Here is a 57,671-nt window from a genome sequence, read left to right on the forward strand (position 1 = left end):
CTGGAAGCGAGGGGCAGCCGTGTATCACTGGTGCACCGACGAGGTCGAGCCGCACGACCGCTTCGACTATTGGCGCGAAGTGCGCGCCAAGGGCCTGTTCGGCGTCACCGCCGAACTCGAGCGCGAACGCCGCGCGGACTTCTTCGGCGAATTCTCGCTGCGCCAGCTTGGCGGCGGCGGTCTCGTCGAACTGAAGGCCTCGCACTACACGGTCGAGCGCAGCACGTCCGACATCGCCCACGCGCCCGGTGACAGCATCTGCGTCTATCAGCAGCTCGGCAGCGGCGGCTGGTTCGGCGGCATGCGTGGCAGCGACTTCGCGATCGCCAATGGCAGCTTCGCCACCAGCTACACCGACCTGCCTTATCGCACTGCGCCGCTGGGCGCAGGAGGCTTCCACCTGCGGATCCTGAAGATCCCTCTGAGCGGCCTCGCCAGGCAGGACAAGCGCATGCGCGAGCTTGCGCCCCGGACGTTCGACGATCCCAGTCTTGCGCCCCTGCTCGGCGCTTGCTTCGCAGATCTCGGCGAGGCCGCCGCTGACGATGATAGCGCCGCCGATGCGGCTTCCCTCGTCCAGGCTTTGGCCCATCTGGCGCTGATCGAGCGCGGCATCGTGCGGCCCGGCAGCCGCCTCGGGCAGGCCGCGCTGCGGACAGCCCGGCTCTCGCAGGCACGGCGCCTGATCGCGCGCCACCTGCAGGACCCGGATCTGACGCCGATGATGGTTGCCGACCTGCTCGGCATCTCCGTACGTCACCTGCACATGCTGTTCGAAAGTGCGACGAAGAGTTTTTCGCAAACCGTGACGGATGAGCGCTTGAAACACAGCCGCCGTCTGATGCGCGAAGCCCCGGACCGGCGGATCGCCGACATCGCGGCCTCCTGCGGCTTCGACAGCCTGGCGACCTATTATCGCGTCTTCAACGCCGCTTACGGGATGGCCCCCGGCGACTTCCGCGCCCAAGGTCCGGAGGGGCGTTAGCCGACGTTTGGACGGCTCCGGCTGACCGCTGGATTGGGCGGAAAACCGCGGTCGCGCCCGCTATTTGGGCGAAAACCTCCGGTTTTTTAGGGCCTTCCCGCGGCTGCTCCATTGACTTTGGCTGATTCCCGCCTATGTTCCGGAGGACGCGGCTCGGTATCGAAGAGCGATTCCTGAGCCTGGCGCTTTGTTCGCGTGAGTCAGCACCCCCAGCTTCTTTGAGAGCGCGCCGTTTCGGGGTGGAACGCGACAGCCTTAATCACCCTCGATTCCGAACGGCGGTTTCGACCAGAGGCTCAATGTCCTTTTCAAATCTCGGACTATCCGAAAAAGTCCTCGCCGCAGTCGCGGCTACCGGTTACACCACCCCGACCCCCATTCAGGAACAGGCGATCCCTCACGTCCTTGCTCGCAAGGACGTGCTCGGCATCGCCCAGACCGGCACCGGCAAGACCGCGGCGTTCGTGCTGCCGATGCTCACCATCCTCGAAAAGGGTCGCGCCCGGGCGCGCATGCCGCGCACCCTGATCCTTGAGCCAACCCGCGAGCTCGCGGCGCAGGTGAAGGAAAACTTCGACCGCTACGGCGCAGGCCAGAAACTCAACGTCGCCCTGCTGATCGGCGGCGTTTCCTTCGGCGACCAGGATGCCAAGTTGACGCGCGGCGTCGACGTGCTGATCGCCACTCCCGGCCGCCTGCTCGACCATACCGAGCGCGGTGGCCTGCTGCTCACCGGCGTCGAGCTGCTCGTCATCGACGAAGCCGACCGCATGCTGGACATGGGCTTCATTCCCGACATCGAGCGCGTCTGCAAGCTCGTCCCGTTCACGCGGCAGACCCTGTTTTTCACCGCGACCATGCCGCCGGAGATTCGGCGAATCACCGAAGCCTTCCTGCACAATCCGCAGAAGGTGGAGGTGTCGAAGCCCGCCACCACCGCTGTCACCGTTACGCAGTGTCAGGTCCCGGCCGGGCGTGAGGTGCATGAGAAGCGCGAGCTGCTTCGCCGACTGCTGCGCGAGGCCAAGGATCTCCAGAACGCGATCATCTTCTGCAATCGCAAGCGCGAGGTCGCCGTCGTTCACAAATCGCTGCAAAAGCACGGCTTCAGCGTCGGCGCGCTGCACGGCGACATGGACCAGTCGGCCCGCACGGCGGCGCTCGAACAGTTCCGCAAGGGCGAGCTGCCCCTCCTGGTCGCATCCGACGTCGCCGCCCGCGGCCTCGACATTCCAGAGGTCAGCCACGTCTTCAATTTCGACGTCCCCCACCATCCCGACGACTATGTTCACCGCGTCGGCCGCACCGGCCGCGCAGGCCGGTCCGGCATGGCGATCTCGCTCGTCACGCCGCTTGACCAGAAGTCGATGGTGGCGATCGAGAAGCTGATCGGCCAGAGCATTCCACGCGCCGAAGGTGATTACGAAGTCCGCACCGATGCTTCCGACGCGGGCGAGCGTCCGCGCGAGCAGCGCGGCCGTGAACGTTCACGCGGCGGACGCGGCAAGCCGCAGCGCGGTCGTGATCGTGAGCGCAGCCACGAGCCGCGCGAACCGCGTGGCGAGGCACAGCCTTCAGCCGAAGCACGGGCCGCTCCCGAGGCAAGGCCCGCTTCCGAAGCAAGGCCCGCACGCGAGGCAAGGCCTCCGCGTGAAGCAAGACTTCCGCGTGAAGCCAAGCCATCGTCCGAGCCGCGTGACGGCGCGCGCCAGCAGGCCAATCCGTCGCATGTGCCGTCGATCGGCCGTCCCGAGCCGCGCCGCCAACGCGAGGCCGACAGCGAGCCGGGCGATCATTCGCATCTGCCGGCATTTCTGCTGCGGCCGGTTCGCTCCCCCGCCGGAGCCTGAAGCGCGATGCGCTCCAGATTTCGGTTGAGATAAAGCTGGCGCGCAATTTTTTGGATGCATTCGGGGACGTATATTTACGGGGCCTTCACGATCGTCCGTTAGCCTACGAACATAATTTAAGAATTTCTGCGGTCGACGGCGCGCCGATCGCTGTGGGGTATGTTTCGTGGTCAAGGTGCTCGACGAACACGAACGCACGATGGCGTTCGCCGAGGTAGCGCTCGGTCAAATCCGATCGCTGCGGCAGACGGCAATTCCCCGCAATTACGAGATCTGGTACGTCTACGCCACCGGCTACAACGCGCCGCTCAACAAGATCATCAACGAGACGCTGGCGCGGAGCGGCAAGCTGACCGAAGCCGATCTCGAGCAGATCTACGAGACCTACCTCTCCCACATCAAAACCACCGACCGCATCGACAAGGTCGGCGCGCGCGTCATCGGCGAGATCGACGACGTCATGAAGGTTCTCGGCGACGCACTCGGGATGTCCGGCTCCTATGACGCCAGCCTGTCGGGCGCGACCGAACAGCTGTCATCGGCCAAGAGCCGCGAGCAGATCAAGTCGATCGTCGAGACGCTGTTGCGTTCGACCAGTGAAATGCGCGAGACCAACAAGGCGCTGGAAGGCCGGCTGACCCTGTCGAAGAGCGAGATCAGCAACCTCCAGCAGAGCCTGGAGGCGATCCGTGCCGAGAGCCTGACCGACCCGCTGACGGGGCTCGGCAACCGCAAATATTTCGATCGCATGATCGACATGGCCGTGCAAGGCGCGCTCGTCTCCGGCGAGCCGCTGTCGCTGCTGCTGATCGACATCGATCATTTCAAGTCGTTCAACGATTCCTACGGACATCTCACCGGCGACCAGGTGCTGCGGCTCGTCGGCCTGTCCCTGAAACAGACCATCAAGGGCCAGGACATCACCGCGCGCTATGGCGGCGAGGAATTTGCGGTCGTGCTGCCCAACACTGCGCTGCGCCAGGCCCTCACCGTGGCCGATCACATCCGCCGAGCGGTGATGGCGAAGGAATTGAAGAAGAAGTCCACCGGCGAAATCCTCGGCCGCGTCACCATCTCCGTCGGCGTCTCCATGCTCAAGCAAGGCGACGACACCGAGGCGCTGATCGAACGGGCGGATGCCTGCCTCTATGCCGCCAAGCGCAACGGCCGCAACCGCGTGATCTGCGAAGCCGATCCGGAATTCGCGGTCGAGACGCACAACCGGGTGGCGTGACGCCGATGCTGCGCGCCGCCACCCGCGCTTGACATTCCGACCTGACCAACGACATTTTCCTCATCGCCTGACTGCGAGCACCGAGGACTTGTCGCCTTGCCCAACCCGCATGATTTTCACACACCGCAGCCGTCCTACAGGAAAGACGAACTGCTGAGATCGAGCGAAAGCGGCTATTTCGGCCCTGGCAACGCGCAATTGCCGGCACCGCCGATGCTGATGATGGATCGCATCACGGAGATCAGCGTGGACGGCGGCGGGTTTGGCAAAGGTCATATCGTCGGCGAACTCGACATCACGCCAGCCCATTGGTTCTTCGATTGCCACTTTCGCGGCGACGCCATGATGCCGGCTTCCCTGGGACTGGACGCAATGTGGCAGATGATCGGCTATTGGCTGGGATGGTCGGGCTCGGCGGGCAAGGGCCGCGCCATCGGCGTCGGCGAGGTGGAGTTCACGGGATCCATCACACCGGACACACGATGCGTGCGCTATGAGGTCACCATGCGCCAGGTGAGGCGCGGCAGGCTGGTTCTGGGATTTGCCGACGGTCGCGTGCTTGCCGACGGCGTCTGTGTCTTCACGGCCAAGGATATGAGGGTTGGCCTGACGAAGGCCGTGGATTGATCCCTCAAGCCGTTCGCTTGGCGCGCTTGCGAGCCGGGCTGTTCTTGCCCGCTTTCTTCGCCGCCTTCGCAGGCTTGGCGACCTTCTTCGCCAACTGGTTCACTGCCTTCTTGACCGGCTTCTTCGCCTTGGGCCGCTTCTTCTTCACCTTGGCGCGCTGGGCGGCGGCGAGCGCCGCCTTCGCCCATTGCGCAAGCTCCGCGGAATCATCGAACAGGCGGGCCGGCAGCTCCCAATAGGAGTTCACCAGCACGGTCTTGGCGCGGGTCGAATACTGGAACGGCTTTGAGCCTTCGGCCTCAAAGTCCGGGATGGTCATCTCGTCGGCGCGGAAAAAAAGGCCGGCGCGCAGGGCCAGTGCGAAGTTGATGCCGTCGGCGGAGATGCCGTAGCCGGAAAACATTTTTCGTATGGCGACGGGGCCGAAATCGGCGAACAGGTCGATCAGGAATTCGCGGTCCATGGCGGGCTCTCTCGTGCCCCGGACGCAGCGCAGCGTGAAACGGTGCGCTGCTGAGCCGGGGGCCCAGTCGTCTTGTACTGGTGACCATAGCGTGGGTCCCGGCTCTGCGCAGCAGCGCAAGCGCGCTGCAGCGCGTCCGGGACACGAGAGCAACGTGAGAAGACTACCCGTCGATCGTCGCCGGGCGCAGCTCGACCGACTCGCCGCAGCCGCAGGCGGAGATCTGGTTGGGGTTGTTGAAGACGAACTGGGCCTGCATCTTGTCGGCCTTGTAGTCCATCTCGGTGCCGAGCAGGAACAGCACGGCCTTGGGATCGACCAGGATCTTGACGCCCTTGTCCTCGACGACTTCGTCGGTTAGACGGACGTCATGGGCGTATTCGACCGTGTAGGACTGGCCGGCGCAGCCGCCGTTCTTGACGCCGACGCGCAGGCCCACGATCTCGGAATCGGCGCGCTGGGTCAGCTCGCTGATGCGCTGGGCGGCAGCGTCCGTCAGCCGCATCACCTGCGGGCGGGGCCGCCTCGGCTTTGGAGTGGATGCTGGTGTCGAGCCTGACGATATCTGTGTCATGTCAGTGATGTGGTCCGTTGCCAAGCGAATTCAATACCAAGGATCTAACAAGGATCTAAAGCCAAGGTTACGCGTCACCACATATTGAGCACGAGGCGGGCCTCGTCGCTCATGCGTTCCGGCGTCCAGGCCGGCTCCCAGATCACCTTGACGTCGACCACGCCGACGCCGGGGACGCTGGCGACCGCGTTCTCGACCATGGTCGGCAGCTCGCCCGCGGCCGGACAGTTCGGCGTCGTCAGCGTCATCTGGACGTCGACCGAGCGATCGTCCTTGATCTCGACCTTGTAGATCAGGCCGAGTTCGTAGATGTCGGCCGGGATTTCCGGATCGAACACGGTCTTGAGCCCGGCGATGATCTCGGTGGTCAAACGTTCGGTCTCCTCAGGCGGCAGTGCCGACCGGGTTTCCATCGGATTGGCTTTGATTTCGGCCGTGTCACTCATGCGAACAAATCCCGCGCCTTCAACAGCGCCTGTGCCAGATGATCGACTTCTTCCCGCGTATTATACATGCCGAACGACGCCCGGCATGTGGCCGTGACGTTGAACCGCTCTAAAAGCGGCATCACGCAATGGGTGCCGGCGCGCACCGCGATGCCCTGGCGGTCGATCACGGTGGCGACGTCATGGGCGTGCGCGCCCTTCATCTCGAAGGAGATCACCGGGCCCTTGTCGCGCGCGGTGCCGATCAGCCGCAGCGAGTTGATCTCGCGCAGCTTCTCCTGGGCGTAGGTGACGAGATCGTGCTCGTGCGCGGCGATGCGCTCCTTGCCGATTGAATTGACGTAGTCGATGGCGGTACCAAGTCCGACGGCCTCGACGATCGCGGGCGTGCCTGCCTCGAATTTGTGCGGGGGATCGCCATAGGTGACGACATCGCGCGAGACCTCGCGAATCATCTCGCCGCCGCCGTTAAACGGGCGCATCGCGACGAGGTGGTCGTACTTGGCCCAGAGCACGCCGATGCCGGTCGGACCATAGACCTTGTGGCCCGTGAAGACATAGAAGTCGCAGCCGATGTCCTGGACATCGACCGGCAGATGCACGGCGCCCTGGCTGCCGTCGACCAGCACGGGAATGCCGCGGGCGTGAGCGATCTTCACGACCTCCTTGACCGGGACGATGGTGCCGAGCGCGTTCGACATCTGCGTGATCGCGACCAGCTTGGTCTTCGCCGTCAAGAGCTTCTCGAACTCGTCGATGAGGAAATTGCCTTCGTCGTCGACCGGCGCCCATTTGATCACCGCGCCATGGCGTTCCCTGAGGAAATGCCAGGGCACGATGTTGGAGTGGTGCTCCATGATCGAGATGACGATCTCGTCGCCGGCTTTGATATTGGGCTCGCCCCAGGACGAGGCGACGAGGTTGATCGCCTCGGTCGCGTTGCGGGTGAAAATCACTTCCTCAGTCCGGGGCGCATTGATGAACTGCGCCACCTTGGTGCGGCCGCCCTCGTAGGCCTCGGTCGCGGCGTTGGCGAGGTAATGCAGGCCGCGATGCACGTTGGCGTATTCGGAGGTATAGGCCTGCGTCATGCGATCGAGGACGGCACTCGGCTTCTGCGCCGAGGCGGCGTTGTCGAGATAGACCAGCGGCTTGCCGTAGATCTGCATGGCCAGTGCCGGAAAATCCTGGCGCACGCGCGCAACGTCATAGGCACCGTTCTTGACTGCGGGATGCGTGCTCATTGGCGCCGCTCCAGCCAGCGCTCGGCAATGCCGATCACATGCTCGCGCAGATTATCATCGGCGATCTGCTCGATCGCCTCGCCGACGAAAGCCTGGATCAGCAGCGCCTGAGCCTGCTTCTCCGGCAGGCCGCGCGCCTTCAGATAGAACAAGAGATTGTCGTCAAGCGCGCCGGCGGTGGCGCCGTGACCGCAGGAGACGTCGTCAGCGAAGATTTCGAGCTCGGGCTTGTTGTCGGCTTCTGCCTCGTCCGAGAGCAGCAGCGCACGGATCATCATCTTGCCGTCGGTCTTCTGCGCATCGGGACGGACGATGATACGGCCCTGGAACACCGAGTGCGCACGGTCGTCGATCACGGCGCGAAAAACTTCGCGGCTGAAGCAGTTCGGCACGGCATGGTCGACGACCAGCGTGGTGTCGCCATGTTCGGTCTTCTGCAACAGGTTCACGCCGTTGACCGAGAGTTCGCTGCCCTCGCCCGCCAGCGTGATGAAGCCCTGGAGCCGGCTGACCGCAGCACCGGTGGTCATGTTGAAGAAATTGAGCTTTGTATTCGCGCCAACAGTGACGAATTGCGAGGTGATGTTCACCGCATCCGGTGAATCGTCCATCAGGCGGATATGCGCGAGGTCGGTGTTGTCGCCGACCGAGAGGATGACGGCATCGTTGACCTGGTAAGCCTTAGCGCCGGCCGCGACAAAGCTCTCGATGATGGTGGCACGAGCGCCCTTCCCGACCGCGACCTGCGAGCGGGTGAACGTCGATGCCGAAGCAGCAGTCGCGATGTGAATGATCTGGATCGGCGCGGACAGCTGCGCGCCGTCGGCGATATCAAGCACGACACCGTCGGTCGCCATCGCCGCGTTCAGCGCGATCACCGCATCGGTGGCCGCGGTGTTCAACAGACCGGAATCCTTCTCCAGCGTCTCCCGCAAGGTCTTGAAGTCCACCTCGGAGGCGAGCGCCTTGACGTCGGAGAGATCGGCAGCGAACACGCCGTCGACCAGCACCAGCTTGCGGGCGCCGGCGATCGCATGCGCTTTCACCGCGTCCGCGGCGCGCTTCAACGCAGCCGCATCGGGCGGAGCCGCAAGCGGAAGCACCTCGCCGACCAGCGCACGCAGATCGGTGTACTTCCATTCCTCGATCCGGCGGTGCGGCAGGCCGAGACGTTCATAGGTCTCGAACGCCTCGCGGCGCGCCGCGATCACAGAAGGCGAACCCGGCAGGCGGCCTTCGGCGCTGGCGAACAGATCGCTCACCGCACGGCCGTTTCCGGTCTTTGCCACAGCAACGTTCATCTCAAACAATCCTTACGCGGCGTCCTCGAACTGGGCGTAGCCGGACGCTTCCAGCTCCAGCGCCAGTTCCTTGCCGCCGCTCTTCACGACACGGCCATTCGACATCACGTGCACGACGTCGGGCACGATGTAGTTCAGCAGCCGCTGATAATGGGTGATGACGACCATCGCGCGCTTGGGGGAGTGCAGCGCGTTGACGCCGTCGGCTGCGATGCGCAGCGCGTCGATGTCGAGGCCTGAATCCATCTCGTCGAGGATGCACAGGCTCGGCTCGAACAGCGCCATCTGCAGCACCTCGTTGCGCTTCTTCTCGCCGCCGGAGAAGCCGACATTGACGCCGCGCTTGAGCATGTCCTGCGGGATGTTGAGCGACTTCGAGACTTCGCGAACCTTCTTCAAGAAGTCAGGCGTCGAATATTCGCTCTCGCCGCGCGCCTTGCGCTGCGCATTCAGCGCGGTGCGCAGGAAATTCATGGTGGAGACGCCGGGAATCTCGACCGGATACTGGAACGCCAGGAACACGCCCTTGGCGGCGCGCTCGTTGGGGGCCATCGCGAGCAGGTCTTCGCCCTTGAACAGGATCTCGCCGTCGGTGACCTCGTAACCGGGCTTGCCGGCGATGACGTGGGACAGCGTCGACTTGCCGGAGCCGTTCGGCCCCATGATCGCGTGGATCTCGCCCTCGTTCACGGTCAGCGTCAGCCCGTGGAGGATCTCACGCTCCTCGACACGAACCTTGAGGTCTTTCACTTCAAGCAAAGCCATCTTGGTGTCCAGTTTATTCAAATGATGCATAGGGCGCGCGATGCGCACCGCGAGGGTCGGAGTTAGCCGACCGATCCTTCGAGCGAGATCGAGATCAGCTTCTGCGCTTCCACCGCGAATTCCATCGGCAGCTGCTGAAGCACGTCCTTGACGAAACCGTTGACGACGAGGCCAACCGCCTCCTCCTGCGTGAGGCCGCGCTGGATGCAATAGAACAGCACGTCCTCGGAGATCTTCGATGTGGTGGCCTCGTGCTCGAACGTCGCCGACGAGTTCTTGGCTTCGATATACGGCACGGTGTGCGCGCCGCATTTGTCGCCGATCAGCAGGGAATCGCAGGCCGTGAAGTTGCGCGCGCCGGTCGCCTTGCGATGCGCCGTGACGAGCCCACGATAGGTGTTCTGCGACTTGCCGGCGGCGATGCCCTTGGAGATGATCCGGCTCGACGTGTTCTTGCCGAGGTGGATCATCTTGGTGCCGGAGTCGACCTGCTGATAACCGTTGGAGATCGCGATCGAATAGAATTCGCCGCTGGAATTGTCGCCGCGCAGAATGCAGCTTGGATACTTCCAGGTGATCGCGGATCCGGTCTCGACCTGAGTCCAGGAAATCTTGGAGCGGTCGCCGCGGCAGTCGCCACGCTTGGTGACGAAATTGTAGATGCCGCCCTTGCCTTCCGAATTGCCGGGATACCAGTTCTGCACCGTCGAATATTTGATCTCGGCGTCGTCGTGCGTGACGAGCTCGACCACGGCGGCGTGCAACTGGTTCTCGTCGCGCTGCGGCGCGGTGCAGCCCTCGAGGTAGGAGACGTAGGAGCCCTTGTCGGCGATGATCAGCGTGCGCTCGAACTGGCCGGTGTTGCGCTCGTTGATGCGGAAGTAAGTGGACAGCTCCATCGGGCAACGGACGCCCGGCGGCACATAGACGAACGAGCCGTCCGAAAACACCGCCGAGTTCAGCGTCGCGTAGAAATTGTCCGACGTCGGCACCACGGAGCCGAGATATTTCTGCACCAGCTCGGGATGCTCGCGGATCGCCTCCGAGATCGGCATGAAGATCACGCCGGCCTTCTTCAGCTCAGCCTGGAACGTAGTCGCAACCGACACCGAATCGAAGACCGCGTCGACCGCGATCTTGCGCCTGTTAGGATCCTGATCGCCGGGCTTGGGCTCGACGCCTTCGAGCATCGCGACTTCACGCAGGGGAATGCCGAGCTTCTCGTAGGTCTTCAGAATCTCCGGATCGATCTCGTCGAGCGAACTGATCGTCTTCTTCGGCTTCGGCGCCGAATAGTAATAGAGGTCCTGGAAGTCGATCTTGGGATAGTCGACGCGCGCCCAGGTCGGCTCGGTCATGGTCAGCCAGCGCCGATAGGCCTCAAGCCGCCACTGGAGCATCCAGGCGGGTTCGTTCTTCTTCTCGGAGATGAACTTGACGGTCTCTTCCGACAGCCCCTTTGGGGCCTTGTCGGACTCGATCAGGGTCTCAAACCCATAACGATACTGATCGACGTCGATGCGCTTCACGCGCTCGACCGTCTCTTGCACGGCTGGCATTCTATCCTCCGCTCGCGGTTTCAAGGACCGCGGTGGATCATCAAACTCGGACGACTATTACGATGTTTCTTGGCGAGACGCACGCGCTTAGAACCATTCAAGCCGTGTTTCGTCGCTTATCCCTTAAGTAGGGTATTGCCGAGCTTTCGCCAAGCCTCTAACGCCCTGTTGATGTCATCCGGTCCCGTAGACCAGCCCAGACTGAGACGCACCGCTCCCTGGGCGACGGCAGCATCATACCCCATTGCCGACAGCACGTGAGACGGCTGCACCTTGCCCGAGGAACAGGCTGAGCCCGAGGATACCGCCACGCCTTCCAGGTCGAAGCCGATCACCGCGGTCTCGGCCTTCAGGCCGGGGGCCGTGAAGAGAACGGTATTTGGCAGCCGCTCAACGTCGTTCGAGAAGACGATCGCGCCCGCGACCCTGCGGATGCCAGCTTCCAAGCGATCCCTGAGGGTTGCCATCCGCTCCGCATCCTCCGGCAAAGCCTGAAGGGCGATCCTCACCGCTGCCCCGAAGCCGGCAATGCCAGCAACATTTTCGGTTCCCGCGCGCCGGTTCAGCTCCTGCCCGCCGCCCCGCAGCACCGGCTCAAGTCCGGCCACACCCTCGGCCACGACCAGCGCACCGACGCCCTGGGGGCCGCTGATCTTGTGCGCAGAAAAGGTCGCAAGGTCTGCGCCCATAGCCTTGATATCAAAAGGGATTTTTCCAAGCGCCTGGATTGCATCGACATGCAGGAGGCCCCTCGCCTCGTGAGCGATCGCCGCGGCCTCGGCGGCCGGCTGGAGCGCGCCCGTCTCGTTGTTGGCCGCCATGATGGAAACCAGCGCCGGCGGGCCGTCGCTGAGCAGCGCCTTCAAATGGTCGAGGTCGATCACGCCGGACCGCGTGACCCGGACCTGACCGATCTCATCGGCCGGGAACCGTCCGCCTGCCAGCACCGAAGCATGTTCTATGGCCGAGACCAGCAGGCGCTCGACAGGCCGGCCAGACGGCCCCCGCAGGCCCGGCGATAGCGCCAGCGCGTTGGCTTCGGTTCCCGCGGAGGTGAAGACGACGTTCCGCGGCAGCGCACCTACGGCAGCCGCAAGCGTGGCACGCGCATCCTCAACCAACCGCCGCGCCTCCCGCCCCTCGGCATGGACCGAAGATGGATTGCCGATCAGTTCGTAGGCTGCGAGCATTGCGCTTCGCGCCTCTGCGCGGAGCGGCGTGGTCGCATTCCAGTCGAGGTAAATACGGCTCGGCATGAAGTATTATGTTACCATGCGGGTGGTTGCTTCGCCCGCGCTGGTACCCGACATGGGGCCCCATGGCGCACTTGGCAATCTCGATTTCGAATCCCCATCGCGCGATGGCGCCGCCATGACGCGCTAACACCTTGAGCTCATTGGGCGATGTTCAAGATGCTTGCTTTTTGACCCTCGCCTCATGCTAGAACGCGCGCGTCAGTTCACCGCGCGCCGCTCGCGCATCATCCGAGGGCGCCCCGCTCCATACTTCCATTCGCGCTTCCGTCGGCGTCGCTGCCGATGAGGCTACAATCGGTTGATTGCTGAAGAGCGTCTTCAAGAGATCAATCAAGAGATCATCCATGCCCGAAGTTATTTTCACCGGCCCGGCTGGCCGTCTCGAAGGCCGCTATCATCCGGCCAAGCAGAAGAACGCGCCGATCGCGATGGTCCTGCATCCGCACCCGCAGTTTCACGGCACGATGAATCATCAGATCATCTACCAGTGCTACTACGCGTTCGCGCATCGCGGCTTCTCGGTGCTGCGCTTCAACTTCCGTGGCGTCGGCCGCAGCCAGGGCTCGTTCGACCACGGCACCGGCGAGTTGTCGGATGCGGCCGCCGCGCTCGACTGGGCGCAGACCATCAATCCCGAAGCGCGCGCCTGCTGGGTTGCCGGCTTCTCCTTCGGCGCCTGGATCGGTATGCAGCTGCTGATGCGCCGCCCCGAGGTCGAGGGCTTCATCTCGATCGCGCCGCCTGCCAACCTCTACGACTTCTCGTTCCTCGCGCCCTGCCCGTCCTCGGGCCTGATCGTGCATGGCGAGAAGGACGCGGTGGTTCCGCCCAAGGACGTCAACACGCTGGTTGAGAAGCTGAAGACGCAGAAGGGCATCGTGATCGACCAGCAGGTCATTCCCGGCGCCAACCATTTCTTCGACGCCAAGCTCGAGCCGCTGATGGAAACCATCACGGCCTATCTCGACATGCGCCTCGCCAACGTGCGCTGAGGCCTCAAATGGGCTCGTTCCTCGCCCTGCTGCGTGCCGTGAATGTCGGCGGCACCGGCAAGCTGCCGATGAGCGAGCTCAAGACGATGTGTGAGGAGCTCGGCTTCGACGCCGTACGCACCTACATCGCCAGCGGCAACGTAGTTTTTAACAGCCGCAAATCGGAATCCGCGATCAAGGCCGCGCTGGAAAGGCGACTGCACGCCTACGCCGGCGCGCCGATCGGCGTCCTCGTGCGCAGCGGCGCCGAGATGGCAGAGGTCGCTGCTCAAAATCCGTTTCCGAAAATGGCGCCTAACCGCACGGTCGCGATCTTTCTCGACAAGGCGCCGCCCGCAGATACGCTCGCCGGCGTTCGCGGTCAGAAGGATGAAGAGGTCAAGCTCGGCCGCCGCGAGATCTATGTGCACTATGGCGATGGCATGGCGTCGTCAAAACTCGTCATCCCCGCCGCGAAGACCGGCACAGCGCGCAACATGAACACGATCGCAACGCTGGCGAAGATGGCCGCGGAGCTGTGACGGCTCAAGCCAGCTTGAGCGCGACGATTCCCATCAAGACGAGCGCGATGCCCGCAAGCTTCATCGCGCTCAAGGTCTCGCCGAACAGCACTACGCCCATGATAAAGGTGCCGGCTGCGCCGATGCCGGTCCAGACCGAATAGGCGACGCCGACCTCGAGCACCTTCAGGGCGCGCCCGAGCAGGACAACGAAGGCTGCGAGCAGCACGAGCGAGACGATGCTCCAGCCAACGCGCGTGTAGCCCTCCGCATATTTCATCGAGATCGCCCAGCCGACGTCCAGCACGCCGGCGATTACCAGTATGAGCCATGCCAATGACGATGACATCGGCGTGCGCTCAGGCCGCAAGCTTGAGCAGATGCGCATCATGACGCACGAGGAAGGCGCGCAGCAATTGCGGATAGTCCGCGCCGACCGCGGTGCGAACACTCGGACGGCTCGCCAGCGCGGCGCGCCACGCCCTCACCTTCGGCAGATCCTTGAAGATGCCGAGTTCGGTCAGCTCATCGAACACGTCGAAATAACGGAAGACAGGTGCGAACACCGCATCGACGAGGCTGAACGCATTGCCGGCGAAGAACGGGCCTGCGCCTAGCGCAGCCTCGACACGCGCGAACTTTGTCACGAGCGCCTGGCGCTTGGCTTCGAATGTTGCCGGATCGGTCGTCGTCTCCAAACCCCAGAGGTCACCGAGGGTCGCTGAACCGAACTCCATCCACGCACGATGCTCAGCGCGCGTCAGTGCCTCCGCCGGATGCAACGCGACGCCGCCTTGCGTCTCCTCGATGTACTCGCAGATCACATTGCTTTCGAACAGCGCGACCTCGCCCTTGTCGGTCGTCACCACCAGCACCGGCACCTTGCCGAGCGGCGACAGCTTCGAGAACCAGTCGGGCTTGTTGGCGAGATCGATATCGACCCGCTCGAACGGCACGCCCTTCTCTTTCAGCGCAATCACCGCGCGCTGCACGTAGGGACAAAGCGTGTGGCTGATCAGTTTGAGCGAAGCGGTCACGGCAAGAACCCCGGCACTTGGATGCAATTGCATGCAAAGATAGATGCATTTGCATGCACCGTCAAGTTCAATGCATTTGCATCAACCGGCATGATCCCGGGCTTGGACCTCAGGGCCGCGCGATCACCCCGCCGGTCATCGGCATCGGCACACCCGTGGTAGCCGGATAGGACAGCGGCAAGCCCTTCAAACCGCGCGCGGCGAGGAAGCCGAAGGCCTGCGCCTCGATGGCGTCGGAAGCCCAGCCGAGCGCCTCGGCGGCCTCGACAGTCGCGGACCCGACACGCTCCCGCAGCATCTGGAGCATGGTCCGGTTGCGGGCGCCGCCGCCGCAGACGATCCAGCTCCGCGGCCTTCGTGGCAGCAGGGGGATGACGCGGGCGATCGCCGCGGCGGTGAAGGCGGTCAGCGTCGCGGCGCCGTCGGCCGGCACCACCTCGCCAAGCTTCAGCGCGGCAAAGTCGTTGCGGTCGAGCGATTTCGGCGGCGGGCTTGCGAAGAACGGCAGCTCCAGCGCCCGCGCGATCCAGGCTTCATCCACCTTGCCGAGTGCGGCGAACTTTCCTTCGGCGTCGAACGCCTGGTTCATGGTGCGGTACATGAAATCGTCGAGCAGCGCGTTGCCGGGCCCGGTATCGCAGGCCATCAGCGTATCGTTGCCGTCGATATAGGTGATGTTGGAGACGCCGCCGATATTGACCACCACGATCGGCCCCTCACGGTCCAGCGAGTTGGCGAGCGCCCGGTGATAGACCGGCACGAATGGCGCGCCCTGGCCGCCGGCCTCGACATCGGCGGCGCGGAAATCATGCATCACGGGAATATGGATTGCCCTGGCCAGCGCCGGCGCATCGCCGATCTGCACCGTCAGCCGCTTCTCGGGGCGGTGCAGCACGGTCTGGCCGTGGAATCCGACGATGTCGATGTCTTCCGGTTTCATCCGGTTCTGGGCGATAAACGCGGCCACGGCCTCGGCGTGCACGAGCGTCACCGCGCGCTCGGCCTCGGCCAGAATTCCCGGCCGGGCATCGCGTTGCGCCAGGTGCACGGCCTCGCTCAGCGCCTGGCGCAGCAAATTGCGCTCCGCCGGGCTATAGGGCCGGTAGCCGGACGGCCCGAACGCCTTCACTTGCTTTCCGTCGGTTTCGATCAGCGCGACATCCACCCCGTCCAGCGAGGTGCCGCTCATCAAACCAAGTGCCGTCAACATCATGGATCAGCGTCCTCAAGAGAACCCCTCCGGCATGCCGATCTTGTGCCTGAGGGACACATCTTATAATGCCACAGCCCAAAGTGGCGGGCGGCAATCGAGTTCCCAAGTAGATCCTTAAATTGCCCCCAAAACAGTAAACCAAGAATTGTCAGGCACGCCGACAAATGACTGCATTCAAATCGGATTTCCTCAATACCCTGCAGGAACGTGGATTCATCCACCAGTGCTCCGATTTTGAGGGGCTGGACGCGCTCGCGGCCAAGGGCGAGGCGACGGCTTATGTCGGCTACGATTGCACCGCCCCCTCCCTGCACATCGGCAACTACCTGACCATGATGATGCTGCACTGGCTGCAGCAGTCCGGCAACAAGCCGATCACGCTGATGGGCGGCGGCACCACCATGGTCGGCGACCCCTCCGGCAAGGACGAGACGCGTGCGATCCGCACCGTCGCCGAGATCGAGGCCAACAAAGCCTCGATCCGCGGCGTGTTCGCAAAGGTGCTGCGCTATGGCGACGGCAAGAGCGACGCCATCATGCTCGACAATGCCGAGTGGCTGACCAAGCTCAACTGGATCGAGATGCTGCGCGACGTCGGCCGGCACTTCTCGGTCAACCGTATGCTGACGATGGACTCCGTGCGGCTCCGCCTCGAGCGCGAGCAGGAGATGAGCTTCATCGAATTCAACTACATGATCTGCCAGGCTTACGATTATGTCGAGCTCGCCAGACGCACCGGCTGCAGCTTGCAGATGGGCGGCTCGGACCAGTGGGGCAACATCATCATGGGCGTCGATCTCGGCCGCCGGATGGGCACCCACCAATTGTTCGCGCTGACGACGCCGCTGCTGACGACGGCGTCGGGCGCCAAGATGGGCAAGACCGCGCAAGGCGCGGTCTGGCTCAACGCCGACCAGTTCTCGCCGTATGATTTCTGGCAGTACTGGCGCAACACCGAGGATGCCGACGTCGGCAAATTCCTGAAACTGTTCACAACGCTGCCGATCAGCGAGATCAGGAAGCTCGAAGCGCTCGGCGGCTCCGAGATCAACGAGGCCAAGAAGGTGCTCGCCACCGAGGCGACCGCGCTCTTGCATGGCCGCGACGCAGCGAACGAGGCGGCCGAGACCGCGCGCCGCACCTTCGAGGAAGGCGCGTTGTCCGAGAAGCTGCCGACCGTGGAAATTCCGCGCGGCGAGTTCGACGCCGGCCTCGGCGTGCTCAACGCCTTCGTCAAGGCGGGCCTCGTTGCCTCCAACGGCGAAGCACGGCGCCAGATCAAGGGTGGCGGTCTGCGCGTCAATGACGAGCCCGTCACCGACGAGAAGATGACGCTCTCAGTGGCCAACCTGACCCCGGAGGGCGTGGTCAAGCTGTCGTTCGGCAAGAAGAAGCACATCCTCATCAGGCCTGCATAGGCGTATGAGCTTTTCGCTGCTTGTCAGGGCGCGCCGAAGCGCGCTCCCTGACTGGCAATGAACCAGAACACGCCCAGGGAACGGTCCAAGGAACAGTCCAAGCAAGCGACCAGGGAACGCGTCACAGCGACGCCGCAGGGCGTCGCGCGCACCGCGCTGGTGGTGCTCGCGCTCTGCTTCACGCTCGCCGTGCTCGGCCGCGGCCTCAGCGAAAGCTTTACCGTCTTCCTGAAGCCGATCTCGGAAAACTTCGGCTGGGATCGCGCCCAAGTCGTCTCGATCTATTCGCTGACCTGGCTCGTCAGCGGACTGACTGCACCGCTGGTCGGGCGCCTGTTCGATCATTCCGGACCGCGCATCGTCTATGCACTCGGTCTCTTGCTGCTCGGCTCGGCCTTCCTGATCGCAAGCCATGCGCAGTCGCTCTGGCAATTCCAGCTCTCGATTGGATTGTGCGTCGGCATCGGCGTCGCCTTCATCGGCAACGTGCCGAACTCGATTCTGCTGGGCCGCTGGTTCGGCCCAAAACTGCCGACCGCGATGGCGGTCGTCTATTCGGCCATGGGTGGCGGCGTGCTGGCGCTGCTGCCGGCTTCGCAGCTTTTGATCGATCATCTCGGCTGGCGCGAAACCTACCAGCTGTTCGGCTTCGTCACGCTCGGCCTGCTGGTGCCGCTCATGCTGCTGCCATGGCGGCTGTTCGCCTCAGGCTCGCCGCACATCGCGAAGAAGACCGATCCGGATTTCGTCGATCACGGCTGGACGCTTCCGAGCGCAATGCGCCATCACGCCTTCTGGGCGCTGTTCTCGACATTCTTCTTCACTGCCGTCGGCATGTATGCGATCGCCGCGCAGATCGTGGCCTATCTGATCGATGCCGGCTTTCCGCCGCTCCAGGCCGCGACCGCCTGGGGCTTTTCCGGCGTCGTGCTGGTGTTCGGCATGCTCGGCGTCTCCGCGCTCGACGGGCTGATCGGGCGTAGGCCGTCGGTGCTGCTGAGCTACGCGATCTCGATCCTCGGCATCTTCCTGCTGTGGCTGTTGCAGTACACCCCCAACATCATTGTGCTCTCCGGTTTCGTCGTCTGCTTCGGCAGCATGATGGGCTCGCGTGGACCGCTGATCACGGCAACCGCGATGAAGATTTTTCGGGGTAAGCGTGTCGGCACCATCTTCGGCACGATCTCGATCGGCAGCGGCCTCGGTTCGGCGTTCGGCTCCTGGAGCGGCGGCCTGATCCATGACGCGACCCATGGCTACAACGCGCTGCTCGCTTTCGCACTTGCGAGCGTGGTGCTCGGGATGATCCCGTTCCTGGTCGTGCCCGCCTTGCGGCGGTAGGTCTCCTCGACGTAACCTGCATCCCTCGATGTCACCGGGAAATTACGTACGACTCACGAGGCCACGCGTGAAAAAAATTCGGCGCAGCCGGAGTGAAGCGGCAAACTGCGGTGTTTTGTCCTACATGACGAAAATGTCAGCGCGGAATCGATCCCGGGTGGCTTGCGAGGCGGAACTGAATACGTTCCAAGTCGCGCATTGGATGGAGGGACAAACCAATGAACTTTGCCTATCTCAATCGCTTTCAACCGGTTCTCTTGAGCCTGTTTCGCTTCGTCACCGGCCTCTTGCTGTTCCAGTACGGGATCGCCAAACTGTTCAAGTTTCCGGTGCTGCCCTACTTCGCGAACATCCCGCCGATCATCTACGCGGCCGGTACGATCGAGCTCGTGCTTGGCGCGCTCTTGATGCTCGGCCTGTTCACCCGCCTCGCGGCATTCATTCTCTCGGGTGAAATGGCCTTCGCCTACTTCATGGGCCATATGTTCAAGGGCGAAACGCCGGTGTTCCTGCCGCTGCTCAATGGCGGCACCGCGGCGATCCTGTTCTGCTTCGCCTGCCTCTACCTCTCGGCAGCCGGCGGCGGATCGGTCAGCGTCGATGCGGCAATAGGCAAGGAAAGCGATTCGACCGGCGGCGCATTCGCACGGCGCTAAGGCTCCTAGTTATCTCGCAAGCAAGTCGGTACCGGCGGATTTGCCGGTGCCGGCTCAGCGCGTCCCCAGCACGTTCCAGATCAGAACGAGGGCCGCCACGAGCAGCAAGGACATGATGATGCGGTGAACGAATCGGTTCATCGGCCGTCCTGCCAATCTCGATCACCACCAAAGTCTGAGAACGATATCCTTCCGCAAAAATACGGGTGCACGGCGATGCATGGCGTTTTGCCTGCACGCTTGCGCATAAGGTTGCGCAGCGGCTGTCCCGCAGCGGGTCGAGGCATAGCTATGTTCATGAATGGTAAGAACTTCATGCTACTGATGCGAGCAATAACAACCATTTCGTAGAGGCTGCGATGAAGCTGCTGAGCCATCTGAAGATCCGCACCAAGCTTACCAGCATGGTCTGCCTCGCGGCTCTCACAATCACGGCCATCATCGCGGTATCGGCCTTCCTCAGCAAGAGCCGCATGATGGAAGACCGGGTCCAGCAGATGAAGACAGCGGTCGACATCCTCTACACCCTTGCCCAGTCGGTCCAGGACGACGTCACCGCCGGCAAGCTGACGCAGGCCGAAGCGAAGGCCCAGTTCCACATGCGCGGACGGCGCATGACATTCAACGGTAACCAGGGCTACCCGGTGGTCTATAACGCCGATACCTCGATCCTGGTGAACGGCGCGAACCAGCAGCTCGAAGGCAAGATCACGGGTGCAAAGGACTCCAACGGTGTCCTCATCGCAGATGCGATCATAAGTGCCGGCAACCAGACTGCTCAGGGCGGCGTAACCTCATATCTCTACCCCCGCCCCGGCCAGACGGAGCCCGTCCGCAAGACCGTTTTCACGCGCAAGTTTGCGCCCTGGAACGCGACGATCAGCTACGGCCTCTATGTCGACGACATCGGCGCCGACGTCCGCGCGCTGACGCTCGAGCTTGCCGGGATCGGCGTTGGCCTGATGCTGCTGATGGCGACCCTGTCCTGGCTGATCGCCCGCGACGTGCTGAGCGCGCTCGACCGCCAGAAGACCCGCATGCAGGAGATTTCCGAAGGCGCCATCGACAAGCCAGTCGAGGAAACCGGTCGCGGCGACGAGATCGGCCGCATGGCCGAGACCCTCGAAGTGCTCAGGCAGACCGCGCTGACAGCGCGTAACCTGGAGGCCGAGCAGGTCGCCACCAAGACCCGCAGCGAGCAGGAGAAGCGCGATGCGCTGATCTCGCTTGCCGACCGGTTCGATGCCTCCGTCGGCCAGCTCGTCGGCCTGATGGCCTCGGGCTCCGGCGAACTGGAGGTCACCGCCAAGTCGATGTCATCGACCGCGGAAGGCACCAACCGCCGCGCCGCCGTGGTCGGCTCGGCCGCCACCGAAGCCAGCCAGCGCGTTCAGACGGTCGCGGCCGCCGCCGAAGAACTCTCCTCCTCCATCACCGAGATCAGCCGTCAGGTCGCGCAATCCGCCGAGGTCACCGGCCGCGCCGTGGACAGCGCACGCCGCACCGACACCATCGTGCGCGCCCTCTCCGACGGTGCCCAGCAAATCGAGCATGTCGCCGAGCTGATCTCCAGCATCGCGGCGCAGACCAATCTGCTCGCGCTCAACGCCACCATCGAGGCCGCGCGCGCCGGTGAAGCCGGCCGCGGCTTTGCCGTCGTCGCCTCCGAGGTGAAATCGCTGGCGAGCCAGACCGCGGAAGCGACCCGCGAGATCGGTGACAAGATCGCGCAGATCCAGGGCGCGACCAAGGAGGCCGTGGACGCCATCGGCGGCATCACCGCCACCATCGAGGAAGTCAGCCGGATCGCGACCTCGATCGGGGCCGCGATCGAGGAGCAAGGCGCCGCCACCGCCGAGATCGCCCGCAGCGTTTCGCAGACCGCGGAGGCGACCCAGGAAGTCACCACCAATATCGGCGGCGTCAGCACGGCAGCGAACGAGACCGGCAATGCCGCAGGCATGGTGCTCGCAGCCGCCTCGAACCTCTCCAAGCAGGCCGAGCAGCTCTCCGGCGAAGTCGGGACGTTCCTGGCCGGCGTGCGCGCGGCGTAGGCTGACTCGGCGGTGGCCCGACCTGATCGCACTCGGCGAATCAGCCCAGCGCGCTATCGCCGCGCGATGCTGCAGCCGCTCGATAGTTGACGCGGCGATCCGGTCGAACCATCGTGCGACTGCGAGGGGAATTCCTCGAACGGCGTGTTCTGCTTGCCGGTGTTGAACTCGAATATCTTGCGGAACACGCCCGGCACCATGGCCGAGACCGGATTGACGCGCATCACGGGCGCCGCCGGCGTGCCGACGACCTCGTAGGTCACGCCGATCAGTCCCTCTTTATCGCCACCACCCAGGAACAGCCCGAGTACCGGAATCTGTCCGAACATGTTGTTCAACCCGTACATCGGCACGAAGGTGCCGCTCATACACACCTGGTTGCCGGGAAAGTCGATCGAGCCCTCGATGGTGGCGCCGACCATCGGACCCTTGACCACGCCGTCGCGGATCGTGAGCGCGCCGCTCTGCCGCGTGAACTCCGCGCGCAACGCCGTGAAGGCCACGCCGCTCTGCGCGCCGTTGGCAGCGCCCGCCGCGACGCGATCGAGCTGTTCCATTCCCTTGACCGTGAAGTCGCGCACGTTGATCAGGCCTTCCCTTGTCGTAGGCTCTGACGTCGGCGGCTCCATCGCCACCACCATCTGGCCGCCGAAGACCTTGTTGGTGGTGTCGGTGAAGCGCAGGAAGCTGCCGGCATCGTTGGTCTGGAGATAGATCACCTCACGGTTGCCCTGGGCGCGGCCGCCGCGCAAATCGGCCGCCACGGGCGTGTCTTTTCCGATCCTGCCGCTCAGCGTGAAGGCTTTGACCGCGCCGCTGCGGCGCGACATCTTGGCGTCGACGCTGCGCATCGCCTCGCCGTTGAAACCCATGACGGCGCCGAGCTTCACGTCGATGTCGAAATCGACGTTCTTTGTCTTGCTCTTGGCATCGTCCTTGGAATTGCCTGAGATCGCCGACTTCAGGAAGCCGCGGCCGTCGAATACGTCGCCGCGCATCGTGCCCTTGATCACGCCGTCCTGGCCTCGCTCCACCTTCAGCGACGCCTTGTCGCCGTCGGACGGGGCGTAGGTCGGGAAGTTCGCGTTCATGAGGTCGCCGCTGGCATCGACCTCAAGCGCCCCCTTGATCGAGGCGCCGCCGCCTTCGACGACGATGTCCTCCAGACGCGTCGATTGCGCCGTCGGCACCAGCTTGAAGCTGGCCTTTCCCGATTTGCCCGGCAACTTGACCCAGCCGGGCAGGATGTTGTCGAGCCTGACCGAGGTCAGGTCGGCCTCGACGCCGAGCTTCGTCGTCTGGTCGGGCCCTCCTGCGATCTTGCCCGACAGCTTGATCGGCAGCGATCCGCTGACGGCGGGGCTCAGATCGAATCCGAGGCGCGCGCGGCCCGCATCGTCGAGCGTGGCCTGCAATTTGACGTCCGCATCGCCCTCAGCCGGCTTGCGGTAGTCGAGCGAGGCCGCCTGTCCGTTGATCTTGACGTCGCCCTTGACCTGATAGCCCTGGTTGTTCGCGACGATCTTGAGGTTGTTGGCTTCCAGCTTCTGGTTCATGACCAGCTTGTCGGCAGCAAAACCGTTGAGATCGGCGGTGACGGTATAGGTGGTGTCGGCCTTGGTCAGCTCGCCCTTGACCGGCAGGCCCAGCTGGATGTTCGCCGAGAACGTCCCTTTGCTGGTGTTGGGATCGATGGCGGTCGACGACAGATCGCTCAGGCGATCATTGGAAAGCATTTCGGCGGCCGCAGGCACTGGGCCATCGGCACGGAACCTGGTCCGCGACGGCGACGGCTTGGGAACCATATCAGGCACCTCGAACACGAAGTCGGAAATCGTGATCTTGCGGCCCGCCGGGGTATCGGCAATGCCCTGCCCGATATTCACGGTCGCGGTGCGCCCGGTCACGCGCGCCTTCAAATCGGCATCGTGCACCACCGGCATGCCATCCACGGGGCGAACCGCGACACCGCTTGCAACGATATTGACCGACAGGCCGTCGTCGGGAATGGGTGGACCCCTGCGCGGAAGATTCTTGACCGGCGAATTGACGCCGATCTCGATGCGCTGGAGCGTGCCACGCTCGATCCGCTCGATCACCCATTCGCGCAATTCGGGAACGACAAGCGTCGGCCACATCCGCTTGAGCGCGGAGGCCGACATCGGCGTTCCCGCAAAACCCAATGTCAGCCTTGGCTCGCCCGAATAGTCGATCGCACCGGTGCCGGCGACGCCGATCTCTCCGTTGGAGATATCGGCCTGCGTCAACAGCAGCCTTTTGTGGTCGGTGTCGAAGCGGAAGCCGATCGCAATCCGGTTGAAGACCAGCGGCGGCTCGTTGTCGATGCCGCCCAGCAGGATCGAACCGCCGCTGAAGCCGAGCTGCCAGTCATTGATGGTGCCGTTGGGCGGCTCGAGATGGGCCAGAAGGGTCAGGCGGTTCGCGCCCGACAGAATCTTGAACGGCGCGACCAACACCCGCCGGTTCGAATCCCACTCGACATTGATCTCGGCCGAGTCGATCGCCATCGGGTAGTCGGGCGTGTCGGTGTCGATGATGTTGCCCGCGCCGATCGCAATCTTGCCGCGGAAGAATGTCGGCACGCCGTCGCGGCCGAGCTCGCCCTTGAGCTCGCCGGTCAGCGGCAGGTCGGCGGTATAGGTGAGGTCCTTCACCCGCAACGCCAGCAGGATGTTGGCGGTCGAGACCTTGTCGGCGCGGATGTCGACCGAGCGCACGCCATTCTCGGCGGGGCCGATCGTGGCACGCAGCGACCACGGACGCGCGCCCTCCTCGCCGAGGCTGAGCGCGACGCCGCCACGGCTCGGCCGGCGCAGGCTGAGCGTGATGTTCTCAAACGTCCATTTGCTGCCGCGCTGCTGATCGTCAACGACCAGATTGCCGTTCTTCAGGCCGATCTCGTTGAGGTTCTGGCCGTCGAGGCCGGTCATGCTCAGACTGTCGAGCCAGTCGAGACCCTGAAGAATCCCACTCGGGGGCGTGGCCTGGGCGGCGGCTTGCGATGCGTCCGGGCTCGCAGGCACTGTTGCGAATGGCGGCGGTGGGCCACCGTTGCGCGGGAATGTCGGTGGCAGGCCCGCGTCCTTCTTGGAGGCAACGCCGGTTGCGAGCGGCTTTGCGGTGTCGCCGGCCGACACTGTGACGGTGCCGTCGGGCGCGATCCGGATCGCGAGCTCGGCATCGACGAGGTTGAGGCTTTCGGCGCGCAGGCGTCCCATCAGCAGACCCGCACCCGACAGCCTCACCTCAGCCTTCGGCGCGGTGGCGACAATGGCGTGATCCTGGTCGCGCACGACGATGTCACGGATACGCACGGCGATGCGGATCCGCCCGGTCCGCTCGATCTGCGTGCCACCGACCTCAACCGTGTTGCCGTGGCCTATATTGTCCTCGATCGCCGCGGCGAGCCACGGCGTCGCAATGTCCAGATTGATGGGACCGGCGCCGAGCCGCCACCACAGCGCGCCGAAACAGCCGACGAAGATGACGGCCAGGGCACCGACGACCACGGCCGTACGCTTTAGCCAGCGCCCACCACCCAGCCAGCGGCGCAACCTCCCAAACCCGTCACCGAAACGATGGAAGCCCGAACTGGAACGCGACAACAGCCGGCGCGCCCGATGGCCCGCCGCCGCTTCCTGATCCGAATCCCAATCGGCGTCGTCCCATTGCTGCGACTCTTGTTGGCCGCCGCGCCGATCCAAATCCCGATTGTGGTCCTGGGGCGACGTATTCCTTGCCATTGCCTCTCGATACAGGCGCCCGTCGTGGGATTGAGCGCCGCCAGGACCGCAGCCGTCGACCGGAAGCGAAGCTCCCTGCGCCGGCATTGCCGCCATACCTCGAATGTTCCTGCTGTTCGTCATTTCGCCCCGGGAGCGCGTTCAACGAGCAGTGGGGTGGTGCGTGTAATTCCTTGTAACCAGACTCCGGCGTCGTCAGACTCGCCTACCTGAGGGCGCGATTCCGGCACACCGGACGAAGGCTGTAATACCGCTTTGGTTGACCCGCCGAAAGCGACGAAAGGAAGGCGTATGTCCCAGAAATCCCGAAAGAAATCGTCCAAAACGCCCTCCGGCAGTTCGACGGCTAAAAAGGCGCCCCTGAAAACGCGGGCCGCGACTCAAACAAAGTCCGCGAAAACACAGCGGACACCGGCGAGCAAATCAACTGGAACGATAGCAAAAGCAGCATCGCATAAGGCCGCATCGAAGCGGTTAAATTCTTCTAAATCCGCCTCCGCGCCCGGAACGGCGGCAAAGGCCGCCTTGGCCGAGGGCCAGAAGGCTCCCGCCTTCCGCCTGCCCCGCGACGGCGGCGGTGTCGTTGCGCTATCGGATTATGCCGGCCAGAAGCTCGTCCTGTTCTTCTATCCCCGCGCCGACACGCCGGGCTGCACCAGGGAGGCCATCGACTTCACCCGGCTGACCGGCGCCTTCGCCACGGCTGGCACGGCGGTGCTTGGTATCTCCGCCGATCCGTTAAAGGCCCAGGAGAAGTTTCGCGACAAGCACGGTCTCGGCGTCCCCCTGATCTCGGATGAGAAGCATGAGATGTTGGAGGCCTACGGCGTCTGGGGCGAAAAATCGATGTATGGCAAGACCTTCCTGGGAGTTCTTCGCACCACGATATTGCTCGGCGCCGACGGCAAGGTCGCCAAGATCTGGCGTAATGTCCGGGTCGACGGCCACGCCGACGAGGTGCTGGAAGCGGCAAGAAGCCTTTAACCAATCCTTTAAATTCAAGGGGTTCCATTTCCGGAAAATTAACCATGACCGGCCCAGATTGCTGCGGCAATTAAGCCGTACGGACTCATCCGACCGGCGCGGGAGTGCCGATGTCGAAAAGTTCTGCCCAATATTCGCAGTACACCCAACATCACCCGCACGACCACGGACGGTCTTTCAACCGCCGTCCTGCCGCGACGGCGGCAGCCGCGATTCCCCTTCCGGACACCGATGACGCCTACACCATCGTACATCACGGCAAGCAGGTTCGCCTGGGGCCTGTGGTGTTCTGGATCGTGGTCGGCACCGTCGTGCTGCTCGGGCTCTGGTCGGCCGCAACCGCGACCTATTTCGCCTTCCGCGACGACGTCCTCACCCGGCTGATCGCCCGGCAAGCCGAGATGCAATACGCCTATGAGGACCGCATCACCGAGCTGCGCGCCAAGGTCGACCGCACCACCAGCCGGCAGCTGCTCGACCAGGAGCAGTTCGACCAGAAGCTCGACCAGATCATGAAGCGCCAGACGGCGCTGGAGTCCCGGGCGACGGCGCTTGGCGCCATGCCCGACGTGACCGGATCGATTCCCCGGTCCACCCCGCAGCGTGGCGACGCGAGCCAGGCGACGCAGGGCACGCCAAAACCCTCGCCGATCAGCGACACCGTGATTTTCGTGGCGCCGCCGGATCGCGAAGCGCGGCTCGAATCGCGCGCGCCGACCCTCGCGGCTCCGCCGGTCAATCAATTCGCCAAGAACCAGGGGTTCGACAACGTCGTGGTTCGGCTCACGACCTCGCTTGACCAGGTCGAGCGTCGCCAGATGGCGGCGCTCAGCGCCGTCGAGGAAGGCATGGATTCACGTATGCGCCGGATGCGCGGCGTCGTCAGCGATCTCGGCCTGAACCTCGCAAATCTCGAAGCCGCCGTGCCGCGCACTGCGATGGGCGGGCCTTTCGTACCCGTAAAACTCACGGCCAGTTCAGGGCCGTTCGAGAAGCAGCTCTCTCGCATCAACATCACTCGCGCCGAGATGGACCGGCTCAATCGCACGCTCGCCCTCGTGCCCTATCGCAAGCCCGTCATCGGCGAGGTCGAGTTCACCTCCGGCTTCGGCGTGCGCAGCGATCCGTTTCTCGGCCGACCCGCGATGCACACCGGGCTCGACTTTCGCGCCGCAACCGGCGATCCCGTTCGCGTCACCGCCAACGGCAAGGTCGTCTCGGCCGGCTGGTCCGGCGGCTATGGCCGCATGATCGAGGTCGATCACGGCAATGGACTTGCGACCCGCTACGGCCATCTCTCCGAGATCAACGTCAGGGTCGGTGAGATCGTGAAGATCGGCCAGGTCGTCGGTCTCGTCGGCTCGACGGGACGGTCCACCGGCCCGCATCTGCACTACGAAACCCGTATCGACGGCGAAGCGGTCGATCCGCAGAAGTTTTTGCGCGCCGGTGTGCGGCTGAGCGCCGGCTAGGCCTGCGCTTCTCGCTTTGGGCGCACGCGCTTAGCTCTGGCCGCCAGCCCTGACTATTGACTGCGCTCGTGGCCGACTTCGCCAGTGATGACGTCGCCGAACAACTCCCAAGCCTGCCCGTTGAAGCGCATCAGCTGCATCTGCTCGATCGGGAAATAGTCATCGGCCGAGGTGTTGACCAGGATGCCGGGCAGCATCAGGTCGGTGTGAAAATCCTTCAGGCTGGTGGCCTGCTTCATGACGTTGTCACGTGTGAGGTTGTCGCCGCACTGCTTCAGCACCTGCGCCATCGCCTCGGCCTGGACGTAGCCGTAAACGTTGTTGGCATTGGCCTTGTCGCCGTCAGGATAATATTTGTCCATGAACTCGCGCCATTTGACCACCGCGGGATCCTTGTCCCAGGTCGGATCGGTCGGGTCCTTGAGATAGACAGTCGAGATGATGTCCTTGGAATAGCCGAGCCCGGCCGGCTTGAGCACCGAGGCGACCGAGGTCGCGGTGTTGGCCAGGAAGAATTTTGGCTTCCAGCCAAGTTCGCCGACCTTGCGGATCGCCTGCGCGGAGCCTTTGGGCGCAGCCCAGGAGAAGAAGATGTCGGCGCCTGAATCATGCAAGGCGACGATCTGCGAGTCGATCGAGGGATCGCTGACCTCATAGGATTTGTCTGCGATGATCATGCTGGCCTTGTCGCCAAGCCCATCCTTCAGGCCCTTGAACTGGTCCTTGCCGGCATCGTCGTTCTGCCAGAACACCGCAATCTTGCTGTTGGGGAATTTGTCGCGGATGTACTTTGCGTAGATCCGCCCTTCGCTTTGGTAGTTCGGCTGGAATCCCATGGTCCATGGGAAATTCTTGGGGTCGCCGAACTTGGTGCCTCCGGAGGCGACGAAGAGCTGCGGCACTTTCTTGGAATTCATATATTTCATGATCGCGGAGTTCGAAGGCGTGCCAAGCGGCTGGAAGATCAGCAACACCTCATCGCTCTCGACCAGCTTGCGCGCCTGCTCGATCGCCTTCGGCGGCGAATAGGCGTCGTCATAGCTGATGAAATTGATCTTGCGGCCGTTGATGCCGCCCTGGTCGTTGACCATCTTGAAGAACGCGGCCTCGGTCTTGCCGATCACGCCATAGGATGACGCCGGCCCGCTATAGGGCATGATGTTGCCGAGCTTGATTTCGGTGTCGGTGGCGCCGGGATCGTATTTCTTCTGCGCCAGCGCCGGTGTCGTGACCAACACTCCGGCAGCAAAAATGGCGAGGGCAACAAGGTTTTCGCGACGACCCGGCATCGTTCTCTCCCCTATTTTGTAGTCTTGTTTTGCCGGGAGTGTCGCAAGCGGACTTGCCGCTGGCAAGCGCTTCGATTTTCCGCGACGTGAAACGACGATCCGGAACTTACGTGACGCGCCGCAATAGATTTAGAACGCGTCCGTCGATCACCAGCAACGCGCTGCCGATGACGATGGCGCCCGCGATCTCGCGTGCGGACATCGGCTCGCCCAGCACAAGCCATCCCAGAAGAACGGCGGTGACGGGAATGAGCAGCGTCACCAGCATCACATTGGTCGCGCCCGAGCGACGCAGGATCTGGAAGAAGACGATATAGGCGAGCGCCGTCGACAGGCCGGCAAGGCCAAGCACCGCGAGCCAAATCGTCACGCCCGGCATCGGTAACCGCCATGGCTGCTCCATTGCGCCGGCGACGATCGCCATCATCACCGTGGAAGCCATCAGCTGAAATGCTGCCGTCCCCAGCGGGGCTGCGTCCTTCAACAACCGCCGCGCCGCCAGCGCCGCAAAGCCATAGCTGAAGGCGCCGCCGAGGCAGAGCAAGATGCCGAGCCCCTGCCCTGCCCGTGTTTCGACGCCCCATCCGCGCAGGATGATCACGCCGGAGAGGCCCAGTGCCACGCCGGCGACGCGGCGCAGCTGTAAGGCCTCTTCGCTTGCCGCCGCCATCACGATCACCGTGAACAGCGGCGTGGTGGCATTCAGGATCGACGCCAGGCCGCTCGGTATGAAAGTCTGTCCGATCACGATCAACGAGAACGGGATGACGTTATTGAGGAATCCAATCGCAACGAACGGCTTCCAGCCCGCCATGCCCTTGGGAAAACGGATTCCCTGGACGCGCAGCAGCGGCAGCAGAATGGCCGCGCCCAGCGCGACACGCAAAAACACCAATGTCAGCGGCGGCAACTCCCGCAACGCCGCACCGTTGAAGAAGAACGAGCCGCCCCAGAGGACCGAGAGCAGCGCGAGCAGCGACCGGTCCCGCGCGTCGATCCGGTTGTCGTTTGGGGGCATGGCGTCTCATCTCGGCGGCCGAGCTTGCCGCCTAGGACAGCACAGCGAACAGCGCCACCCGATTTCCGATGAAGCACCGGTTTACGAAGCCGATGCTCTAACGGAGCGAACGTGCCTACCGATGTCGATGTGATCCGCTATGACGGCTTCTTCGGCCGCGACACCAGCTCGATCATCTTGCCTTCATCGTCATCCGGCATCGCAGCTTTTGCCTGCGCGTAGGACTCGACCGCGGCGCGCGAGACCAGTGGCTTGTCGACCAGCAGGCTCTCGGCGAGCTTGACGGCGTAGGCGGCATCCTTGTGCCGCAGCGCCGCCGTGAACGTCGCGCCGCTGAAATCGCGGGCGACCATGCGCTTGGAGTGGCGCTGCACCTGCGGGCTTGCGGCGACGCCCGCCTGGATCGATTCCAGCACGAGGTTCATGTCGAGCCCCGCCTGCTCGGCGATGGCGAGGCCTTCGGCGAGACCGGCGATCTGGATGGCCCCCATCAGATTATTGACGAGCTTGTAGACGGTGCCGGTGCCGACCGCGCCGAAATGGCGGATGGTCGAGCCGATCGGTTCGAGATAGGGCCGCGCGCGTTCGAGATCGGCAGCGTCAGCGCCAACCAGCAGCGTCAGCTTTCCGCTCGCTGCCGCATCCGGCAACCCCGTCACGGGGCAGTCGATATAGATGAGCCCGCGCGCGTTGAGCTCGCGGCCCATCTCGCGGGCGTGGTCATAGGAAACGGTGGAGCATTCGATCGCGATGGTACCGGCCTTCGCGGTCTTGGCCGCGCCCTTCGGGCCGAGCCAGACTGCGCGCGAGGCTTCGTCGTCGGCGACCATGGTCACCACCGCGTCCGCATCGATTGCGCCGTCCTCAGGCGAGGTCGCCCAGAGCGCGCCGCGCGCGATCAGGTCTTCCGCCTTCGCCTTGCTGCGATTCCACAGCGTCACCGTAAAACCGGCATCGAGATAGCGGCCGGCCATGCCGTGGCCCATCCGTCCAAGCCCGATGAAAGCGATCCGGGGCATCAGTCGACGTCCTCGATGTCAGCGCCCGTGGTGCCGAAGGCGCGCTGCGCCAGCGTCGCGGCCATGAAGTCGTCGAGATCGCCGCCGAGCACGCCGGAGGTGTCGGAGGTCTGCACACCCGTGCGCAGATCCTTCACCATCTGGTAGGGCTGCAGCACATAGGAGCGGATCTGGTGGCCCCAGCCGATATCGGTTTTGGCGGCCTGGTCGGCGGCGGCTTTCTCTTCGCGCCTCTTCAGCTCGATCTGGTAAAGCCGTGCGCGCAACATGTCCCAGGCCTGCGCCTTGTTCTTGTGCTGGGAGCGGCCGGCCTGACAGACCACCGCAACGCCGGTCGGAATATGCGTCAACCGCACCGCGGATTCGGTCTTGTTGACGTGCTGGCCGCCGGCGCCGCCCGAGCGCATGGTGTCGACGCGGACGTCGGATTCCTTGATGTCGATCTTGATGCTGTCGTCGATCACCGGAAACACCGCGACCGACGAGAACGAGGTGTGCCGCCGCGCGTTGGAATCGAATGGCGAGATGCGCACGAGGCGATGCACGCCGGCCTCGGTCTTGAGCCAGCCATAGGCATTGCGGCCGGAGACCTGGATAGTTGCCGACTTGATGCCGGCCTCTTCGCCGTCGGACTCTTCCATGACCTCGACCTTGAAGCCGTGGGTCTCCGCCCAGCGCGTGTACATGCGCAGCAGCATCTGCGCCCAGTCCTGGCTCTCGGTGCCGCCGGCGCCGGCATGAACCTCGAGATAGGAATCGAAGCCGTCGGCTTCGCCCGACAGCAGCGCCTCGAGCTCGCGCCGCGCCACTTCCTTCTTGAGGTTCTTCAGCGCAGCTTCGGCTTCCTTGACGACGCCCTCATCGCCCTCGGCTTCGCCGAGCTCGATCATGCCGATGTCGTCTTCGAGCTCCTGCATGACCTTGCCGATGCCCGAGAGCGAATCCTCAAGCGAGGTCCGCTCCTGCATCAGCTTCTGGGCCTTCTGGGGATCGTTCCAGAGGTTGGGATCTTCTGCGAGCTTGTTCAGCTCAGCGAGGCGCGCCGTCGATTTCTCGACGTCAAAGATGCCTCCTCAGCAGCCCGACTGACTGCTTGATCTCTTCTACCAACCGTTCGATTTCGGCGCGCATATGGTTCTCTGGTCTCGCGGAATTGGTCCCGCGCGTAATTGAGATCGGGATGTAGCGGCGGCGGCTGCAAAGCGCAACCGCCGCCGCGAGGAACGTCCGTCTTGTCCTAAGTCTTAGTACAGTCCGCCGGTGCCCGGACGCATGAAGAAGCCGGAATCCGGCTGCTGCTGCTGCGAGGCCGGCATGCGACCGTCGGCGTCGGCAACGCCGATGACGGAGTAGTTGTCCGGCGGTGCAGTGCCCGGCTTGAAGGCTTCGAGGATGGTTCCGCCGGTCTCGCCCGGACCGGCGCGCATACCGGTCTTGGAGACGACGCGCACCAGCTTGATGCCGGCCGGCACCTTGAACGGAACGGCGGGCTTATCGGCGAGCGCGAGCTGGAGGAAGTCGCGCGCGATAGGGGCTGCGAGATGGCCGCCGGTCGCGGCGTTACCCTTGCCGAGCGGACGCGGCTTGTCGTAGCCCATGTAGATCGCGACGGCGACGTCGGGCGAGAAGCCGACGAACCAAGCGTCCTTGGCCTCGTTGGTGGTGCCGGTCTTTCCGGCGATCGGCTTGCCGACCGCCTTGACCACGGTCGCGGTACCGGCCTGGACCACACCTTCCATCAGCTCGGTGATTTGATAGGCGGTCATGGAATCCAGCACCTGCTCGCGCCGGTCGATCAGCTGCGGCTCGTTCTGGTTCTTCCAGCCGCCCGGCGCGTCGCAGCCACGGCATTCGCGCTGGTCGTGCTTGAAGATGGTGTGGCCATAGCGGTCCTGGATGCGGTCGATCAGGGTCGGCTTCACCCGGCGGCCGCCATTGGCGAGCATCGAATAGGCCGTGACCATGCGCATCGCCGTGGTCTCGCCGGCGCCGAGCGCGTAGGACAGATAATTCGGCAGCTCGTCATAGACGCCGAAGCGGCGGGCATATTCGCCGATCAGGGGCATGCCGATGTCCTGCGCGAGGCGCACCGTCACCGTGTTGAGCGACTGCCGCAGCGCGTTGCGCAATGTCACCGGTCCCTGGAACTTGCCCGAGGAGAAGTTTTCAGGCCGCCAGACGCCGGCGCCCTGGCCCTGGTCGATTTCGATGGGCGCGTCGAGCACGACAGTCGAGGGCGTATAGCCGTTATCGAGCGCGGCCGAATAGACAATCGGCTTGAACGACGAACCGGGCTGCCGATAGGCCTGCGTGGCGCGGTTGAACTGGCTCTGGTCGAACGAGAAGCCGCCGACCATCGCCAGCACGCGGCCGGTCCAGGGGTCCATCACCACCATCGCGCCGGACACTTCGGGAATCTGACGCAGTCGGTACTGGCCCTCGACAGGCTGGCCGTCCTTGTACAGTGGATCGGCATAGATCACGTCGCCGGACTGGAGCACCTGCGACACCGCGCTCGCCGCCCTGCCCTTCGCAGCCCCGGTGGCCGCCTTTGCCCATTTGATGCCGTCGAGCGTGATGAGGCCGGTCTCGCGCTGCTTGCTCACCGCACCGCCGAGCTCACGGCTCGGCTGGAAGCCGATGCGCGCCGACTGGTCGCTGGTCTCCAGCACCACCGCCATGCGCCATGGCGAGATGTCGGAGAGCGATTTGATCTCGGCGAGCTTCACGCCCCAATCGCCCGAAATATCGAGCTTGCTCATGGCGCCGCGATAGCCCTGCTGTTCGTCATAGTTCACCAGGCCGGAGACCATGGTCTTGCGCGCCATGACTTGAATCTTTGGATCGAGCGTGGTGCGGACAGAGAGGCCGCCCTCGTACAGCTTCTTCTCGCCGTAGCGCTCGAAAATGTCGCGGCGGACTTCCTCTGCGAAATATTCGCCGGCGAAGGTGTGGGCACCGTTGGAACGATTGGTGACGGCCAGCGGCTCCTTGCGCGCCTTGTCGGCGTCGGCCTGCTTGATCCAGCCGTTCTCCAGCAGACGGTCGATCACGTAGTTGCGGCGCTCGATGGCGCGGTCGCGGTTGCGAACCGGATGCAGCGTCGCGGGCATCTTCGGCAGCGCCGCGAGATAGGACGCTTCCGCCACCGTCAGCTCGTTCACCGACTTGTCGAAATAGACCAGCGACGCGGCCGCGATGCCGTAGGCGCCGAGGCCGAGATAGATCTCATTCAGATACAGCTCGAGGATCTTGTCCTTCGAGTAGGTCTTCTCGATCCGCATCGCCAGCAAGGCTTCCTTGATCTTGCGGGCAAAGGAGACCTCGTTGGTCAGAAGAAAGTTCTTGGCGACCTGCTGGGTAATCGTGGAAGCGCCCTGCGGACGGCGGTTGGAGCCGTAGTTCTGGATGTAGGCCACGCCGGCGCGCGCCATGCCGGTGTAGTCGATGCCGCCATGCTCGTAGAAATTCTTGTCCTCGGCCGCGAGGAACGCGTTGATCACGAGCTTCGGCACCGCCTGGATCGGCAGATAAAGCCGCCGCTCCTTGGCGTATTCGCCGAGCAGCGAGCCGTCGGTCGCGTGCACGCGGGTCATCACCGGCGGCTCGTAATCCTGGAGCTGAGAGTAGTCCGGCAAGTCCTTGGAGAAATGCCAGATCAGGCCTGCGACGGCACCGACACCGACCAGGAACAACACCGTTCCCGCGGCGAACAGGAAGCCCATGAACCGCACCAGCAAGCGCATTATCTGTTTATCCGTTCAAACTCTGGATCAGCCCAGTATCAGCCCCTTGGCACCCAAAACTGGCGCCAACCTCACGTCGCGAATTCACCGGCCTTAGACGCTTGCCGAGCGGGATTCTCGCCGATTCCGGAACCCCCTGCGGCGTTTTTATAAAGCGCCCGCTGTGGCCAAACTAGGGCTTTTGCGGCGGGACGGAAAATCCCCTCTCAATTCGACGACCCCGGGTCGTCAATTTGACGATCCCGCGATGGCCATGCGCTTGGCCAGGAACCCGTCGATCGCCTGCGCCATCGAGCCCACGGCGCGCGACCGCCATCCCTCGGAGACCAGATGCTCGAGGTCGCCCTTGTTGGAGACGTAACCGATCTCGACCAGCACCGACGGCACATCGGGCGCCTTCAGCACCCGGAAGCCGGCCGACTTCAGGGGGTGCTTGTGCATCCGCACCGTCGACTTCATTTCGCCCATCAAGAGGCGGGCAAAGCGGCTTGAAAAGGTACGCGTTTCCCGCTGGGTAAGATCGATCAGGATGTCGGCAACATCGGTCGGCTCCTCCGCAAGGTTGAAGCCGGCGATGGCGTCCGCCCGGTTTTCCGCGTCCGCCAGCCGCTGCGCCTCGGCGTCGGAGGCCTTGTCCGACAGCGTGTAGATCGTGGCGCCCTGCGCATCGCCCTCGGCACGCGGCAGCGCGTCGGCATGGATAGAGACGAACAACGCCGCCTTGAGAGCGCGGGCGACTTTGACCCGGTCGTTAAGCGGGATGAAGGTGTCGTCGTCCCGCGTCATCACCACGCGATATTTGCCGGTCTTTTCCAGCCGCTCGCGCAGCGCCAGCCCAAACGCCAGCACCAGGTTCTTCTCGCTCTCGCCGCTCGACTGCGTGCCGTTGTCGAGGCCGCCATGGCCGGGATCGATCACGACCACCGCACGGCCATCGGCCTTCTGCTGCCCTGACTCAGGGGGGATGGATCCGGGAACCGTTGCGGGCGGCGGATCGGCAATTGCGGGCCGCAGCTCGGGACGGTTTTCCGGAGCGAGCGACGGCACGAAGGCGGCGCGATCGACCTCCTCCAGTTCGAGCACCAGCCGGGCTGGTTGACCGTTGGCGGCCTCCACCACATAGGAATTGGCGATCTTGGCCGGGCCCGCCAGGTCGAACACGATTCGCGAGCCGCCGGGCATCACCAGCCCGTAGCGGAAAGCCTTGACCAGTCCGCGTCCCCCGGCCCCGGTGCCTGCGGGGAGTTGAAAATTGACCTGGGGGACGTCGACCACCACCCGATACGGGTCAGCCAACGTGATGGCGCGGAAGGTAACGGTCTGGTCGATGTCAAGGATAAAGCGAGTCTGCTTGCCGTCACCGGCCAGCCGGGCGGCCGAGGCGATTGGGAAATTCGCTGATGCAACAGAGGATTGGGGCTGGCTTTCCGCCGCCTTCAGGCGCGAGGAATCAGCACACGGCAATGCCGCGGCGCAGAGCAGCGCGCATCCCAGCAAAAACCTTTGATTTGCGCGGCTCGCCACCGATTCCGTGCCTCCGAGCAGCCTCTTTAACGCAATAGAACCACAGGGTTAAACGATCCTTAATGACGGGCACGCGAAACTCGCTGACTGTGACCGCCGTGCGACGCTCCTTGCACGGATGACCCAATCCACGTATGTACGGAATGCTGACGGCCGATATTTCCGGTTGTGTCGCATTCAGCCTCCCGGTGCAGCGCCGGAACTCTCAAGGTTTGGGAATTCCAGCGTTTTTCCGTTCTCCTCTAAGTCCAGCGCGGTGCGCGGCAGCGAGGTGGGGCGGGGCAAGCCCCGGCGGCGGACGGTCCCCGGTTACCACCACGTTTCCGGGACGGTTCTGACAGCGGCGCAACCCGTTACCCGGTCCCTTAATCTCAAGGGAGCGGTTCGTATACCCTAAGGCGAGCGCGCTCGCGCCATGCCTGGCCAGCAGCAACTGATTGAGGGGCGGCCCCGCCGCCCAATGTTTCATACGGGCCGACGCTTGATGCGCCAGACTGTGCCGACCAATTCTGAAGGACCATTCGCGACGCTGCGGAGTAACAATCCCGCGCGCCGCTTCGGTCCTTCGGCTTCCGGTTCGGCAAGGCGCGAGAGACGGCGTTTCGGCCTTCCCCTCACCCCCGAATCAGGTGGACCGTCGCGTCACCCGGCAGCGCTGATGGCGCCCACGGTGAATCGCGCCCGCCGCCGCCGAGAGTTAAGACATGCCCAACAAGATGTTGATCGATGCCACCCACCCGGAAGAGACCCGGGTCGTCGTGGTCCGCGGCAATCGCGTCGAAGAGTTTGATTTCGAGACCGCACAACGCAAGCAACTGCGCGGGAACATCTACCTCGCCAAAGTCACGAGGGTCGAACCCTCGCTCCAGGCCGCCTTCATCGAATATGGCGGCAACCGCCACGGCTTCCTCGCGTTCAGCGAAATCCATCCCGATTACTACCAGATCCCGGTTGCCGACCGGCAGGCGCTGATCGAAGCCGAGGAGCAGGCCCACCGCGAGGCCGAGGAAGAGAGCGAGAACCGTTCCCACGGCCGCCGACGCTCGCGCCACCGCAACTCCCGCCGCCGGAGCCAGGGCGAACGCGTCCGCAGCGACGTCGTCGAAGGCGCCGATCCCGCAGCCCAGCCGCTCCAGGGCGAGGCCCTGCCCGAGGGCGCTTCGCACGAGGGCGAGCACCTGCACGCCGGCGCGGAGCATCACGGCGAGCACGAAGGCCACGATCATCACGAACATCACGATCATGACCACGAAGGGCATGATCACGACCACGATCATCATGCTCATGGCGACGATCATCACGCCCATGACCATGACGACCATGGTCATCACGGCGAACACGATGATCACGACCATGATCATGACGACGAGACGCCGGCGCCTGTTGCGGCGATCGGTGCCGAGCCCGTGGTCGCCACCGAGGCCGTTGCCGAGCAGCAGGCGGCTGCCTTCGAAGCACACGCCGACAATCTCGCCGAGGCCGTAACGTCGGCCGCCGAACCGGCCGACGCCGTGTACGCCGCCGGCGAGAGCGCCGAGGCTCCGCATCACGAATCCGACGCGGCGGGCGAGGACGACGACGACGAAGACGACGAGGAAGCCGAAGAGGACGTCGTTGAATCCGTCGGCGGCGACGATGTGCTGGAGGAAGTGCCGGAGCGCACCTTCCGTCCGCGCCGCCAGTACAAGATCCAGGAAGTCATCAAGCGCCGCCAGGTGATGCTGGTGCAGGTCGTCAAGGAAGAGCGCGGCAACAAGGGCGCGGCGCTGACGACCTACCTCTCGCTCGCCGGCCGCTACGCCGTATTGATGCCGAACACCGCGCGCGGCGGCGGCATCAGCCGCAAGATCACCAGCGCGCAGGACCGTTCGCGCCTGAAGGAAGTGGTGCAGGATCTCGACGTGCCCGAGGGCATGGGAATCATTCTGCGCACGGCGGGTGCCGCCCGCACCAAGCCCGAGATCAAGCGCGATTTCGAGTACCTGATCCGGATGTGGGAGACGGTGCGCGACATGACGCTGAAGTCGCAGGCCCCCACCCTCGTCTACGAGGAAGGCTCGCTGATCAAGCGCTCGCTGCGCGACCTCTACAACAAGGAGATCGACGAGATCTCAGTTGCCGGTGAATCCGGTTACCGCGAAGCGCGCGACTTCATGAAGATGCTGATGCCCGCCAATGTGAGCGCGGTGAGGCAGTATCGCGACGGCCAGCCGTTGTTCTCGCGCATGGGCGTCGAAAGCCAGCTCGACGCGATGTTCTCGCCGACCGTGCAGCTGCGCTCCGGCGGCTACATCGTGATCAACCAGACCGAAGCGCTGGTTTCGATCGACGTCAACTCCGGACGCTCGACGCGCGAGCATCATATTGAGGACACCGCGCTCAAGACCAATCTCGAGGCCTCCGAAGAGGTCGCGCGTCAGCTTCGGCTGCGCGACCTCGCCGGCCTGATCGTCATCGACTTCATCGACATGGACGAGAAGCGCAACAATCGCGCGGTCGAACGCAAGCTGTCCGATTGCCTCCGGCAGGACCGCGCGCGCATCCAGGTCGGACGCATCTCGCATTTCGGCCTGCTCGAGATGTCGCGCCAGCGCATCCGCGCCAGCGTGCTGGAATCCTCGACCGATCCCTGCACGCATTGCGGTGGCACCGGCCATGTGCGCTCGGTGTCCTCGGTTGCGCTCCAGTTGCTGCGCGGCCTCGAAGAGATTCTGATGAAGGGCGCGACCCACAATCTCGTGGTCCGCACCCGCACCGACGTCGCGCTCTACGTGCTGAACCACAAGCGCGGCCATCTGCGCGACCTCGAGAACGGCTTCAAGGTCACGTTGTCGGTCATCGCCGACGCGAGCGTCAGCGGACCACAGGCCTATGTCATCGACCGCGGCGAGCAGGTGCATACGCTGGAAGCGGCCAAGGCTCTGCTGGCGGCGCAGGCGGCCGCAAGCCCGCCGCCCCTGGTCGAAGAGGCCTATGACGACGAGGAGTTCGATCCGGAGACCGAATCCGAGGTCGAGACCGAGGAGACCGAAGGTCTCGTCGAAGAGCAAACCGCAGGCGACGCCGCGTCCGAGCAGGACAGCCAGCGCCGCAAGCGTCGCCGTCGCCGCCGCGGCCGCGGTGGCCAGCGCGACGAGGAGACGCGCGAGGATGGCGCTCCCGCTGTTGCCGAGACGGCCGTAGCGGCCGGCGAAGGCGAAGAGGAAGTCGAGGCCGAGCAGGACGGCGAGGAAGGCGAGGAGCAGGCAGCCCGTGGCGAGCAACAGGCCAGCGCCGACCGCCGCCGCCGGCGTGGTCGCCGTGGCGGACGACGCCGGCGCGGTCCTGGCGAGGAAGGTCTCGCCGGCTCCATTGGCGACGAACTCGCCGCCAATGCGCCGTCGGAAGCGACCGACGCGGTTGCGGATTTCGACGGTTTTGGCGGCGAGGCTGCGCCCTCGATCGCGCAGGCCGAGCACACCTCGGAGCCGCAGGTCACCCAGCCAGAGCCGCGCGCCGAGGCACGGATCGCCCAGCCTGAGCCGGCTCCTGCTGCCGCGGACGAAGAGCACGCCGACGACAAGGCCGCACGACGCCGTTCTACGGTTCGGGAAAAAGTGAGCTTCGGGTCAAGCAGCCCGAGTGAGCCGGCACCGGTTGCGCAGGCAGCCGAGCCGGTTGCCCCGCCGGCTCCGGAGCCCGCACCGGAAGCAGAAAGTCAAACATCGTCCGCACCGCGTCGCGCCGGTTGGTGGTCGCGCCGCTTCGGCGGCGGCGAATAAAGCGAACAAGACTGTTGAAACCGCCCGGCCAAACCGGGCGGTTTCGATTTGGCGAGGTCATTCCGATGCAAAGCGCGATCGTACTTGGCGGCGGCATGATCGGCGTTAGCGCGGCACTGCACCTCCAGCAGCGCGGCTGGTCCGTTACGCTGGTGGATCGCAGGGAGCCGGGCCGCGAAACCAGCTACGGCAATGCCGGGATGATCCAGGCGGAAGCGGTCCGCCCCTATCCGATGCCGCGCGACATCGCCTCGCTCCTGAAGATCGCCACGGGCCGCACCAACGACGTGCGCTACAGCTTGTCGTCGCTTCATCTCCATATCGAGCCCCTGCTCCGTTACTGGTGGCATTCGGCGCCGAAGCGGCATCGCGAGGCGACCGACGCCTGGGCGCGGCTGATCGCCTACGCGACGGTGGAGCACGACATCCTCATTCGCGAAGCCCATGCCGACAATCTGATCCGCCGGGCGGGATACCGCCATCTGCATCGCGACGCTGCATCGTTCGATCTCGCCGTCAAATCGGCGGAAGAAGACCAGCGCGAATTCGGCGTGAGATTTCGTGCGCTCTCGGGCGCCGAGCTCGCCAAGGCCGAACCGGTCCTGCGCGACGATTTGCCCGGTGCGATCCATTGGCTCGACACCTGGACCGTGTCAGATCCCGGCGCGCTGGTCACGGCCTATGCCGAACTGTTCGAGCGCCTCGGCGGCAGCATCGTGCTCGGTGATGCCCAGAGCTTGCAGCAGACCGCCACCGGCTGGTCGGTCGATACGGATCAGGGACGCATCGATGCCGCCCACGCCGTCGTGACGCTCGGGCCGTGGTCGCCCGATCTGCTGCACAAATTCGGTTATCGCATTCCGCTGGTCCGCAAGCGCGGCTACCACATGCATTACAGCGGCGGCGCGTCGCTCGATCTGCCGCTGGTCGACAAGGCCGGTGGCTACGCCATGGGTCCGATGGCCAAGGGCATCCGCATCACCACCGGCGCGGAGCTGACCGGCCTGGACGCGCTCGCAACGCCCGTGCAGCTCGCCAGCGCCGAAGCCTCCGCGCGCGAGCTGATCGACCTCGGCAAACGCGTCGAGCCCGATCCGTGGTTCGGCACCCGCCCCTGCACGCCCGACATGCTGCCGGTGCTCGGGCCTGCCCCACGCCATCCCGGCCTCTGGATGAACTTTGGCCACGGCCACCAGGGTTTTACGCTGGGCCCCGCAACCGGACGATTGCTCGCCGAAATGATGAGCGGCGAAACGCCGGCGATTGATCCGACGCCTTACCGGCCGGAGCGGTTCTAACCTTCGGTGCTCGCGGCGACGACCGCGAGCCGGCCGTCCCATTCGCGTGGGGCGCGCTGACGGATCAGCCGCATGGTCGGATACCAGGGGCTGTCCTCGTCAGTCGACCAGCCCGGCGAGCAGCTTTTTGATCCGCTCGGCATCTTCGGGTGCCGCCGGGTTGTAGACGATCATGCTGAGATCGGAGCGGCCCTCGACATTGAAGCTCGAATATTCGAACGACATGGTGCCGTGAACTGGGTGCCGCAGCCGCTTGGTGCCGTCGCCATGATGGCGTACGTCGTTGTCGCGCCACAGCGCCGCGAATTCCGGACTGGTGCGGCAGAGCTCATCGACGAAATCGGCGACATGCGAGACCGCGCCCGCCCGCGCGGCATCGGCCCTGAAGGCTGCCACCACGAACCGCGCCACGCTGTCCCAGTCATGATTTGCTGCGCGCACCCGGGGATCGCAGAAGATGAAGCGCAGGATGTTGCGCTGTCCCGGCGGGATCGCGCCGTAGTCGGTCAGCACCACGCTTGCGGCACGATTCCAGGCGACGACATCCCAGGTCGCGGTCCGCACCAGCGCCGGGCTGACTTCGAGTGCGTCGAGCACGCGCTGCAGCCGCGGCGAGACGCCTTCGCTCGCCTGGTAACGCACCTCAGGCGGTCGGCCGAGGCCGATCAGGAACAGATGCTCGCGCTCGACATCGGTCAGCATCAGCGCACGCGCGATGCGGTCGAGCACGTCGGCCGACGGCGCGCCGCCGCGGCCCTGCTCCAGCCATGTGTACCAGGTCGGGCTGATATTGGCGCGCTGAGCCACCTCCTCGCGGCGCAGCCCGGGCGTACGCCTGCGGCTGCCGGCGAACCCGAACGCGGCGGCATCGAGCCGGGTGCGGCGGTCTCTAAGGTAGGTCCCCAAAAGGTTCTCAGCTGTCGCGGTCTCGCTCATCCTGTTAGCTCTTATACCCTGATAATCTCACTACTTTACCCGGATAAACCTAGCGCAGATGGTCGTCTCCACCAACCTCTCAAAGGTTTCTTGGAGATTACTCATGCGTGTTTTCGTCACCGGCGCCACCGGCTTCGTCGGCTCCGCCGTGGTTCGGGACCTGATCGCCGCCGGCCATCGCGTTACCGGCCTTGCCCGCAGCGACACCGGCGCAGCCGCCCTCGCCGCGATGGGCGCCGAGGTCCATCGCGGGTCGCTGGAGGACCATACGTCCCTGCGCAGCGGCGCCGCTGCTTCGGACGGCGTCCTGCACCTCGGCTTCAACCACGACTTCTCGAAGTTTCTGGACAATTGCGAGCTCGACCGCCGCGCGATCCTGGCGATCGGCGAGGAGCTCAACGGCTCTGATCGTCCGCTCATCGTCACCTCCGGCGTCGCGCTGCTCGCCCCCGGCCGCCTCGCGACCGAGGACGACGAGTCCGCGCACGGCTTTCCACGCCTGTCGGAATCGACTGCGTTGTCGCTGACCGGCGTCCGCGCAGCCGTGGTTCGTCTTCCGCCGTCCACCCATGGCGAGGGCGATCACGGCTTCGTCCCGATCCTCATCAACCTTGCGCGTCAGAAAGGCGTGTCAGCCTATGTCGGCGACGGCCGCAACCGCTGGCCCGCCGCGCATCGCTTCGATGCCGCGCGCGTCTATCGGCTGGCGCTGGAGCAAGGCGCAACCACGAAGCACTATCACGCGATCGCGGAGGAAGGCGTGCCGTTCAAGGCGATTGCGGAGGTGATCGGCCGACGGCTCGGCGTGCCCGTCGTGTCCAAATCGCCGGAGGAAGCGGCCGCGCATTTCGGCTGGTTCGCACAGTTCGTGGGCATCGACGTTCCGACCTCGAGCGCGAAGACGCGTGCTGCTCTCGGCTGGACGCCGAAAGAAAAAGGGCTGATCGAGGATCTCGACCAGCCCTGTTATTTCGCGACCTGACGGCGCAGCTAGCGCCGTCACAGGCAACCAGCAAATCAGTCCGTCGTGACAGCCGTTTCCATGTCGGTCGGATCGATCTGCCTGGCGAGGTTGGCGTTGAGCTTGTCGCGATCGAGTTCGCCCTCCCACCAGGCGACGATCACGCAGGCCACGCCGTTGCCGCACAGATTGGTCAGCGCGCGGCACTCGCTCATGAACTTGTCGATGCCGAGCACGATCGCCATGCCCGGCACGAGGCGCGGATCGACCACGGCGAGCGTTGCCGCCAGCGTGATGAAGCCCGCGCCGGTGATACCGGAGGCCCCCTTCGAGGTCAGCATCGCCACCACCAGGATCGTCAGCTGCTGGCCGAAGGTGAGATCGAAACCCAGCGCCTGCGCGATGAACAGCGTCGCCAGCGTCATGTAGATGTTGGTGCCGTCGAGATTGAACGAATAGCCCGTGGGCACCACGAGGCCGACCACCGACTTCGAGCAGCCGAGGCGCTCGAGCTTTTCCATCAAGGACGGCAACGCGCTTTCCGAGGACGAGGTGCCGAGCACAATCAGCAGCTCGTCCTTGATGTAGGCGAGGAACTTGAAGATGGAGAAGCCCGCGAAGCGCGCGATGGTACCGAGCACGACGAACACGAACAGCGCCGCGGTCAGGTAGAACGTCGCGATCAGGCCGACCAGGTTGAGGATCGCCCCGGTGCCGAACTTGCCGATGGTGTAGGCCATCGCGCCGAAGGCGCCGATCGGCGCCGCGCGCATCACGATGGAGATGACTCCGAACACCGCATGCGCGGCGTCGTCGATGAAGCTGCGGATGGTGTGACCGCGCTCGCCGAGCCCCATGATGGCGAAGCCGAACAGCACCGAGAACAGCAGCACCTGCAGGATCTCGCCTTGCGCGAAGGCGCCGACGACGGTGTCCGGAATGATATGCAGCACGAAGTCGACCGACCTCTGGCCTTCGGCCTGCTTGGCGTAGTTGGCGACGGCCTGCGCGTTGGCCGCGGCGCTGCCGAAGCCCGCACCCGGCTTCACCAGATTGCCGATGATGAGTCCGATCACCAGCGCGAAGGTCGAGACGATCTCGAAATAGACCAGCGCCTTGACGCCGATGCGGCCGACCTTCTTGGCGTCTTGAATATGTGCGATGCCCGAGACCACGGTGCAGAAGATGATCGGCGCGATCACCATCTTGATCAGTTTGATGAAGCCGTCGCCGAGCGCCTTGACCCATTCGTTGGTGGCGATTGACGGCCAAAGCCAGCCGACGATGGCGCCGAGCACGATCGCGATCAGCACCTGGACATAGAGAACCTTGTACCACGGCTTGGCGGCGGGCGGCACGACCGGCGCCCCCGCCATCGTTGTCGTCGTCATGTTTCACTCCCCCTCAACTCAGAGCCAGCCAAGATCAACTTGGCCGGCCCTGTCAATTGGAACTGCTCGCTATTGCGCGTATTACCGGCGATCGACGACCCGGCGTATCGCCGGCATCAACGTCGCGCCAAGCGCGTTCTTGACCAGCGAGGCCGCAACGAACGGCAGCAGGCCGACCTGCCACGCCTTCGCGGCGCCCAGGCCGAGGCCGAAGGCCAGCCAGCCAAAGCCCGCGGCCAGAATGAGGATGTGGCCCACGGCCATGGCCGCAAACAGCAGCACCACGCTGCGGTCCCAACCGCGCTCGGCGAGCCAGCCGGTGACGAAGGCAGCGCCAATGAAGCCGAACAAATAGCCCGCGGTCGGGCCGACCAGCGGTGCAATTCCACCGACCGGACCGGCGAATACCGGCAGGCCCATCGCCCCCTCAGCGAGGTAGGCAACCATGGTTGCGCTGCCAAGCCGCCAGCCATAGGCGGCACCGATCATCAACACGACCAGCGTCTGCAATGTCATGGGCACGTAAGGCAGCGGCAGGTTCACCTTGGCGGACAGCGCCATCAAGCCGGTGCCGAGCGCAATCAGCACGAGCGCGCGACGTGCGCCGACGGCTTCACCCGGCCGGGTCGGCCACATCAATGCGGCGAGAGAAGAATGAGAAGTGGCGGTGGACGGGACGGAACGGTCAGACAAAATTGAACTCCGGAGGCTGTCGAAGAAGGCTGTCGAAAACTCGCGGCTATTTAAGCCAGTGAGCGATCCGGTCAACTGCTTCCCGCATCTCCTCTGCCGAACGCGCATAAGAGAGGCGTATGAATGAACGACCGTGGATGGGATCGAAGTCGAGGCCTGGCGTGACCGCGACGTGCGCCTGCTCCAGCATCTGCTTGGCGAACTCGAAACCGTCGGAGGTGAAGTCCGAGACGTCCGCATAGAGATAGAATGCGCCGTCGGCCGGCAGAAACCTGGTCAGGCCGGCCTTGGGCAATCCCTCGATCAGGATGCGCCGGTTTTCCTGATAGCCGTGCTTGATCTCCTCCATCTCGGCCGCGCCGTCGAAGGCAGCCTCGGCCGCGATCTGCGACAGCGACGGCACCGAGATCGACAAGTTCTGCTGGAGCCGCTCGATCGGCCGCACCAGAATTTCGGGCACGACCATCCAGCCAACACGCCAGCCCGTCATGCAAAAATACTTCGAGAAGGAGTTGATCACGAGTGCGCGGTCCGACAGCGCTGCCGCCGTCACCGCGGGAAACGCATAGTCGAGCCCGTGATAGATCTCATCCGAGATGAAACGGATGCTCGCGTCTTCCGCCGCCGCGATCAGGCCAGCGAGCGCCTCGCGGGACATCATCGTCCCGGTCGGATTGGCGGGGCTGCCGACCAGCACGCCCTTCAGCGGCGCCTTGCGGTGGGCGGCCAGCAAGGCCTCGCCGGTCAGCGCATGGCGCGTCTCGTTCGTGGTCTCGATCAGCACCGGCTCGCAGCCGAGCGCGGTGAGGATATGACGGTATGGCGGATAGCCCGGCACCGTCACGGCGACGCGGTCGCCGGGCTCGAACATCGCCAGGAAAGCCAAAATGAACCCGCCGGAGGAGCCCGTGGTCACCACGACCCGCTCGGGGCTGACGTCACAGCCATAGGCGTCGCGATAGTGTCGCGCGATGCGCTCGCGCAGGCTGGGGATGCCGAGCGCGGAGGTATAATCGATCCGACCCGCATCGAGCGCCGCATGGGCGGCCGCAATCGCGGTCTTCGGCGCGCCGGCGGCGGGCTGGCCGACCTCCATGTGGATGACGTGGCCCCCGGCCGCCTCGATTCGGGCCGCCGCGGCCATGACGTCCATGACCATGAACGGGGGAACATCGCTGCGGCGGGAGGGCTCGAGCCACTGCCCCAACCGGTTCCTCAATGTCGCATCGTTCATCGATTTCTGCTATTCGCTGGCGGACTGGTCCGTCCCGTCCGGAAACGGGGCGCTTGCGCCCCAGACTGGCCGCATTGTACGGCTCATAAGGGGTAAGGCGCACAAGGGCATATCGCGTATCCGGTCCGCCGCCAATCGACAAAACCAATCACGAAGCTCCTTGACCAAGAATGCTTGACCAAGGCTGCTTGAACAAGTCCGTTTGACCCAGACCGCTTGATGTTGCTCCAGATCGCATTGCGCAAGAAGGCCACCGTTCTCACCGCCCTCGTCACGGCGGCTGCGATTGCGCTGCTGCCGTTGCCGGCCGCGCAGGCGCAGATGAAGGGGCCGCCGGTGCTGCGCGACACCGAGACCGAACAGCTCCTGCGCGAATACACGCGCCCGATCCTGCGCGTCGCCGGTCTGGAGAAGCAGAACATCCAGATGGTGATCGTCAACGAGGGCTCGTTCAACGCGTTCGTCGCCGATGGTCGCCGCATCTTCGTCAATTACGGTGCGATCCTTCAGTCGGAGACGCCGAACCAGATCATCGGCGTGCTCGCGCACGAGACCGGGCATCTGGCCGGCGGCCATCTGTCCAAGCTGCGCGAGCAGCTCGCCAACGCCCAGACCCAGATGATCATCGCGATGCTGCTCGGCGCCGGTGCGATGGTCGCAGGCAGCACACGCGGCAGCGGCAGCGCCGGCAACAATGGGCTGGCCAATGCCGGCGCGGCGGCGATCGCCGGACCGCAGGAGATGATCCGCCGTACGCTGCTGTCCTATCAGCGTCAGCAGGAGGAGAACGCCGACCGCGCCGGCGTGAAATTCCTGACTGCGACCCAGCAATCGCCGAAGGGCATGTACGAGACCTTCAAGCGCTTCACCAGCGAGAGCCTGTTCGCGGCACGCGGCACCGATCCCTATCTCCAGTCGCACCCGATGCCCGCAGAGCGCGTCGCTGCACTCCAGCAATTCGCCAGCGCCAGCCCCTATTGGGACAAGAAGGACGATCCCGCGCTCCAGCTCCGCCACGACATGGTGCGCGCCAAGATCTCCGCCTTCATGGAGCGGCCCGAGACGGTCTACCGCCGCTATCCCCAGACGAACGACAGCATGCCGGCGCGCTATGCCCGCGCCATCAGCACCTATCTCCACGGGGATTTGCGCAGCGCGCTCGCCCAGATCGACGCGTTGATCCAGGTCCAGCCCAACAATGCGTATTTTTACGAGGTGCGCGGCCAGGCCCTGCTGGAAGGTGGCAAGCCGGCCGAGGCGATTCCCGCCCTGCGCAAGGCTGTCGCACTCTCGAACAACGCGCCCCTCATCGAGATGTTACTTGGGCAGGCGCTGGTTGGGTCCGATAATAAAGCCTACACCGATGACGCCGTTCGGATTCTCAGGAGCGCGGTGGCACGGGAACCGGAGGCCCAGCTCGGCTACATGCAGCTCGCGATGGCCTATGGCCGGAAGGGAGACTATGCCGAGGCGGATCTGGCGTCGGCACAGGCCGCTTATCTGCGCGGCGACAACAAGACCGCCCGCGAGCTTGCGACGCGCGCGAAAACCCGTTTCGCCGTCGGCACGCCCGGATGGGTCAAGGCCGACGACATCGTGGCGTCAAAACCGTCGCGCAACTAAATCGACCAAGCTACGCCTTACACCACCACGTCACGACACCGAGCTTAAGTCAGCCGGGACGTTTTCCGAAACCTGCTTTGGATAAGAGGATTTGCCTATGCCTTCGCTGCGCCTGCTTGCTCCCGCGCTGTTCGCGCTCGCCCTGTTCGGCGCGGCCGCGCCCGCGTCGGCCGACAGCTTCTCCGATGCCCAGCGCACCGACATCGAGGCGATCATCAAGAACTACCTCGTCACTCATCCCGAGGTGCTCGAGGAGGCGATGACCGAGCTCACCAAGCGCCAAGCCACGGCCGAGACGCAGAAGCACGAGGCCAGCATCGCGCAGAATTCCGATGCGATCTTCAACTCGCCGCGCCAGGTCGTGCTCGGCAACAAGGACGGCGACGTCACCTTCGTCGAGTTCTTCGACTACAATTGCGGCTACTGCAAGCGCGCCATGGGCGACATGCTCGACCTCATGAAGGCCGATCCGAAGCTGAAGGTCGTGCTGAAGGAGTTTCCGGTGCTGAGCCAGGGCTCGGTCGAAGCAGCCCAGGTCGCGGTCGCGGTGCGCATGCAGGATCCCTCCGGCAAGAAATATCTCGATTTCCATCAGAAGCTGCTCGGCGGCCGTGGCGCGGCCGACAAGGCGCGCGCGCTTCAGGCGGCCAAGGAAGCCGGTCTCGACACCGCCAAGATCGAGAAGGACATCGGCAGCGCCGAGGTGCGCACCACCATCGAGGAGAACTTCAAGCTCGCGGAAGCGATGGGCATGAATGGCACGCCGAGCTATGTGATCGGCAAGCAGATCGTTGTTGGCGCCATCGGTGTCGAGGGCCTCAAGGAAAAGATCGGCATTGCCCGCTGCGGCAAGGCGACTTGCTGAGCGCGCATTTACAACGACACGATGAGAAAAGGCCGGCTGATGAGCCGGCTTTTTTTGTTGGCACTGCTTTCATCGCGAACGTGGCGCGAATCCGACGTACGCGTTCATCTCGCGTTTAGGAAACAAATGCCCCGGAACCCCCGATGTTCCGGAACAACTCAAATCTCCTTTCGTTGTCGGCGCGGGCAATGACGCAAAGAGACACGTGAGGAGAATTCTATGTCTAACCGCTTTATGATCTCGGTTGCCGCGCTCGCGCTGGTCGCGGGCACGGGTCTGGCAAACGCACAGGGCACCACGAACCGCGACAGCGGTGGTGGCGCCGGTGGTGCGCAGATGCAGCATTCGCAGCCTTCCGGCGGCGCCGCCGAGCGCGGCGGTTCGATGGGCCGCGAGTCGACCCAGGAGAAGGGCACCGTTGGCCAGGCCGGCGGCTCCAGCAGCATGAAGTCCGGCACGTCCGCGGAGGAGAAGTCCTCGGGTGCGACCAAGGACGAGCATTCGGGCCGCGAGATGAACAAGAACGCGGCTGAGGACAAGGCCGGCGCGACCAAGGGCCAGCGCACCGACGAACGCGCGCAGGACAAGTCCCAGCAGGACAAGTCCAAGAGCACCATGGACAAATCGCAGACCGACAAATCCCAGATGGATAAGTCCAAGAGCACGGAGACGGACACCAAGAGCGGCAACATGAACGCCCAGACCAAGGGCGCGGAGACCAAGGGCGCGGACAGCAAGTCGCAGACCACGACCGGTAACGCCTCCGCCACCGCCTCCGCACCGCCTCCCGAGAAGCGGAGCCAGATCTCGACGGCCATCAAGTCGACCAAGATCGAAGAGACCACGAACGTCAACTTCAACATTTCGGTCGGCACGGCCGTCCCGGCGTCCGTCCGATTCCACCCGCTGCCGCCCCAGATCGTGGAAATCTATCCGGAATGGCGCGGCTACGATGTGATCTTGGTGCACGGCAAGTACGTCATCGTCCGTCCCCAGACGCGTGAGATCGTGTACATCATCGAAGGCTAAGCCACTTCGCTGAAGCCCAAAGTGAGCCCTTGCCGAGCGATCGGCAGGGGCTTCTGCTCTATTGGCTGGCTTCTGCCCATGGGCCCTCCCGGCAGCCATGCTTTGGACTGGTTAACAAGCAATTTCCGTAGCTTCCGCACAGGTTTTTGCACCCCGGATGAGGTATCTGAAGCCCCCTGGGAGGTCCTTCAAGGCTTCCCCTCACGCGCTTTGTTACCTATAACCCCCGCCACGCCGAAGCACCTCTTGCGGGATTGGAATGGCCGAACCAGCAACCGACACGATCCTTGTTCTGAACGGGCCGAACCTCAACATGTTGGGGACGCGGGAGCCCGAGAAGTACGGCCATGCGACGCTGGCCGACGTCGAGGCGCTGTGCCGGGAGACGGCGGCGACGTTCGGCCTCAAGGCCGACTGCCGGCAGTCCAACCGCGAAGGTGAGCTGATCGACTTCATCCACGAGGCGCATGGGCGCAAGATGAAGGGCATCATCATCAATGCCGGCGGCTATTCACACACCTCGATCGCGCTGCACGACGCGCTGCTCGCGGTGCAGATCCCGACGGTCGAAGTGCACGTGACCAACATCCACGCCCGCGAGAGCTTCCGTCACCACTCCTACACCGCGCGCGCGGCCTTCGCCTCGCTCTGCGGTTTCGGCATCGAGGGCTACCGCCTCGCCATCCAGGGCCTTGCCGCCAAGCTCGGCATCACGCCCAAAGCCTGACGCTCCCTCTTCACACAGAACATTCGGATCAAACAACATGGCGCGCCAGCCAGACGACAAAGCAGCCGCAAAGTTTTCCAGCGAGGATTCCGCCCTCGTCCGCGAGCTCGCTTTGCTGCTCGATGAGACCAGCCTCACCGAGATCGAGATCGAGCGTTCCGGCCTGCGCCTGCGCGTCGCCCGCAACGTCAGCGTCGCTGCGACCATGCCGATGCAGATGGCAGCCGCCCCCGCCGCCCTCCAGGCGGCCGCAGCTGTCACCGCGCCAGCCGCTGCCGACCTGTCGAAGCATCCCGGCGCCGTGACCTCGCCGATGGTCGGCACCGCCTATTGGGCGCCGGAGCCCGGCGCCAAGCCGTTCATCGAGGTCGGCAGCAAGGTCGCGGTCGGCCAGACGCTGCTGATCATCGAAGCCATGAAGACCATGAACCAGATCCCCTCGCCGCGCGCCGGCACGGTGACGCAGATCGTGATCGAAGACGGCCAGCCGGTCGAGTACGGCGAGCCGCTCGTCATCATTGAGTGACGGTCGAGGCCAACAAAGCCCTCGCCGCTTCCCGCGCGCCAGTCCCTTAAGGACACCATGTTCGACAAGATCCTCATAGCCAATCGCGGCGAGATCGCCCTTCGCATCCTGCGCGCCTGCAAGGAGCTCGGGATCGCGACCGTCGCCGTGCACTCCACCGCCGATGCCGATGCCATGCATGTGCGCCTGTCGGACGAGAGCGTGTGCATCGGGCCACCGGCGTCCAAGGACAGCTACCTCAACGTGCCCGCGCTGCTCGCGGCCTGCGAGATCACCGGCGCCGATGCCGTGCATCCCGGCTACGGTTTCCTCTCGGAGAACGCGCGCTTCGCGGAGATCCTCTCCGAGCACAATCTGCATTTCATCGGCCCGAAGGCCGAGCACATCCGCCTGATGGGCGACAAGATCGAAGCCAAGAGGACTGCCAGGAAGCTCGGCATTCCCGTGGTGCCCGGTTCCGACGGAGGCGTCGGCCCCAACGACGACGCGATGGCAATCGCCAGGAAGATCGGCTTCCCGGTGCTCGTGAAGGCCGCAGCCGGCGGCGGCGGCCGCGGCATGAAGGTGGCGCAGAGCGAGGGCGACCTTCAGATGGCGCTGTCGACGGCCGCCAACGAGGCCAAATCCGCCTTTGGCGATGCCTCCGTCTACCTCGAAAAATATCTCCAGAAGCCGCGCCACATCGAAATCCAGATCCTCGGCGACGGCCGCGGCGGTGCGATCCATCTCGGCGAACGCGACTGCTCGCTGCAGCGGCGCCACCAGAAGGTCTGGGAGGAAGGCCCCTCGCCCGTGCTGGCCGCGGCAGCGCGCGCCAAGATCGGCGAGACCTGCGCCAAGGCGATGCGCGAGATGAAATATCTCGGCGTCGGCACCATCGAATTCCTGTTCGAGGACGGCGAGTTCTACTTCATCGAGATGAACACCCGCATCCAGGTCGAGCATCCCGTCACCGAGAGCATCACCGACATCGACCTGGTGCTCGAGCAGATCCGCATCGCCGCCGGCGGCGACCTGCCGGCGAGGCAGGAAGAGGTTCAGGTCATCGGCCACGCGATCGAGTGCCGCATCAACGCCGAGAATCCGCAGACCTTCCGTCCTTCGCCCGGCCGCATCACGCAATATCACCCACCCGGGGGGCTCGGTGTGCGCATCGATTCCGCGGTCTATCAGGGCTACACGATCCCGCCTTATTACGACTCGCTCGTCGGCAAGCTGATCGTGCACGGCAAGACCCGCGGCGAGTGCCTGATGCGACTGCGCCGGGCGCTGGACGAGATGGTGGTCGAGGGCATCGAGACCACCCTGCCGCTGTTCCGCGCGCTGGTCCGCGAAGACGACATCATCAACGGCGACTACCACATCCATTGGCTGGAACAGTATCTCGCCGGCAAGACGGAACCCGGCCGGCAATAATCCGCCTCCCATGGAACCCTTTCCCCCCGATCGCGTTCTGGTCGGCGGGGACAGTTCCGAGGGGGCGTTTTGAATTCCGCTAAACCTGATCAGGCGAGACCGTCGTGATCGCTGAAGCGCAGCGACGGCGTGCATTTTGGCAGATCCTGCTGTTCTCGGCGGGCCTTGTGGTGCTGACCGTGATCAGCGCCGGCTCGGTCTACCTCGTCAACAAGGCGAGAGACGACAGCAAATGGGTGGTTCACACCATCGAGGCGGAGAACCAGATCAACACGCTCCTGCTGGAAATCCGGCGCGCCGAGAGCGCAGCCCGTGGCTACCTTCTGACGCAAGCGGCGGATTTCCAGGCCGACCATGACAAGGCCGTGGCAGCAATCATCCCGGCGCTCGACAAGCTCACGCGCCTGACGGGCGACAATCCGGCGCAACGCGAAAGCATCGAGAGGCTCAGCGCGGCGATCGAGACCCGGCTCGGCCAGTTCGTGCAGGAGATGGATTTCGTCCGCCAGGGTGAGCCCGAGAAGGCCGCAGCGCTGGTCCGCAAGCTCGCCTCCACCGACGCCACGGCCGCGATCGCCAACGTCGCGTCGGAAATGATTTTGGAAGAAGAACGGCTGTTCCGGCTCCGAACGGTCAACTCGGACCGCAGCCAGTCCCTCGCCGCGTCGATGACCGGCATTGGCTCCGGCCTCGTCGTGCTGCTGGCCCTGATCTCGATCTGGCTGGTGCGGCGCTCGGCCCGCGCCCGTGACGACGCCGAGGCGCGCCTGCGCGATGCCAATGTCAATCTGGAGACCATCGTCGACGAACGCACGGCCGATCTGCGCGAAGCCAACAACGAGATCCAGCGCTTTGCCTATATCGTCAGCCACGATCTGCGCTCGCCACTCGTCAACATCATGGGCTTCACCAGCGAACTCGAAGAACTCGGCGGCGACATTTTCCGCCGTATCGGCGGCCTCACCCATGTTCCGGCCAACGGGCCGCCGCTGACTGGTGGCGAGATCGCGCTCGAAGGCCCCGACAAGCAGCTTTCAGCGGATTTCTCCGAAGCGCTGAGCTTCATCAAGTCGTCGATCGCCAAGATGGACCGCCTGATCTCGGCGATCCTCAATCTCACCCGCGAGGGCCGGCGTGAGTTCCAGCCGGAAAAGATCGACACGCGCAGGCTGATCGAAGCGATCGTGTCGACGCTGGCGCATCAGGCCGCCGAAGCACAGGCCGAGATCCACATCGCGTCCCTGCCGGATCTGGTCAGCGACCGCCTCGCGCTGGAGCAGATCTTCTCCAATCTGATCGACAACGCCATCAAATATCTCAAGCCCGGCGTCCCCGGCGAGATCAGAATCCGCGGGCGTACCAAGCTCGGCTACGCTATCTTCGAGATCAGCGATAACGGCCGCGGGATTGATCCGAAGGATCACCAGCGGATATTCGACCTGTTTCGCCGCGCGGGAACCCAGGACAAGCCCGGTCAGGGCATCGGTCTCGCGCATGTGCGTGCACTTGTGCGTCGCCTTGGCGGCACCATGTCGGTATCATCGGAACTGAATACGGGCAGTAGCTTCACCATCACGCTGCCCATCTCCTGGAACGCCAGCAACCGGAACGCGGATCAATGACTCAACCCGTCAGCATCATCATGATCGAGGACGACGAGGGACATGCGCGACTGATCGAGCGGAACATCCGCCGCTCCGGCGTCAACAACGAGATCATCTCCTTCGCCAACGGTACGGACGCGGTGAAGCACCTGTTCGGGGCCGACGGCAGCGGGCTCGTGCAGAAGGGCAATGCACTCCTGATCTTGCTCGATCTCAACCTCCCCGACATGACCGGGATCGACATCCTGAAGCAGATCAAGGAGAACAAATATCTGAAGGCCTCGCCCGTGGTGGTGCTGACCACCACCGACGATTCCCAGGAAATCAAGCGCTGCTACGAGCTCGGCTGCAACGTTTACATCACCAAGCCCGTGAACTACGAGAATTTCGCCAATGCCATCCGGCAGCTCGGCTTGTTCTTCTCGGTCATCCAGGTCCCGTCCGCCGCCTCATGAACCAGCGCACGCCAACACTGCTCTACATCGACGACGACGGCGCGCTGGCGCGCCTGGTCGATCGCGGCCTGACACGGCGCGGCTACAAGGTCCTTCATGCCGCAAGCGGTGAGGAAGGCCTCGAGCTCATCCGCCGCGCGGGGACGACCGGCGGCATCGACGTCGTCGCGCTCGACCAGTACATGCCCGGCCTCGACGGGCTGGAGACGCTGGAGCAGATCATGGCGATCCCCGGCGCACCCCCCGTGATGTTCGTCACGGCCTCGCAGGATTCCAGCATCGCGGTGACGGCGCTGAAGGCGGGCGCGGCCGATTATCTCGTCAAGGACGTCAAGGGCGACTTCATCCCCCTGCTTCACGTCGCGGCCGAGGGCGCGCTGCGCCAGGCCGAATTGCAGAAGGCGCGCGAGGAGGCCGAAGCCGAGATCCATGCCTCGCGCGACCGCTACGCAGCGCTGGCCGCCGAACGCGAACTGCTGCTGCGCGAGGTCAACCACCGCGTCGGCAACTCGCTCCAGATCATCGCCTCGCTGCTGCATCTACAGGCAAGCTCCGCCGCGCAGGACGAGGTCAAGGCGGCGTTGACCAATGCGATGGGCCGCGTCGCCGCGGTCGCGCAGGTGCACCGCCGCCTCTACACCTCGCAAGACCTGAAGAGCGTGGTGCTGAACCAGTATCTGGACTCGCTGCTCGAGGATCTCCGCCGCTCGGCCGAAGGCGACCGGATGTCGCGCCTGACGCTGAAGGCCGAACCGGTCGAGATCGATCCGGACCGTGCGGTCGCCGTCGGCATCATCGTCAACGAGCTGGTGATGAACGCGGTGAAATACGCCTATCCTGACGGCGCCGGCCCGATCCATGTCGAGCTGACCTCGCAGGGCGACGATCTGCTGCTGGCGATCAGGGATGACGGCGTCGGCGACAACGTCAAGGCCGATCCGCGCTCCACCGGCATGGGCCAGCGCATCGTCGCAGCCATGGCCACCAAGCTCGACGCTTCGGTCGAGCGCGACCCCACCCATTCCGGAACCCGCATCATGTTGAGGTTCCGCCGTGTGCCCGCGGGCCCCGTCAAGCCCAATACTGCCGCAGCGAGCTGACCCGCACCGCCCATCGCAACCGCATTGCGATCCTGCTATTGTCGCGAGCCATGACTTCGCGCGACTCTGCCCCGTCTGAAATCACGCCAGCCGTACTGCTGCGCGCCTATGCCTGCGGCATCTTTCCGATGGCCGAAAGCGCCGACGATCCGACCCTGTTCTGGGTCGAGCCGGAGTTGCGCGGCGTCATCCCGCTCGAGGGATTTCGCGTGGCCTCGCGGCTCGCGCGCACCGTGCGTTCGGATTCGTTCCGCGTGACCGTCAACACTGCGTTCAAGGCCACGATCGCGGGCTGCGCCGCGCCGCAGGCCGGGCGCGAGGACACCTGGATCAACAAGCGCATCCGCGACCTCTATGGCGGCCTGTACGAGCTTGGCCATTGCCACAGCGTCGAGGCCTGGCAGGGCGAGGACCTCGTCGGCGGGCTTTACGGCGTCAGCCTGGGGCGGGCCTTTTTCGGCGAGAGCATGTTCCACAGCGCGCGCGATGCCTCGAAGGTCGCGCTGGTGCATCTGGTCGCGCGGCTGATCCATGGCGGCTTCGAACTGCTCGACACCCAATACGTCACCGAGCATTTGAAGAGTTTTGGTGCGGCCGAGATTTCGCGGCGGCGCTACACCGCGCTGCTCGACAAGGCGCTCGCGGGCGAGCCTGGCGATTTCCTGAAGCTCTCCGCCGGTGAAGCGATCCCGGGCGCACGCGCGCTCGAGATCATCGCCTCACGGCAATAATCAGGGATATCACCGGCCGAATCCGGGGGATTTGGCCTAGCGGCCAAACCCCGGGATACCGAACAGACCCGGCCGCTGCTCGGGCGGCGGAGGTGGCGGCGGTGCCGGTTGCTGCTGCTGAATCGGCGGCAACGGCTGCGGCGGACGCTGCTGCACCTGCTTGGGCGCGGACTTCTTCTGCGCGGGCGGCGGCGGCGCAGCCGGCTTGGTGCCGGGATCCGGCGCCGCGGTCGCGATGGTCTGCTGCGGCTCTTTGCAGTCGGTGAGCCAGATGTCGTAGATCGGGTGCTCGACGCCGTGCAGGCCCGGACTTGCCGCGTACATCCAGCCCGAGAAGATGCGCTTCACCTCGCCCTGCAAGGTGATCTCGTCGACCTCGACGAAGGCGTCGGTGTTGGCGGCCTCCGTCGCCGGCCGCGTGTAGCAGGCGTCGGTTTTGACGCGCAGCGCGCCGAACTGCACGGTCTCGCCGATATCCTCGTCGAAATTGATGATGCGGCCGGTGATTTTGTCGAGGCCGGAGAAAGTCGCTTTCTTGTTCACGATCTTCTGGGCCGGCGGTTCGGTGACGACCTCGTCGCCCGGCTGCAGGGTCGCCGGCGTCTGCGGCACAGTACCACCCGGTCCGCCCTTCTGCTGCGGCTGGCGCTGACCGGGCGCGCCCGGCTGCAGGGCGCCTTGCGGATTGGGCGGAGCGACCGCAACGGACGGCGGCTGGTTTGGCGGAGCGGCGGCCGAGCCAGGGGGCGGCGCCAGGGGTTGGGTCTCGACCGGCCCCGGCATCACATTACCCTGCCGGCCCGGCGGCGGCATCGGGCGCGACGGCAGCACACGGCCCTGCGGCGGCAGCTCCGGCACCTCTTCATCGTCATCGGGGATCTGCTGCTGCGGCTGAGGCTGGCCACGCGGAATGTTGCCGGGCGGTCGCAGCGGCGGCGGATCGGAAAAGATCGTGCCGATTTGCGCCTGAGCCGGCGTCGCAGCCGTCAG

49 protein-coding genes (1 of these 49 cut by a window edge) are annotated in these 57,671 nt (G+C 64.5%); 26 read left to right on the plus strand and 23 right to left on the minus strand.

The window, feature by feature from the left end; genetic code table 11:
• The first annotated feature begins 19 nt into the window (after positions 1-19).
• The 4 genes from IVA74_RS19005 (at position 20) to fabA (ending at position 4,696) form a co-directional block, all read left to right on the plus strand.
• Positions 20-985 (plus strand): helix-turn-helix transcriptional regulator, encoded by a 966-nt coding sequence (locus IVA74_RS19005; protein WP_247347119.1) that lies wholly within the window; start codon positions 20-22, stop codon positions 983-985.
• Between the two features lie 299 nt (positions 986-1,284).
• Entirely contained in the window at positions 1,285-2,835 is a 1,551-nt protein-coding gene (locus IVA74_RS19010) for a DEAD/DEAH box helicase (RefSeq protein ID WP_247347120.1), read from the plus strand.
• A 166-nt stretch (positions 2,836-3,001) separates the two neighbouring features.
• Positions 3,002-4,069 carry a GGDEF domain-containing protein gene (locus tag IVA74_RS19015; RefSeq protein ID WP_247347123.1) on the plus strand — a complete coding sequence of 356 codons (1,068 nt, stop codon included), beginning with the start codon at positions 3,002-3,004 and terminating at the stop codon, positions 4,067-4,069.
• Positions 4,070-4,165: 96 nt separating this feature from the next.
• A complete protein-coding gene (gene fabA, locus IVA74_RS19020; protein ID WP_247347125.1) occupies positions 4,166-4,696 on the plus strand; it encodes a bifunctional 3-hydroxydecanoyl-ACP dehydratase/trans-2-decenoyl-ACP isomerase in 531 nt (176 codons plus the stop codon).
• A gap of 4 nt (positions 4,697-4,700) precedes the next feature.
• Here the strand turns inward: fabA and IVA74_RS19025 are convergent, their stop codons facing one another.
• The 8 genes from IVA74_RS19025 to IVA74_RS19060 form a co-directional block, all read right to left on the minus strand.
• Positions 4,701-5,159: a TfoX/Sxy family protein gene (locus IVA74_RS19025; protein WP_247347127.1), complete on the minus strand. Its 459-nt coding sequence runs from the start codon at positions 5,157-5,159 to the stop codon at positions 4,701-4,703.
• A gap of 163 nt (positions 5,160-5,322) precedes the next feature.
• Positions 5,323-5,733 (minus strand): iron-sulfur cluster assembly accessory protein, encoded by a 411-nt coding sequence (locus IVA74_RS19030; protein ID WP_247347129.1) that lies wholly within the window; start codon positions 5,731-5,733, stop codon positions 5,323-5,325.
• Between the two features lie 74 nt (positions 5,734-5,807).
• The gene (locus IVA74_RS19035) at positions 5,808-6,179 is read right to left on the minus strand and encodes an SUF system Fe-S cluster assembly protein (RefSeq protein WP_106950866.1); all 372 of its coding nucleotides are present in this window, start codon (positions 6,177-6,179) and stop codon (positions 5,808-5,810) included.
• On the minus strand, positions 6,176-7,423 hold the full coding sequence (locus IVA74_RS19040; protein ID WP_247347131.1) for a cysteine desulfurase: 1,248 nt from the start codon (positions 7,421-7,423) through the stop codon (positions 6,176-6,178). The genes IVA74_RS19035 and IVA74_RS19040 overlap by 4 nt, the downstream gene beginning before the upstream one ends.
• Positions 7,420-8,724 (minus strand): Fe-S cluster assembly protein SufD, encoded by a 1,305-nt coding sequence (gene sufD / locus IVA74_RS19045; protein ID WP_247347135.1) that lies wholly within the window; start codon positions 8,722-8,724, stop codon positions 7,420-7,422. The genes IVA74_RS19040 and sufD overlap by 4 nt, the downstream gene beginning before the upstream one ends.
• Positions 8,725-8,736: 12 nt before the next feature.
• Complete coding sequence (sufC, locus tag IVA74_RS19050; protein ID WP_247347137.1) at positions 8,737-9,489, minus strand: Fe-S cluster assembly ATPase SufC; 753 nt, start codon at positions 9,487-9,489, stop codon at positions 8,737-8,739.
• Positions 9,490-9,551: 62 nt separating this feature from the next.
• Positions 9,552-11,048, minus strand: coding sequence for a Fe-S cluster assembly protein SufB (gene sufB / locus IVA74_RS19055; RefSeq protein WP_247347140.1), 1,497 nt, complete (start codon positions 11,046-11,048; stop codon positions 9,552-9,554).
• Positions 11,049-11,164: 116 nt separating this feature from the next.
• Positions 11,165-12,304: a cysteine desulfurase family protein gene (locus tag IVA74_RS19060; RefSeq protein ID WP_247347142.1), complete on the minus strand. Its 1,140-nt coding sequence runs from the start codon at positions 12,302-12,304 to the stop codon at positions 11,165-11,167.
• Here IVA74_RS19060 and IVA74_RS40985 point away from each other — a divergent pair.
• The 3 genes from IVA74_RS40985 to IVA74_RS19070 all read left to right on the plus strand — a co-directional run bounded on the left by IVA74_RS40985 (position 12,303) and on the right by IVA74_RS19070 (position 13,817).
• On the plus strand, positions 12,303-12,431 hold the full coding sequence (locus IVA74_RS40985; RefSeq protein WP_256467567.1) for a hypothetical protein: 129 nt from the start codon (positions 12,303-12,305) through the stop codon (positions 12,429-12,431). The genes IVA74_RS19060 and IVA74_RS40985 overlap by 2 nt on opposite strands.
• 217 nt (positions 12,432-12,648) lie before the next feature.
• The gene (locus IVA74_RS19065; protein ID WP_007591562.1) at positions 12,649-13,296 is read left to right on the plus strand and encodes an alpha/beta hydrolase; all 648 of its coding nucleotides are present in this window, start codon (positions 12,649-12,651) and stop codon (positions 13,294-13,296) included.
• 8 nt (positions 13,297-13,304) lie between these two features.
• Positions 13,305-13,817 carry a DUF1697 domain-containing protein gene (locus tag IVA74_RS19070; RefSeq protein ID WP_247347144.1) on the plus strand — a complete coding sequence of 171 codons (513 nt, stop codon included), beginning with the start codon at positions 13,305-13,307 and terminating at the stop codon, positions 13,815-13,817.
• A gap of 4 nt (positions 13,818-13,821) precedes the next feature.
• Here the strand turns inward: IVA74_RS19070 and IVA74_RS19075 are convergent, their stop codons facing one another.
• From IVA74_RS19075 to IVA74_RS19085, 3 genes are all read right to left on the minus strand, one after another.
• On the minus strand, positions 13,822-14,145 hold the full coding sequence (locus tag IVA74_RS19075) for a multidrug efflux SMR transporter (protein ID WP_247347146.1): 324 nt from the start codon (positions 14,143-14,145) through the stop codon (positions 13,822-13,824).
• Positions 14,146-14,155: 10 nt separating this feature from the next.
• Entirely contained in the window at positions 14,156-14,833 is a 678-nt protein-coding gene (locus IVA74_RS19080) for a glutathione S-transferase family protein (RefSeq protein WP_247347149.1), read from the minus strand.
• A gap of 109 nt (positions 14,834-14,942) precedes the next feature.
• Positions 14,943-16,046, minus strand: coding sequence for an anhydro-N-acetylmuramic acid kinase (locus IVA74_RS19085; protein ID WP_247347151.1), 1,104 nt, complete (start codon positions 16,044-16,046; stop codon positions 14,943-14,945).
• 164 nt (positions 16,047-16,210) lie between these two features.
• On the opposite strand from IVA74_RS19085, the gene tyrS reads away from it, so the two are divergent.
• The 4 genes from tyrS to IVA74_RS19105 all read left to right on the plus strand — a co-directional run bounded on the left by tyrS (position 16,211) and on the right by IVA74_RS19105 (position 21,515).
• Complete coding sequence (gene tyrS, locus IVA74_RS19090) at positions 16,211-17,464, plus strand: tyrosine--tRNA ligase (RefSeq protein WP_247347153.1); 1,254 nt, start codon at positions 16,211-16,213, stop codon at positions 17,462-17,464.
• A gap of 57 nt (positions 17,465-17,521) precedes the next feature.
• Positions 17,522-18,805, plus strand: a complete 1,284-nt coding sequence (locus IVA74_RS19095; protein ID WP_247347155.1) for an MFS transporter — start codon at positions 17,522-17,524, stop codon at positions 18,803-18,805.
• A gap of 218 nt (positions 18,806-19,023) precedes the next feature.
• Entirely contained in the window at positions 19,024-19,461 is a 438-nt protein-coding gene (locus IVA74_RS19100) for a DoxX family protein (RefSeq protein WP_247347159.1), read from the plus strand.
• Positions 19,462-19,820: 359 nt separating this feature from the next.
• On the plus strand, positions 19,821-21,515 hold the full coding sequence (locus tag IVA74_RS19105; protein ID WP_247347161.1) for a methyl-accepting chemotaxis protein: 1,695 nt from the start codon (positions 19,821-19,823) through the stop codon (positions 21,513-21,515).
• A 53-nt stretch (positions 21,516-21,568) separates the two neighbouring features.
• Here IVA74_RS19105 and IVA74_RS19110 read toward each other — a convergent pair whose 3' ends face one another.
• Positions 21,569-25,366: a DUF3971 domain-containing protein gene (locus tag IVA74_RS19110; RefSeq protein ID WP_247347228.1), complete on the minus strand. Its 3,798-nt coding sequence runs from the start codon at positions 25,364-25,366 to the stop codon at positions 21,569-21,571.
• 204 nt (positions 25,367-25,570) lie between these two features.
• Here IVA74_RS19110 and IVA74_RS19115 point away from each other — a divergent pair, with 204 nt between their 5' ends.
• Together IVA74_RS19115 and IVA74_RS19120 are read left to right on the plus strand one after the other, a co-directional pair.
• Positions 25,571-26,263: a peroxiredoxin gene (locus tag IVA74_RS19115; protein WP_247347230.1), complete on the plus strand. Its 693-nt coding sequence runs from the start codon at positions 25,571-25,573 to the stop codon at positions 26,261-26,263.
• Positions 26,264-26,373: 110 nt separating this feature from the next.
• A complete protein-coding gene (locus tag IVA74_RS19120) occupies positions 26,374-27,735 on the plus strand; it encodes a M23 family metallopeptidase (RefSeq protein ID WP_247347163.1) in 1,362 nt (453 codons plus the stop codon).
• Positions 27,736-27,788: 53 nt separating this feature from the next.
• On the opposite strand, the gene IVA74_RS19125 is transcribed toward IVA74_RS19120, so the two are convergent.
• The 6 genes from IVA74_RS19125 to IVA74_RS19150 form a co-directional block, all read right to left on the minus strand.
• A complete protein-coding gene (locus IVA74_RS19125; RefSeq protein WP_247347166.1) occupies positions 27,789-29,024 on the minus strand; it encodes an ABC transporter substrate-binding protein in 1,236 nt (411 codons plus the stop codon).
• 106 nt (positions 29,025-29,130) lie between these two features.
• Complete coding sequence (locus IVA74_RS19130; protein ID WP_247347168.1) at positions 29,131-30,042, minus strand: DMT family transporter; 912 nt, start codon at positions 30,040-30,042, stop codon at positions 29,131-29,133.
• A 137-nt stretch (positions 30,043-30,179) separates the two neighbouring features.
• Positions 30,180-31,061: an NAD(P)-dependent oxidoreductase gene (locus tag IVA74_RS19135; RefSeq protein ID WP_247347170.1), complete on the minus strand. Its 882-nt coding sequence runs from the start codon at positions 31,059-31,061 to the stop codon at positions 30,180-30,182.
• Positions 31,061-32,192 (minus strand): peptide chain release factor 2 gene (gene prfB / locus IVA74_RS19140; RefSeq protein ID WP_247347172.1). Its coding sequence is split into 2 segments (ribosomal slippage): positions 31,061-32,122 and positions 32,124-32,192, totalling 1,131 coding nucleotides; the frame shifts between segments, so codons are not numbered across the junction. The genes IVA74_RS19135 and prfB overlap by 1 nt, the downstream gene beginning before the upstream one ends.
• 113 nt (positions 32,193-32,305) lie before the next feature.
• The gene (locus IVA74_RS19145) at positions 32,306-34,807 is read right to left on the minus strand and encodes a penicillin-binding protein 1A (protein ID WP_247347175.1); all 2,502 of its coding nucleotides are present in this window, start codon (positions 34,805-34,807) and stop codon (positions 32,306-32,308) included.
• Between the two features lie 228 nt (positions 34,808-35,035).
• The gene (locus IVA74_RS19150) at positions 35,036-36,331 is read right to left on the minus strand and encodes an N-acetylmuramoyl-L-alanine amidase (protein WP_247347177.1); all 1,296 of its coding nucleotides are present in this window, start codon (positions 36,329-36,331) and stop codon (positions 35,036-35,038) included.
• Positions 36,332-37,035: 704 nt separating this feature from the next.
• On the opposite strand from IVA74_RS19150, the gene IVA74_RS19155 reads away from it, so the two are divergent.
• Complete coding sequence (locus IVA74_RS19155; protein ID WP_247347179.1) at positions 37,036-40,092, plus strand: ribonuclease E/G; 3,057 nt, start codon at positions 37,036-37,038, stop codon at positions 40,090-40,092.
• A gap of 65 nt (positions 40,093-40,157) precedes the next feature.
• Positions 40,158-41,390, plus strand: a complete 1,233-nt coding sequence (locus IVA74_RS19160; protein ID WP_247347181.1) for an FAD-binding oxidoreductase — start codon at positions 40,158-40,160, stop codon at positions 41,388-41,390.
• 99 nt (positions 41,391-41,489) lie between these two features.
• Here IVA74_RS19160 and IVA74_RS19165 read toward each other — a convergent pair whose 3' ends face one another.
• A complete protein-coding gene (locus IVA74_RS19165; protein WP_247347183.1) occupies positions 41,490-42,326 on the minus strand; it encodes a helix-turn-helix transcriptional regulator in 837 nt (278 codons plus the stop codon).
• Positions 42,327-42,429: 103 nt separating this feature from the next.
• Between IVA74_RS19165 and IVA74_RS19170 the strand changes: the two genes are divergently transcribed.
• A complete protein-coding gene (locus IVA74_RS19170; RefSeq protein ID WP_247347185.1) occupies positions 42,430-43,308 on the plus strand; it encodes an SDR family oxidoreductase in 879 nt (292 codons plus the stop codon).
• A 35-nt stretch (positions 43,309-43,343) separates the two neighbouring features.
• On the opposite strand, the gene IVA74_RS19175 is transcribed toward IVA74_RS19170, so the two are convergent.
• From IVA74_RS19175 to IVA74_RS19185, 3 genes are all read right to left on the minus strand, one after another.
• On the minus strand, positions 43,344-44,678 hold the full coding sequence (locus IVA74_RS19175; RefSeq protein ID WP_247347187.1) for a dicarboxylate/amino acid:cation symporter: 1,335 nt from the start codon (positions 44,676-44,678) through the stop codon (positions 43,344-43,346).
• A gap of 81 nt (positions 44,679-44,759) precedes the next feature.
• Complete coding sequence (locus tag IVA74_RS19180; RefSeq protein ID WP_247347232.1) at positions 44,760-45,314, minus strand: biotin transporter BioY; 555 nt, start codon at positions 45,312-45,314, stop codon at positions 44,760-44,762.
• A 103-nt stretch (positions 45,315-45,417) separates the two neighbouring features.
• Positions 45,418-46,605: an aminotransferase class I/II-fold pyridoxal phosphate-dependent enzyme gene (locus tag IVA74_RS19185; RefSeq protein ID WP_247347189.1), complete on the minus strand. Its 1,188-nt coding sequence runs from the start codon at positions 46,603-46,605 to the stop codon at positions 45,418-45,420.
• Between the two features lie 219 nt (positions 46,606-46,824).
• Between IVA74_RS19185 and IVA74_RS19190 the strand changes: the two genes are divergently transcribed.
• The 10 genes from IVA74_RS19190 to aat all read left to right on the plus strand — a co-directional run bounded on the left by IVA74_RS19190 (position 46,825) and on the right by aat (position 56,681).
• Positions 46,825-48,228: a M48 family metalloprotease gene (locus IVA74_RS19190; protein ID WP_247347191.1), complete on the plus strand. Its 1,404-nt coding sequence runs from the start codon at positions 46,825-46,827 to the stop codon at positions 48,226-48,228.
• Between the two features lie 97 nt (positions 48,229-48,325).
• Positions 48,326-49,093 carry a DsbA family protein gene (locus IVA74_RS19195; RefSeq protein WP_247347192.1) on the plus strand — a complete coding sequence of 256 codons (768 nt, stop codon included), beginning with the start codon at positions 48,326-48,328 and terminating at the stop codon, positions 49,091-49,093.
• Between the two features lie 219 nt (positions 49,094-49,312).
• The gene (locus tag IVA74_RS19200) at positions 49,313-50,122 is read left to right on the plus strand and encodes a DUF1236 domain-containing protein (RefSeq protein ID WP_247347193.1); all 810 of its coding nucleotides are present in this window, start codon (positions 49,313-49,315) and stop codon (positions 50,120-50,122) included.
• A gap of 259 nt (positions 50,123-50,381) precedes the next feature.
• Positions 50,382-50,849, plus strand: a complete 468-nt coding sequence (gene aroQ, locus IVA74_RS19205; RefSeq protein WP_247347194.1) for a type II 3-dehydroquinate dehydratase — start codon at positions 50,382-50,384, stop codon at positions 50,847-50,849.
• Between the two features lie 37 nt (positions 50,850-50,886).
• Positions 50,887-51,375 (plus strand): acetyl-CoA carboxylase biotin carboxyl carrier protein, encoded by a 489-nt coding sequence (gene accB, locus IVA74_RS19210; protein ID WP_247347195.1) that lies wholly within the window; start codon positions 50,887-50,889, stop codon positions 51,373-51,375.
• Positions 51,376-51,432: 57 nt separating this feature from the next.
• A complete protein-coding gene (accC, locus tag IVA74_RS19215; protein WP_247347196.1) occupies positions 51,433-52,791 on the plus strand; it encodes an acetyl-CoA carboxylase biotin carboxylase subunit in 1,359 nt (452 codons plus the stop codon).
• A gap of 104 nt (positions 52,792-52,895) precedes the next feature.
• The gene (locus IVA74_RS19220; protein ID WP_247347197.1) at positions 52,896-54,413 is read left to right on the plus strand and encodes a CHASE3 domain-containing protein; all 1,518 of its coding nucleotides are present in this window, start codon (positions 52,896-52,898) and stop codon (positions 54,411-54,413) included.
• Positions 54,410-54,850, plus strand: a complete 441-nt coding sequence (locus tag IVA74_RS19225) for a response regulator (RefSeq protein WP_247347201.1) — start codon at positions 54,410-54,412, stop codon at positions 54,848-54,850. The genes IVA74_RS19220 and IVA74_RS19225 overlap by 4 nt, the downstream gene beginning before the upstream one ends.
• Positions 54,847-55,950 (plus strand): histidine kinase dimerization/phosphoacceptor domain -containing protein, encoded by a 1,104-nt coding sequence (locus tag IVA74_RS19230; RefSeq protein WP_247347202.1) that lies wholly within the window; start codon positions 54,847-54,849, stop codon positions 55,948-55,950. The genes IVA74_RS19225 and IVA74_RS19230 overlap by 4 nt, the downstream gene beginning before the upstream one ends.
• Before the next feature lie 50 nt (positions 55,951-56,000).
• Positions 56,001-56,681 (plus strand): leucyl/phenylalanyl-tRNA--protein transferase, encoded by a 681-nt coding sequence (aat, locus tag IVA74_RS19235; protein WP_247347203.1) that lies wholly within the window; start codon positions 56,001-56,003, stop codon positions 56,679-56,681.
• Positions 56,682-56,717: 36 nt separating this feature from the next.
• Here the strand turns inward: aat and IVA74_RS19240 are convergent, their stop codons facing one another.
• Positions 56,718-57,671, minus strand: the 3' portion of a protein-coding gene (locus tag IVA74_RS19240) for a DUF2155 domain-containing protein (RefSeq protein ID WP_247347204.1). 93 nt of this gene lie beyond the right edge of the window; the window shows 954 of its 1,047 coding nt (coding positions 94-1,047); its start codon lies beyond the right edge, outside the window; the stop codon is at positions 56,718-56,720.

This window comes from Bradyrhizobium sp. 132 (genome assembly GCF_023074185.1).
Taxonomy (GTDB): domain Bacteria; phylum Pseudomonadota; class Alphaproteobacteria; order Rhizobiales; family Xanthobacteraceae; genus Bradyrhizobium.

Coding starts and splice junctions, on each gene's coding strand:
- IVA74_RS19010 (WP_247347120.1), top strand. CDS start 1,285: ATGTCCTTTTCAAATCTCGGACTATCCGAAAAAGTCCTCGCCGCAGTC.
- IVA74_RS19025 (WP_247347127.1), bottom strand. CDS start 5,159: ATGGACCGCGAATTCCTGATCGACCTGTTCGCCGATTTCGGCCCCGTC.
- IVA74_RS19030 (WP_247347129.1), bottom strand. CDS start 5,733: ATGACACAGATATCGTCAGGCTCGACACCAGCATCCACTCCAAAGCCG.
- IVA74_RS19035 (WP_106950866.1), bottom strand. CDS start 6,179: ATGAGTGACACGGCCGAAATCAAAGCCAATCCGATGGAAACCCGGTCG.
- IVA74_RS19040 (WP_247347131.1), bottom strand. CDS start 7,423: ATGAGCACGCATCCCGCAGTCAAGAACGGTGCCTATGACGTTGCGCGC.
- sufD (WP_247347135.1), bottom strand. CDS start 8,724: ATGAACGTTGCTGTGGCAAAGACCGGAAACGGCCGTGCGGTGAGCGAT.
- sufC (WP_247347137.1), bottom strand. CDS start 9,489: ATGGCTTTGCTTGAAGTGAAAGACCTCAAGGTTCGTGTCGAGGAGCGT.
- sufB (WP_247347140.1), bottom strand. CDS start 11,048: ATGCCAGCCGTGCAAGAGACGGTCGAGCGCGTGAAGCGCATCGACGTC.
- IVA74_RS40985 (WP_256467567.1), top strand. CDS start 12,303: ATGAAGTATTATGTTACCATGCGGGTGGTTGCTTCGCCCGCGCTGGTA.
- IVA74_RS19060 (WP_247347142.1), bottom strand. CDS start 12,304: ATGCCGAGCCGTATTTACCTCGACTGGAATGCGACCACGCCGCTCCGC.
- IVA74_RS19065 (WP_007591562.1), top strand. CDS start 12,649: ATGCCCGAAGTTATTTTCACCGGCCCGGCTGGCCGTCTCGAAGGCCGC.
- IVA74_RS19070 (WP_247347144.1), top strand. CDS start 13,305: ATGGGCTCGTTCCTCGCCCTGCTGCGTGCCGTGAATGTCGGCGGCACC.
- IVA74_RS19075 (WP_247347146.1), bottom strand. CDS start 14,145: ATGTCATCGTCATTGGCATGGCTCATACTGGTAATCGCCGGCGTGCTG.
- IVA74_RS19085 (WP_247347151.1), bottom strand. CDS start 16,046: ATGATGTTGACGGCACTTGGTTTGATGAGCGGCACCTCGCTGGACGGG.
- tyrS (WP_247347153.1), top strand. CDS start 16,211: ATGACTGCATTCAAATCGGATTTCCTCAATACCCTGCAGGAACGTGGA.
- IVA74_RS19095 (WP_247347155.1), top strand. CDS start 17,522: ATGAACCAGAACACGCCCAGGGAACGGTCCAAGGAACAGTCCAAGCAA.
- IVA74_RS19100 (WP_247347159.1), top strand. CDS start 19,024: ATGAACTTTGCCTATCTCAATCGCTTTCAACCGGTTCTCTTGAGCCTG.
- IVA74_RS19105 (WP_247347161.1), top strand. CDS start 19,821: ATGAAGCTGCTGAGCCATCTGAAGATCCGCACCAAGCTTACCAGCATG.
- IVA74_RS19110 (WP_247347228.1), bottom strand. CDS start 25,366: ATGCCGGCGCAGGGAGCTTCGCTTCCGGTCGACGGCTGCGGTCCTGGC.
- IVA74_RS19115 (WP_247347230.1), top strand. CDS start 25,571: ATGTCCCAGAAATCCCGAAAGAAATCGTCCAAAACGCCCTCCGGCAGT.
- IVA74_RS19120 (WP_247347163.1), top strand. CDS start 26,374: ATGTCGAAAAGTTCTGCCCAATATTCGCAGTACACCCAACATCACCCG.
- IVA74_RS19125 (WP_247347166.1), bottom strand. CDS start 29,024: ATGCCGGGTCGTCGCGAAAACCTTGTTGCCCTCGCCATTTTTGCTGCC.
- IVA74_RS19130 (WP_247347168.1), bottom strand. CDS start 30,042: ATGCCCCCAAACGACAACCGGATCGACGCGCGGGACCGGTCGCTGCTC.
- IVA74_RS19135 (WP_247347170.1), bottom strand. CDS start 31,061: ATGCCCCGGATCGCTTTCATCGGGCTTGGACGGATGGGCCACGGCATG.
- IVA74_RS19145 (WP_247347175.1), bottom strand. CDS start 34,807: ATGCGCTTGCTGGTGCGGTTCATGGGCTTCCTGTTCGCCGCGGGAACG.
- IVA74_RS19155 (WP_247347179.1), top strand. CDS start 37,036: ATGCCCAACAAGATGTTGATCGATGCCACCCACCCGGAAGAGACCCGG.
- IVA74_RS19160 (WP_247347181.1), top strand. CDS start 40,158: ATGCAAAGCGCGATCGTACTTGGCGGCGGCATGATCGGCGTTAGCGCG.
- IVA74_RS19165 (WP_247347183.1), bottom strand. CDS start 42,326: ATGAGCGAGACCGCGACAGCTGAGAACCTTTTGGGGACCTACCTTAGA.
- IVA74_RS19170 (WP_247347185.1), top strand. CDS start 42,430: ATGCGTGTTTTCGTCACCGGCGCCACCGGCTTCGTCGGCTCCGCCGTG.
- IVA74_RS19175 (WP_247347187.1), bottom strand. CDS start 44,678: ATGACGACGACAACGATGGCGGGGGCGCCGGTCGTGCCGCCCGCCGCC.
- IVA74_RS19180 (WP_247347232.1), bottom strand. CDS start 45,314: ATGTGGCCGACCCGGCCGGGTGAAGCCGTCGGCGCACGTCGCGCGCTC.
- IVA74_RS19185 (WP_247347189.1), bottom strand. CDS start 46,605: ATGAACGATGCGACATTGAGGAACCGGTTGGGGCAGTGGCTCGAGCCC.
- IVA74_RS19190 (WP_247347191.1), top strand. CDS start 46,825: ATGTTGCTCCAGATCGCATTGCGCAAGAAGGCCACCGTTCTCACCGCC.
- IVA74_RS19195 (WP_247347192.1), top strand. CDS start 48,326: ATGCCTTCGCTGCGCCTGCTTGCTCCCGCGCTGTTCGCGCTCGCCCTG.
- IVA74_RS19200 (WP_247347193.1), top strand. CDS start 49,313: ATGTCTAACCGCTTTATGATCTCGGTTGCCGCGCTCGCGCTGGTCGCG.
- aroQ (WP_247347194.1), top strand. CDS start 50,382: ATGGCCGAACCAGCAACCGACACGATCCTTGTTCTGAACGGGCCGAAC.
- accB (WP_247347195.1), top strand. CDS start 50,887: ATGGCGCGCCAGCCAGACGACAAAGCAGCCGCAAAGTTTTCCAGCGAG.
- accC (WP_247347196.1), top strand. CDS start 51,433: ATGTTCGACAAGATCCTCATAGCCAATCGCGGCGAGATCGCCCTTCGC.
- IVA74_RS19225 (WP_247347201.1), top strand. CDS start 54,410: ATGACTCAACCCGTCAGCATCATCATGATCGAGGACGACGAGGGACAT.
- IVA74_RS19230 (WP_247347202.1), top strand. CDS start 54,847: ATGAACCAGCGCACGCCAACACTGCTCTACATCGACGACGACGGCGCG.
- aat (WP_247347203.1), top strand. CDS start 56,001: ATGACTTCGCGCGACTCTGCCCCGTCTGAAATCACGCCAGCCGTACTG.